This is a genomic window from Promicromonospora sp. Populi (assembly GCF_041081105.1).
Taxonomy (GTDB): Bacteria; Actinomycetota; Actinomycetes; order Actinomycetales; family Cellulomonadaceae; genus Promicromonospora.
In genome coordinates, this window is the sequence record NZ_CP163528.1 from 1084992 (window position 1) to 1142662 (window position 57671).

Sequence of the window (57671 nt, forward strand, 5' to 3'; positions counted from 1 at the left end):
ACTACCTGGTCCCCGAGATCGGGCCGGACACCCCTATCGGGTTCGTCGACGACCGCGCGGTGCGTGAGTTCACTGAGCTCGCCCAGCCCGCGGACGGCGGCCAGGCCGTCGTGACGCGGCCCGTCCTGGTGGGGCCGGTGACGTTCCTGCTGCTCAGCAAGGCGGCCGGGCCCTCTGCCGCGGCTTTGCGGGGCTCGCAAGCTCACTCCTCAGCCGCGGGCGACGCACCCGCAGGGTTCCGTCCCCTGGACCGGCTCGACGACGTCGTCGCCGCGTACGCCGAGGTGCTCCGCGCCCTGGCCGCCGCGGGCGCCCCGTGGGTGCAGCTCGACGAGCCCGCGCTGGTCACCGACCTCCTCGACGTCCCCTTCGACGAGGTGGCGGACGCCGTCCGCCGGGCGTACTCCCGGCTCGCGACCGACCTCTCCCCCGCGCCCGGCGCGGACGGCGTCCCGGCGGAGCGGCCCGCGATCCTGGTCACCGCGCCGTACGGCGGCCTGCGCAGCGACGCCGGCGACGGGCTGGCCCTGCTGGCCGGCACCGACGTCGAGGCGATTGCTGTCGACCTGGTCCGCGGCGCCGTCCCCACCGGCGTCGCCGGCGACGGGATCGCCGGAACGGTCCCCGGGTTGGAGACCAAGACCTTGGTCGCGGGCGTCGTCGACGGGCACAACATCTGGCGCGCGGACCTCGACGCCCGGCTGACCACCCTGGAGGGCCTGACCGCGCTCGGCGCGGGGGCGGTCGCCGTCGGCACCTCGACGTCGCTGCTGCACGTGCCGCACGACGTCGCCGACGAGCCCCGCCTGGACGCCGGCCTGAAGTCCTGGCTCGCCTTCGCCGACCAGAAGGTCGCCGAGGTCGTCACGCTGGCCACCGGTCTGGCCGAGGGCCGGGCGGCGGTCGCCGACCAGCTCGCCGAGTCGACGGCGGTGGTGCGGTCGCGCGCCGAGGCGCCCGGCGTCGTCGTGCCGACGGTCCGGGAGCGGACCGCGGGCCTGACCCCCGCCGACGTCGAGCGCGCGCCGTACGCGGAGCGCGCCGCCGCGCAGCAGGCGCGGCTCGACCTCCCGCCGCTGCCGACCACCACCATCGGCTCGTTCCCGCAGACGTCCGAGATCCGGCAGACGCGGGCCGCCTGGGTGCGGGGCGAGCTGTCCGACGCCGAGTACACGGCAGCGATGCGTGCCGAGATCGCGAGCACCGTGGCGCTCCAGGAGGAGCTGGGCCTGGACGTGCTGGTGCACGGTGAGCCCGAGCGCAACGACATGGTGCAGTACTTCGCGGAGCAGCTCGACGGGTTCGCGACCACGGTGCACGGCTGGGTGCAGTCGTACGGTTCGCGCTGCGTGCGGCCGCCGGTCCTGTGGGGCGACGTGTCCCGGCCCGCGCCGCTGACGGTGGACTGGACCGCATACGCGGCGTCCCTGACGAGCAAGCCCGTCAAGGGCATGCTCACGGGACCGGTCACGATCCTGGCCTGGTCGTTCGTGCGCGATGACCTGCCGCTGGGCGACACGGCCGACCAGGTCGCGCTGGCCCTGCGGGACGAGGTGACGGACCTGGAGGCGGCGGGCATCGGCGTCGTGCAGGTGGACGAGCCTGCGCTGCGCGAGCTGCTGCCGCTGCGCCGGGCCGCGCACGCGGGCTACCTGGACTGGTCGGTGCGCTCGTTCCGGCTGGCGACGTCCGGGGCACAGACCTCCACCCAGGTGCACACGCACCTGTGCTACTCGGAGTTCGGGCAGGTCATCGGCGCGATCGACGGCCTGGACGCCGACGTGACGTCCGTGGAGGCCGCGCGGTCCCGCATGGAGATCGTGCCCGAGCTGGCCGACGCCGGGTACGGGCGCGGCATCGGGCCGGGGGTCTACGACATCCACAGCCCGCGGGTGCCGTCGGTCGAAGAGGTGACCGACCTGGTCTCTCTGGCTGCCAAGTCGATCGACCCGCGGCTGGTCTGGATCAACCCCGACTGCGGCCTCAAGACCCGCGGTTACGCGGAGACGACGGACTCCCTCCGCAACCTGGTAGCGGCAGCCCGCGGAGTCCGCGCCACCCTCTGACCGGTCCTGCGTCCCGGCCCGGCACCACTTCGAGTCCTAAGTTTCTCCGCTTTGGGACCCTCCAAAGGGGAGAAACTTAGGACTCGAAGTGGTGCCGCGCTGGCGCGATCAGGTCAGCCGACCCGCCATTTCTGGGCCACCGTGCCGTTGCAGGTCCAGATCTGTAGTTGGGTGCCGTCGGCCGTGCTGCCGTTCGGGGAGTCCACGCACTTGTTCGCGAGGATCGAGACCAGGTCGCCGGCGCCGCTGAGCGTGAACTGCTGGGCGGCGTTGCCGCTGCAGCCCGCGAGCTGCACCGCCGTGCCGTCAGCCGTGTTCGCCCACGCCACGTCCATGCACAGGCCCCCGGCCCGCAGCGTGCCGTCGGCGTGGAACGTCCAGCGCTGCGCGGAGGTGCCGTTGCACGTCCAGAGCTGCAGCCGCTTGCCGTCCGTGAACTCCGAGTTCGGCACGTCGATGCACTTGCCGCCCGGCCCGACGAGCGCGCCGCCCCCGCCGCCGCCCGTCGTCGTGAGCTGCAGCCCGTAGTTGCTCAGGATCGGGTTGACCGGCTGGTAGATGAACCGGCCGTTCGTGGAGCAGTCACCGATCCGGCCCGAGGTCACGCCCTGCGCCTGGTTGCCCGAGATCACCGAGCCACCTGAGTCGCCGCCCTCGGCGCACGCCGAGCCGGTCGCCATTCCGGGGATGTCGCCGTTGCCGTAGTTGATGGTGACGTTCTTCTCCTGGATGACGCCGCAGCGCCACCCGGTCGTCCGGCCGGAGCGGCACACCGACGCACCGATGCCCTGCTCCGCGGAGCCGGCGACCGAAGCCGTGCCGCCCGCGTAGTTGTTCACGGTCGGGGTGGGCGTCCAGTTGCTGTTGGTGCCGACCCAGGCCCAGTCGTGGCCCGGGAAGGTCGAGCCGCGGTAGGTGCCGAGCGCGGCGCCGTCGGGCGCGTTGACTGGGTTGCCGGTCGAGCCGCAGTGTCCAGCGGTGACAAACCCGCCCGACACCGCGAACCCGATCGAGCAGAGGGTCACGAACCCGTCGCCGGTCGGCCGGTGGAACTCGTCGCCGCCGCGGATGTCGCGCGCGAGCTGTGGCGCGACGGTGGACTTCTCGACCCGCACGACGCCGGCCGGGGTGCCCGCCTCGGCGATCATCGCCTTGGCCGCCTCGACGTCGGCGGCCTCGACCACCACCTCGTTGGTGACCGGGTCCGCGTACCAGGAGTGCACAGAGGTAGGGGCGCCCACCTCGTCGAGGGCTTCCTTCCACGCAGTCAGGTCGTCCAGGCTGTGCTCGACGACGGCGGCGTCCGCGCCCGCACGCTCAGCCACTGTGGCCGCCGCGGCGCTGGTCACGGCGACGCGCGGGGCGTCGGCGCCGTCGGGCAGCCAGGTGCCCGCGTAGGTGTCGCCGAGCTTGGCGGCGAGGTGCCGTTCGACGATGGCGGACTCGGCGTCGAGCGCGAGGCGGCCGGGGATCTCGGCTCGCGTGAGCCCGAGGTCGCGCTCCATCGCGCGGACCTGGGCGTCAGGCAGGGCTTCGGTGAGGCTGGTGCTGCTCGGGCTGTTGCTGCTCTGCGGGGGCGGCGCTGCCCCCGCTGCAGTGGCGCCCGTGAACGCCGTGCCGATCACCAGTGCGACGGTTGACACCGCTATCAAAGATCGGGACATCGCGTGCTCCTTCAGGCCTGGGGAACCTCAGACGCTGGGAGCGTATTGACCTCGCGCCGGTAGCAGAACGGTTCTACCGGCGTCGTGTGGAAAGTACCTATATAACCCTTATGCGGAAAGAGTTAAGTAAACCAAGAAGGCGGTCTGGTCTGGTCCGCGAACAGGAACCAGACCAGACCGCCTTCCCCGCCGTCAGCTCAGCGGGTCAGCGCGTCAGCCGCACGCGGCCGCCTCGTACGGTGCGGTCACCGTCTCCGTCGCCTTCTGGCCGTCGACCGTCGCCGTGACGACGGCCGTCACCGCACCGGTGCCGAGCTGCGCCGAGCCCGCCTCGAAGACGAGCTCCCCGGAGCCGCGCTGCGTCTTGGACCCGAAGTCGGACGTGACCTGGACCGACGCCCCCTCGGCGCCATCGACGAGCACCCGCAGGGCACTGTCGCCGTCGGCACAGAACGGAGCGGCCCAGACCGTGATACCCGTCGCCGCGTCCTCGGCCTCGCCCGCCGCTGCCTCGTTCGCGGCCCTGGTCTGCGCGTCCGGCGTCGCCTCGGCGAGCGGCAGCGCGTCGTCGCCCTCGCCCTGCTCCGCGAGGAGCTCGAGCTCGGCCAGCGACAGGTCGCCCTCACCTGCGGACGCGGTAACGACCAGCCGCAGCTGCCCGTAGGCCTCCGGGTCCTCGACCTGGAACGTCCGCGTCTGCAGCGCCCAGCGGAACTCCTCGCCGGCGCGCTCGTCGAGCACGGTCCAGGTCTCGCCGTCGTCCGAACCCTCCAGTCGCCAGGCGGACGGCGCAGCCGTGCCCGTGACACCCGAGGTCAGCGTGTACGTGCCGACCGTCGCGGCCGTGCCGGACCCGTCCCAGGTGACGGTCGGGGTCCCGGTGGCGAACGTGGTGCGCGAGTCCGACGTGTTGTCCACGAGCCCAGCGCTCGGGGTGTCGCCGTCGCCGTCCGCCACCGTCACGGTGCCCGTCCCGGTGGCGTCCCGCGCCGGGGTGGGCGGCTCGTCGCCCTCGGTGAGCGAGGGCGGCGCGTCGTTCTCGCCGGTGCCCCACGACGACGGCTCCGGACCCATCACGAAGTCCAGCCGGGCGCCGCCCGACAGGTCCGCCTGGGACAGCGACGTCGACGTACGCGTCCGGCCGTCCACGCGCAGGGACTGCACGTAGACGTTGTCCACGGAGTTGTTCTTCGCGTTGATGACGAGGTCGCCGTCGGGCAGGTCGACCGTCACCTTGTCGAACAGCGGCGAGCCGATCGCGTACTGGTCGGAGCCGACCTGCAGCGGGTAGAAGCCGAGCGCGGCGAAGATCCACCATGACGACATCTCGCCGTTGTCCTCGTCGCCCGGGTAACCCTGGCCGATCTCGCTGCCGACGAAGAGGCGCCGGGTGACCTCGCGCACGATCTCCTGGGTCTTGGACGGCGCCCCCGCGGCGTCGTAAAGCCACGGGATGTGGTGCGAGACCTGGTTGCTCATGCCCCACTGGCCCAGCCGGATGTCCCGCGCCTCGCGCATCTCGTGGATGACGCCGCCGTAGCCGCCGGTGTGCGTGGCGTCCTCGGGCGTGGCGAAGAACGTGTCGAGCTTGGCCTCCAGACCCTCCTGGCCGCCGTACAGGTTGCCGAGGCCGCGCGGGTCCTGCGGCGCGTGGAAGGCGAAGTTCCAGCCGCTGGTCTCGGTGTAGCCGCCGCCCCAGGTGAGCGGGTTGTAGTCCTCCGGCGCGTTCAGGAACTCGCCGTCGGCGTGCCGGGGCTGGAAGAAGTCGACCGCCGGGTCGAAGAGCTCGCCGTAGTGCGTGGCGCGCTCCAGGAAGTACTCCGACTCTTCCCGCAGCGTCTCGCGGCGGTCGCGGGGTGTGCGCCGGTCCTCGGCCAGGGCAGCGGCCATGTTGCCGATGCCGAAGTCGTTGATCAGGCCCTCCAGCCCCCAGGAGACCGACTCGTGCGTCTCCTCGGGCGTGAAGCCGAGGAACGGCGAGGCCTGAAGACCCTTGCGGCCCACCGCCTCGTTCGGCGGGGCCACAGTGCCGTTCTTCAGCGCCGCGTCGTAGGCGTCCAGCGCCACGTCGGTGGGCAGCGAGCCCTTGAGGTAGGCGTCGGCGAACGCGACGTCGGACGACGTGCCCGTCATCAGGTCCGCGTAGCCCGGCGAGGACCAGCGCGCGACCCAGCCGCCGTCGCGGTACTGCTGCACAAAACCATCGACCAGCTCGGCCGCGATGTCCGGGTACAGCAGGGAGTATGCGGGCCAGGCCGTGCGGTACGTGTCCCAGAACCCGTTGTTCACGTAGATCTTGCCGTCGACGATCTCGGCGTTGGTCTCTGTGTCCGTCGCCGCGCCGGTCGGCGCGGTGACGGGGCTGGCGTACTGGTACACCGGGCGCCGGGCGGTGCCGGTGTTCTCGAACTGCGAGTTCGGGTACAGGTTCAGCCGGTACAGGTTCGAGTAGAGCGTGACCAGCTCGGCCTCGCTGCCGCCCTCGGTCTCGATCACGCCGAGGCGGTCGTTCCACTCACGCTCGGCGGCGCGTTGCACCTTCGAGAAGGAGCGGCCCGTGACCTCCAGGTCGAGGTTGGCCCGCGCCTGCACCAGAGAGATGAACGACGTCGCCACCCGCAGCTCGACCGTGCGGTCGCCGCTGGTGTCGAACGTGGCGTAGCGGGCGCCGGCGCGGTTGCCCGCGGCCTCGCCCACGGACGACGGGGCCCGGTCGAACGTGCCCGACACGTACATCCGGGTCCGGCCCACGGACAGGCCGCTGCCGTTCTCGACCCAGCCGCTCAGGGTGCCGGTCGCGGCGTCGAACGACAGCGCCGAGGACCCGGCGACCCGGTCGACCAGCACGTGCCCGACGTCGCCGGGGGTCTCGCGCGGGAAGCTGAAGCGCAGCACCGCCGCGTGGTCCGTCGGCGTCACCTCCGTCTTGATCCCGTCGGCGAAGGTCACCCCGTAGTAGTCGGGGCGCGCCGTCTCGTCCGCGTGGTCGAACGCGAGGCCGCGTGCCGTCAGGCCGGCGTCGGGCACATCCGCGCCGGTGGCGGGCTGGAAGGCGAGCTGGTTGCGGTCGCCCATCCACGGGCTCGGCTCGTGCGAGATGCCGATGCCCTGCAGCACCGGGCGGTTCTGGTCGTCGTTCGCGGCCTGGTACTCGTACAGCCACGACTGCGAGGAGGCGTTGGTCAGCGGCGTCCAGAAGTTGAACCCGTTCGGCACGGCCGTCGCCGGGACGTTGTTGCCGCGCGAGAACGACCCGCTGGACAGCGTGCCGCGGCGGGTGTCGACGTAGTTGGTGAGGCTGGAGTCGTCGATCTCCTCCGAGTCTGCCTCCACCGCGACGTCGTCGAGCCAGCCCGCGAACCGGGTGCCGGCCGCTCCGCCGTCGTTGTTGTAGCCGAGCAGCACCTGGTCGATCGTCTTGCCCCGCGCGGCCCGCGGGAGGTCTACGCGCACCGAGTTCCACTGGTCGGCGTACAGGATCTTGCCCGCGCCCTGCCCGGCCGGCGTCGCGGCGGTGCCGTGGGCGTCGCGCGCGCCGAGGTCGGACAGGTACGTGCCGTCGGTGAACCTGAGGTCCACGGCGGCGAACGTCGAGGGGTACTGCAGGTCGTTGATCAGCTCGGGGAAGATCTTCCAGCTCAGCCGGGTGCCGGTCCGCACGCGCACGTTGACGTCGTCGTACAGGACGTTCGTCGCGTGCGCGGCGCCGTCGGCCAGGTGGCCGCCGTCGTACCGGAGGGACTGGGTGCCGGTGAACCCGACGCCCGTCTTGTTGGTGAAGCTCACGGTGGTGGGTCCGGAGCCGACGGCGGTGGTCATGGGCTGCGCGGTGGGCTGCTCGTCCAGGTCGGCGGACAGGTCCCAGTCGGCGAGCTGCACGATGCCCGCGCCGCCGTTCTGGGTCACGTCGAGCCGGTACCAGGTATAGGGCGCCGTGGTCTCGGCCAGCTCGAAGATCTGCTGCTCGAACCGCTCGGCGAACTCCGCGCCGCTGCGCTCGTCGACCGTCTCCCAGGTCTCGCCGTCGGTCGAGCCCTGCAACGTCCAGGCCTGCGGGTCCCGGTCGGCGAAGTCGTTGGCGGAGGTCAGGGCGTAGGCCGAGATCACCGTCGGCTCGGTCATCTCGTAGGTGACCCAGCCGGTGCGCGCGAACGTCAGCCACTTGGTGGCGGACGAGGCGTCGGCGATGTTCGCCGCGCCCTCGTTCGGCAGGTTCTCGCCGCTCGCGGTGACCTCGCCGACCTGGCCCAGCACGCTGCCGGGCAGCCCCACGACGAACTCGCCGACGTTCTCCTGCCAGGGCGCGCCGTTGCGCTCGGCCGGGGTGGACTCCAGCGGGGCCGGGTCGCCCTCCTCGAAGGAGGTGGCGAAGTTGCCCTGGGCTGCGCTTCCGGACGCGGTCTCTGCGGTCGCGGCTTCGGCGGACGCGGTCTCGTCCGGCGCCGCGACCGCGACGCCGGACGGTACCGCGAGCAGCAGGGCTAGCGCGCCCGAGAGCGCGGCGGCCTGCCGGGATCTGGCTCGGCCGTTGACTGTGGACATGTGTGGTCTCCTCGTCGACTGACAGCGCTGTCAAGTGCAGAACGTAAGTGCGGGCCAGGCTCGGTGTCAACGGAGCCTGTTGTCAACGGGCAGCGTTGTCAACAGGCCCGCGCTCCCCGCTTCCCCGCGCGAGCACCCGGGTCGGCAGCATTACCCGCTCCACCGTCCGGTCGGGCTCCGCGGACCGTGCGACCGCCAGCTCGGCGGCGCGGCGGCCCATCTCCACGGCGTCGTAGGCGACCACCGTGATGCCGAGCAGGTCGGCAAGCTCGAAGTCGTCGAAGCCCACGACGGCGATGTCGCGGCCGCCGGGCACGTCGCGCAGCGCCTGGAGCGTGCCGACCGTGGCCCGGTTGTTCGCGGCGAGCACGGCCGTGGGCGGCTCGGGCGCCGAGAGCAGCTCGACCACCAGCTCCCGGGCGGCCGCGGCGGAATGGGCACCGGACCGGACCCACCGCTCGGCGCCGGCCACCCCGGCGTCCGCCATCGTGGCCAGGAACTCGGCGCTGCGCTCCTGGTAGGTCCACAGGTGCGGATCGTCGCCGACGAAGGCGATGCGCCGGTGCCCGTGGTCGAGCAGGTGCCGGGTGGCCGCGCGGGTGCCGCCGCGGTTGTCGATGATCACCGTGTCGACGTCCATCCCGGCCGCCGGCCGGTCCACCACCACCACCGGCAGGCCGGCGGCGATCTCACCGCGCAGCGCCGAGTGGTCCGCTCCCGCGGGCGTGACGATGAGCGCGCCGACCCGGCGTTCCAGCAGCTCGCCCGTCAGCGAGCCCTCGCGCTCGGGGTCCTCGTCGGACGACGCCGTCAGGAGCTGCAGGCCGTGCTCCCGCAGCTCGCGCTCGATGCCGCTGGCCAGCGCGGAGTAGAACTGGTTGCCGAGGTCCCCGGTGATGAACCCGACCAGCCGCGAGAAGCCCCCACGGGCGAGGTCGGCGGCCACCGCGTTGCGCCGGAAGCCGAGCGAGGCGGCGGCGTCCTGCACCCGCTCGCGGGTCGCGGCGGCCACGTTGGGCTCGCCGTTGAGCACGCGGGACGCGGTCTTCAGGCTCACCCCGGCCGCCTCGGCGACCACCGCCAGCGTCGGACGACGATTCATGCCAGACCCCCCGTCAGCTCAGACCCCGTCATCAGACCTCACGTCGCTTGCGCAGCACCATGTCGATGATGATGGCCACCAGCAGGACGGCCCCGGTCACCATGTACTGCGCCGCCTGGTCGACGTTCATCAGGGTGAGCCCGTTGGCGACGGACTGGATGACGAGCACCCCGAGCACCGCCGACCACGCGCTGCCCCGCCCGCCGAACAGGCTGGTGCCGCCGATCACGGCGGCCGCGATCGCCACGAGGTACGTGTCCGCTCCCCCGGTCCCCTGGTTCGCCGCGCCCAGCCGGCCGGCCGCGAGCACCCCGCCGAGCGCGGCGAGGGTCGAGCAGGCCACGAAGCACAGGACGACGGTACGCCGCACGGGAATCCCGGCCAGGAGCGCCGCCCGCCGGTCGCCGCCCACCGCGCGGACCGCGCGCCCCCAGCGGGTGCGGCGCAGCAGCACGTCCATGACGACGACGAGCAGCGCGAAGAGCACCACCGAGTACCCGATCCCGCGCGCCGTGCCCAGGTAGGCCACGATCAGGGACAGCACCGCGGCCAGGACGAGCGTGCGCACGACGACCTGCGGCACGCTCGCGCACGGGAGGTCCGCGCGGCGGCGTCGGGCCCGGGTGGCGAGCTGCAGCGTCGCGGAGGCGACGACGACGACGGCCACCAGCGCCCAGGCCACCCCGGTCGGCAGGAAGCCCTGCTGCACCAGGAGCACGAACCAGGACTCGAACGGCAGGTTGATCGACCCCAGCGGCCCGAGCACCCGCAGCTGCACCCCGGCGAGGAACAGCAGCCCGGCCAGGGAGAACACAAAGCTGGGCAGCCCGAGCCGCGCCGAGAGCAGCCCGTAGCCCAGCCCGACCACCGCCCCGCAAGCCAGGGCGGCGAGGATCGCGAGCGCCACCGGCCACCCGAGGATCACCGATCCGACGGCGACGACGGCCGCGGCGAGCCCGCTGAGCGAGCCCACCGACAGGTCGATCTCGCCGACCAGGAGCACCAGGACGACGCCGAGGGCGATGACGCCGACGGGCGCGCTCTGCAGCGTGAGGTTGACGAGGTTCTCGGGGGCGAGGAACGCGGGGGTGATCGCGCCGAGCACTATCCAGATGCACACGAGCGCGGCGGCGATGGGCAGGAGGTTGCTCCCGCCGCGCACCCGCTGCCAGACGGCGGTCACGGGCGCACCGTCCGAGTCGTGCGAGTCGTGCCGGCGTCCTTGGCCCCGGGCCGGACAGCGCCCGTCATGGCGGCGAGCAGGTCCTCGTAGGAGGCGTCGCCGTCGAACACGTCGTGCACGCGGCCGAGGCGCAGCACGATGATGCGGTCGGCGACGGCCTGCAGGTCGCCCGCCTGGTGGCTGACCAGGACGACGGCGTGCCCGCGCTCGCGCAGCCGGACGATCAGGTTGAGCACCTCGGCGGTCTGGCGCACACCGAGGGACGCGGTCGGCTCGTCGAGGATCACCACGCGCGGCGAGCCGAGCAGGGCGCGGGCCACCGCGACGACCTGGCGCTGCCCGCCGGACAGCGTGCGGATCGGGTCGCGCACCGAGGGCACGCTGGCGGCGAGCTGGTCGAGCAGGCGCCACGCCTCGCGCTCCATGGCTACCTCGTCGAGCAGGGGCCCGCGCAGGGTCTCGTGGCCGAGGAACAGGTTCTCGACGACGTCAAGGTCGTCCACCAGCGCGAGCTCCTGGAACACCGCGGCGATGCCGAGGGCGCGGGCCGCGCCGGGCGAGCCGAGCACCACGGGGCGGCCGTCGAGCAGCACCTGGCCGGCGTCGGGCCGGTGGGCGCCCGCGAGCACGCCCGCGAGCGTGGACTTGCCCGCCCCGTTGTCGCCGACGACGGCGAGCACCTCGTGCTCGTGCACGTCCGCGTCGACGTCGACCAGGGCGCGCACACCGCCGAACCGCTTGGAGACGCCTCGCAGGGAGAGCACCGGGTCGCTCATCGGACGTCCTCCCCGATCAGGCCCGCTCGCTCGCAGGCCTCCTCGTAGGCGGGCACGCAGATCTCGTCGGTGGAGTAGACGTGCCCGTCGACGATCACGTGCTCGACGTCGGCCGCGCCCACTGCGCGGGGCGCCAGGAGCTGGGTGGGTACACCCTTGATGACGGCGGTCGTGCGCGGGTGCTCGCCGCGCAGCACACGCACCGCAAGCTCGGCGGCCGTCTGCGCCTGCTGGTCGGTCGCCTTGTAGACGGTCATGTACTGGTCGCCCGCCAGGATGCGCTGTACGGCGGCCAGCTCGCCGTCCTGCCCGGTGGTGACCGGCACGGGGTCGAGCCCTGCGGCCTTCGCCGCCGCGATCGCGCCGCCGGCGATGCCGTCATTGGCCGCGAGGATGCCGTCGACCTGCCCCGGGAACCGGGTCAGCATGGCCTCGGTCCAGTCGGTGGCCTTGGCCGGGCTCCAGTCTGGCGTGTAGTGCTCGGCGAGCACGTCGATGTCCTCTCCCTCGAGGGCGCGGCGGGTTCCGGCCGCGATCGCGAGCGCGTTGGGCTCGGTCGCGGAACCGTGCACCAGCAGCACCCCGGGTCGGTCTTCTTCAGCACTGCCGTCAGCGCTTTCTTCTGCTCTTTGGTTGACGGCGCCGACCAGGGCCGAGCCCAGGAGGAAGCCGATGAACTCGAAGTCGTAGCTGACGTAGTAGTCCGCACCGTCCAGGAAGCGATCGTAGGCGATCACCTGGGCACCCAGCCGCTCGGCCTGCACCACGATCCCCGCGGCGGCGATGGTGTCGACGGCGTCGAGCACCAGGACCTTCGCGCCCTGGGCGAGCATCGACTCCGCCTGCTGGAGCTGCACGGCGGCGTCCTGGCCCGCGTTGGCGTACAGCACGGTGCAGCCCGGGCAGCGGCGGCTGGTGACGGACACGAACGTGGGGCGGTCGGACGCCTCGTACCGCGCGGTCTGCGCCTCCGGCAGCAACAGCCCGATCGTCCCCTCGTAGGCGGCTCCGTCCGGCCCGGCCGGCCCGGACGCCGCGACGGGCGAGCAACCGGCGAGCGCAAGCGCGAGCGCCAGTCCGGCGGCCGCCCCGACCAGCCTCCGCCTCAGTTCAGCGCTGGTGCTGGTGCTGGTGCTGGTCATGAGCCCACTCCCAGGGAGCCGAACATGCGGGCCTGGTCCAGGGCCGCCGCCAGCGCGCCGCGCACGCCCGCGTCGGCGCCCAGCGCCGAGGGGACCACCTCGACCGGGCCCCGCGAGGTGGCGACCACACGCTGGCCGAGGGAGGTGCGCAGCGGTTCGAGCAACAGGTCGCCGGCCTCGGCGAGGGTGCCGCCGATCACCACGACGTCGGGGTCCACGAGGTTGCACAGGTTGGCCAGGGCGACGCCGAGGTGGCGTCCGGCGTCGAACACGACCCGGCGCGAGCCCGCGTCGCCGTCGCGCGCCCGGGTCACGAGGTCCGCGAGGGTGAGGTGCCCCGCCTCGGGCGGGAGCATCGCGAGCAGGCTGGGCGCGCCGACGAGCATCTCGAGGCAGCCGCGGTTGCCGCAGCGGCAGACCGGGCCGTGCTCGTCGACGGACACGTGCCCGATCTCGCCCGCCACCCCGGACCTGCCGTGCAGGGCCCGGCCGCCGAGCACGAGCCCGCCGCCGACGCCGTGAGAGACGCGGACGTAGGCGACCGAGTCGTCGCCGGCTCCGCGCCGAACCGGGCTTCCGCGATCGCGGCGAGCGTCGAGTCGTTGTCGGCGGTGACGGGTACGTCGAGCTCGGCGGTGAGGATCTCGTCGACGTGCACGCCGTCCCAGCCGCGCATCATCCCGACGGTGACCACCTGCCCCGTGCGGATGTCGACTGGCGCGGGCACCCCGACGCCGACGGCGAGCAGCTCGGACGGGTCGGCGTCGACGGACTCCAGCATCTCTCTGACCAGCATCGCGACGCGCTGCAGGCCGGCATCGGCCCGGTGGTCGGGGGCGAGCGGCATGCGCTGCTCGGCCAGGATCCGCATGGAGGCGTCGGCGAGCGCGACGCTGAGCGAGCGCATGCCGAACCGGATGCCCGCGACCAGGCCGAGGTTGCGGGCGAGCGTCACCTGGAGCGCCCGGCGGCCGTTGCGCACGGACTGCGACGTGTGCAGCACGCCGGCGAGCGTGAGCTCCTTGACGATGTTCGAGATGGTGGCCGGGGACAGCCCTGTGACGCCGGCCAGCTCGATCTGCGTGAGGGAGCCACGCTGCTGGACGGCGCTCACGATCCGAGCTCGGTTGGCCTCACGCAGTGAGGTCTGCGAGCCCGGTGTTGCCCGATCCGCGCGCACAGCGCCCAGGGTAACCGCCTTCCGGGCCGGTTCCGGAGCGAACCGGACCAATTACGGCCTCGTTGCGGGCGCGCCGCGGCCTGGCAATGGCCTGACTACGGCCTGGAATAACGGATTTGGATACACGAACTGAACGTTGAGGTCACGATCGAGCGACGCTTGCGTTCATTTCTTGACACCAAGGATGACGAGACGTTCGATAGGAGCCGGGTTCACGGGCGTACAGGCGCGCCCGGCCGGTCACAGGAACGACGCAGTCCTGGGCGCGAAGAGATCTTCCCTTCGACGCGCACGACGACGAAGTCCCGGGTCGGTGCTCCAGCGACCGAGGAAGGTTGAGGAACCCCAGATGCGAGTAAATCGGAGGATGACCGCGACGGTGGCGACAGCCGCTGTTCTCGGTCTCACGCTGGCCGCATGCGGCAGCGGCGGCACAGGTGGCGAGACCGACGCCGAGGGCGGCGGCGAGCAGGTCGAGGTGTTCACCTGGTGGGCTGCAGGCTCCGAGAAGGCCGGCCTGGACGCCCTCGTGGGTGTGTTCAACGAGCAGCACCCCGACATCGAGTTCATCAACGGCGCCGTTGCCGGTGGTGCAGGCTCGGCGGCGAAGGACCTGCTGCAGACCCGTCTGCAGGCGCAGGACCCGCCCGACACGTTCCAGGCCCACGCCGGCCTGGAGCTGCAGGACTACATCGACGCGGCGCAGATCGAGGACGTCTCCGACCTCTACGACGAGTTCGGCCTGACCGACGTCTTCCCGGCCGACCTGGTCGACCGGCTCTCCTCGGACGACGGCGCGATCTACTCGATCCCGTCGAACATCCACCGGGCGAACGTCCTCTGGGCCAACCCGACGGTGCTCGAGGACAACGGCATCGACCCCGAGGCCACCTATGAGGACCTCGACGCCTGGATCGCCGACCTGGAGACGCTCGACGCGGCCGGTGTGACGGCACTGTCGGTCGCCACCACGTGGACGCAGGTCAACCTGCTGGAGACCGTGCTGCTCGCGGACCTCGGCGCCGAGGGCTACAACGGCCTGTGGGACGGCACGACCGACTGGGAGGGCGCTGAGGTCACTGCCGCCCTCGAGGACTTCGAGACGCTCATGAGCTTCACCAACGACGACCGGGACGGTCTGGACTGGCCCGAGGCCACCCAGCTCGTCATCGACGGCGGCGCGGCGTTCAACGTCATGGGCGACTGGGCGGTCGCCGCGTTCGAGGAGCAGGACAAGGTCCTCGGCACGGACTTCACGGCGGCCCCGGTCCCGGGCACCGACGGGACGTTCGACTTCCTGGCCGACTCGTTCACCCTGCCGGTCGGCGCTCCCGACGCGGAAGGCGCGCGGGCCTGGCTCGAGACCGTCGGCTCCCTGGAGGGTCAGGTCGCGTTCAACCAGGCAAAGGGTTCCATCCCGGCCCGGACCGACGCCGACCCGGCCGACTTCTCGGAGTACCAGCAGACCGCCATCGAGTCGTTCGCGAACGACACGATCGTGTCCTCGCTGGCACACGGCGCGGCCACCCCGGTCGCGACGCTGAACGCGATCTCGGACGCGACGAGCAAGTTCACGACCGGTGCCTCCGACCTGGCGGGTTACCAGTCCGAGCTGGCTGCCGCCGCACAGGGCTGACGCCCACCGCCGTACGTCGCGCGCCGTCGGGTCCAACCCGACGGCGCGCGGCTGTGCCCGCCGTCGGGCCCACCACCGGCCCAACCACCGGCCCAACCACCCCGCCACCATCCGAGGTTCTACATGCTGAACAAACTGCGGCGAGTCGGTCCGCCGCTGCTCATGCTCGCCCCGTCCCTGATCCTGCTCGGCGTCTTCGTCTACGGGCTGATCGCGGCCAACTTCTCCACGTCGTTCACGGACAGCCACACCGCGGCGCAGGCCACCGGGCAGGCACCGACCACCTTCGTGTGGTTCACCAACTACCTCGACCTGCTGGCCAGCGAGGACTTCCAGCACTCGCTGATGAACCTCCTCCTGTACACGGTCGTGTTCCTCGCGGGGACCATGGTCATGGGCTTCCTGTGGGCCTGGATGCTGGAGAAGCCCATCAAGGGCGAGGGTCTGTTCCGCTCGGTCTATCTCTTCCCGATGGCGGTCTCGTTCGTCGCCTCGGGTGTGGTGTGGCGCTGGCTGCTGAACTCCAACCAGGACGAGCAGGCCTCCGGCCTGAACCGCCTGTTCCAGATGGTCGGGCTCGACTTCCTGCAGAACAACTGGTGGAACAACGTCACGTTCGGCATCATCGCCATCGCCATCCCCGCGGTCTGGCAGCTGTCCGGCTACGTGATGGCCCTGTTCCTCGCCGGTTTCCGCGGCATCCCCGACGAGCTGCGCGAGGCCGCCCGGATGGACGGCGCCAGCGAGTGGAAGCTGTACCGCTACGTGCTGTTCCCGCAGCTGTCGCCGGTGGCGCTGTCCGCGCTGATCATCATCGGCCACATGTCGCTCAAGGCGTTCGACCTCATCATGTCGATCTCCAAGCCGGCCAACTACCAGACCAAGGTTCCCGCCGTCGACATGTTCGTGTTCAAGTCGAGCTTCGACTACGCGAACGCCGCCGCCGTCGGCTCGATCCTGCTGATCATCGTCGCGCTCGTCATCGTGCCGTACCTGATCCGCACGAACCGCGAGGAGAAGCGATGACCGCCGCCGCAGACCAGCTCGCAGCACCCCGTACCCATGTGCACACGCCCCGGCCCACGAGCAAGAGCCGGTACGCGCTGAGCCGCACACTGAAGTACGCGGCGCTCATCTTCTTCCTGGTCGTCGTCCTGATCCCGGTGTACGTGCTGCTGGTGACCAGCTTCAAGGGCACCGGCGACGCCGACCCGAGCCGCGCCTGGGCCCTGCCCCAGATCTGGACCCTGGAGAACTGGACCACGGCGTGGACCGCGCTGTCCCCCGCGATCCTGCGCAGCATCGCGATAGTGGTGCCGAGCGCCATCATCGCGGCGTTCCTCGGTTCGCTGAACGGGTTCGTCCTGGCCCGGTGGAGCTTCCGCGGCGCGGACCTCGTCTTCACCCTCATCCTGTTCGGGATGTTCATCCCGTACCAGGCGGTGATGATCCCGCTGAACCAGCTCGTCCTGGACCTCGGTGTGCCGACCGGTGTGCCGACGCTGATCATGCTGCACGTGATCTACGGCATCCCGATCACCACGCTGATCTTCCGCAACTACTACATGACGGTGCCGCACGAGCTGATCGAGGCCGGGCGGGTCGACGGCGCAGGCATGCTGCGCACCTACTGGTCGATCGTGCTGCCGATCTCGATCCCCAGCTTCGTCGTGGTGCTCATCTGGCAGTTCACCTCCGCCTGGAACGACTTCCTCTTCGCCGTGTTCTTCTCGTCGTCCCAGAACGGCCCGGTCACCGTGGCGCTGAACAACCTCGCCAACGGTGCGCTGCTGCAGAACTACGGCGTCTCGATGGCGGGCGCGCTGTTCGCGTCGCTGCCGACGCTGCTGGTCTACATAGTGCTGGGCAAGTACTTCGTGGGCGGCCTCATGTCGGGCTCGGTCAAGGGCTGACCCGCCAAGGACCGCTTGGTCGGTAGAACGTCAGACGATCCGCAGCTCGGGCTGCGGATCGTCTGACGTTCTACCGACCACGATCACGCTCACGACCCATCAGCGCTCATTGGTAGTCAGCAGCCGGGCCAGCCAGCCCGTCCGGGCCTGCCGGGCGGCGACCGAGATCCGCGCACCGGGGACCAGTGCGTCGAAGCCGTGGAAGCCGCCAGCCCACACGTGCAGCTCGGCCTCGCCGCCCGCGGCCCAGATGCGCGACGCGTAGGTCACGTCCTCGTCGCGGAAGACTTCGGCAGAACCGACGTCGACAAAGGTGGGCGGCAGACCGGACAGGTCATCGGCCAGCGCAGGCGAGACGTAGGGCGAGACGGCTGTGTGCCTCTCGCCCTCCCTGTGCTCCTCGCCCAGTACCGACCGCCAGCCGAACGCGTTCTGGGCCTGGCTCCACGTGGCCGGGCCCTCGGCGAACTGGCGGCTCGAGACCGTGTTGTTGCGGTGGTCGAGCATGGGGCACACCAGCACCTGCGCCGCGACCGACGGCGCGCCCCGGTCCCGCGCGAGCAGCGTGACCCCGGCTGCCAACCCTCCGCCCGCGCTGGTGCCGGCCACCACCAGCCACGCCGGGTCGACGCCGAGCTCGGGCGCGTGGTCGGCCACCCAGACCAGGGCCCGGTAGCAGTCCTCGACCGGCACGGTGCCGGAGTGCTCGGGCGCCAGCCGGTAGTCCACGGTCACGACCACGGCGCCGAACCGATCGAGCCACTCCAGCGGGATGTCGACCTGCGAGAACCTGTCCCCCAGCACCATCCCACCGCCGTGCAGCCAGAGCACGACAGGCGCCGGCACCGAGTGGTCCCGGTCCGCCGGGCTCAGCACGGTCAGCGACACGGGTTCGCCGTCGGGCGAGATGTCCTTGACGTCGCGCCGGTCGACGGCCCGTCCGCTGGCGAGCAGCAGGTCCACGCCCTCCGGCGGGGTCGCGGCAGCGCCGCGCACGCCGGGCAGCGTCGAGATGTTCAGGTCGGTGGCCGGCAGGAGGTCGAGCAGCGGCTGCAGCTCCGGGTCGATCCCCGGGCGGGCTGAGCGGGTGGTGGTCATGGTTATTCCTCTCAGGTGCGGGTGGGTCCAGGCGCGGTGCGATGGTGTCGGCGGCGTCGGTCAGAAGGCGGCCTTGCCGCCCACCGGCACCTCGTCGGTGTATGCCGACTCCCCCTCCAGCAGCGGCTGCAGCGCCGCGACCAACGCCTCGGCCGGCGCGGTCGCGAAGAACGCGCTGTGCACCTCGGGGCTCGTCCAGCCCTCGGTCACGTGGATCGTGTCGGGGTCGGCCGCGGACCGGCCGACCAGGAAGACGACGCAGTCCGGGTGGGTCAGGGACGGCGCGGCGAGCAGCAGCTCGACCACCTCGTCGCCCTTGCCGGGACGGGCGGTCATGGTGGCGTGGAAGCCGTGGTTGACGTTCATAGGTTTCTCCTCGGTGCGTGGTTCGGGGTACTCGTTCCGACCGCCCCATCACACCGCGCCGGCCCACTGCACCGATAGGAAGATCGTCGCGACCACTTGCCTGATCCTCTCCATGTCACCCGGATCGTGAACGTGACATGATCGGGCCATGAGCCTTGGCGAGCTGCGTGAGCTGGTCCTGCGGCACGCCCGCCCGGACACCACCGAGACCGCCATCGACGACGTCCTGCTGTCCGTAGTGCACCGGGCCGCGCCGCCGGCACCGGCCATGTCCGGCGTCGTCATGGCGCTGATCGCCCATGGCGCCAAGCGGATCGCAGTCGGCGACCGGGTGCACGAATACCGGGCCGGGCAATACCTCGTCGCCTCGGTGGACCTCCCCGTCACGGGCCTGTTCACCAAGGTCAGCCCCAACGAGCCGGCGCTCGGCTTCGGGCTGGTGCTGCGCCCCGCCCTCATAGCGGAGCTGCTCCTGCAGGCACCGCCCGGCGTGCTGCCACCCGTGGGTGCCGCGGCGTCGGGCATGGTCGTCAGCGATGCCCCGGACGAGCTGGTCGACGCCGTTGTCCGGCTCGTCCGCCTGCTCGACCGGCCGCACGACGCCGCCGTCCTGGCTCCGCTCCTGAAACGCGAGATCCTGTGGCGGCTGATCACCGGCGAGCAGGGTGCGACCGTGCGCCAGCTCGGCCTCGCGGACAGCGGCCTGGCGCACATGGCACGCGCCGTCCGCTGGATCCGGGAGCACTACGCCGAGCCGTTCCGAGTCGAGGACGTCGCCGCCCTGTCCAGCATGAGCGTCTCCGCGTTCTACCGGAACTTCCAGGCCGTCACCGCGATGAGCCCCATCCAGTTCCAGAAGCAGATCCGGCTCCAGGAGGCGCGGCTGCTGCTGGCAGTCCGCCCGGGTGACGTCACCGGCGTCGGGCAGCGGGTGGGCTACGAGAGCCCGTCCCAGTTCAGCCGGGAGTACCGGCGCCAGTTCGGCCTGCCGCCGAGCCAGGACGCCGTGCGGCTGCGCGACGCCGCGGCCGAGCAGGTCGCGGAGCTGGTCTGACCGGACGCGCTCGCGCGCCTTACCCTGGCGTCCATGGCCACCGATCCTGAGCCGGATCTTTACAACACCGCCCCCGAGCCGAACCTCGACAGCGACAGCGACCTTGGGGCAGTCGGGATCGACGACGACTCGCGCCTCGTCTACCGGTACGTGCTTACCCAGGGCACCGTGCGGGTCGACGACGTAGTCCGGGACGTGCCGCTCGGCGGGACCGGGACCAGAACCAGGGCCGGCGACACGATCGGCGCCGCGAGCACCGACGCGGCCGGGATGCTGGCGCGGCTGCGGGCCGCGGGCCTGATCAACCGCACCAGCGGGCGCGACGGCGAGTACACCGCCGTCGACCCGCGCGTCGCGCTGCGCGCGCTGACCGACCGGACCGCCGCGCAGCTCGACCGGATCCGCGCGGCGATCCCGGACCTGGCCGACCTGTTCGAGCACCCGGGCGGCACGCCGGACTCCGGCGCCGGGGTCCACGTGATCGACGACCCCGCGCTCATCGGCGCCTGGTACACCCGCCTCGAGCACGAGGTGACGGGCGAGTTCATGGCGTTCGACCGGCCGCCGTACGTGCTGGCCGGCGAGAATCCGGTCGAGCCGCTCGTGCTGGAGCGCGGCGTCCTGTGGCGGGCCGTCTACGCCGCCGAGGTGCTGGACCGGCCGGGCGCCTGGGCGGAGATGCGGCACGCGGCGGCCGCGGGCGAGCAGGCCCGGATCGCGCGGTCGCTGCCGACCAAGCTGGCCATCGCGGACCGGCGCACCGCACTGGTCAGCACCGACCTGGATGTCCAGCGGCCGACGGCGATAGTCGTCGAGGGCGGGCCGCTCGTCGACCTGCTGTGCGCCGCCTTCGAGGCCGTGTGGGCCGACGCCGTGGAGATCCCGGCCGCCGACAGCCTGGACGGCGCCGCTCCCCCGGACCGTGGCCCGGGCACGGACGACCGGGCGCTCCTGGCGCTGCTCGGCTCCGGGGCAAAGGACGAGGCGATCGCGCGCGAGCTCGGGCTGTCCGAGCGGACGCTTCGGCGACGCAGCGCGGACCTGCTGCGCCGGCTGGGCGCGGCGAACCGCTTCCAGGCGGGCGCCCAGGCGGTCCGCCGCGGCTGGCTGTGAGAGGGGGTGAAATGAGCACTCCCGCGTGACGGGCGTGTAAACAGTTGCGGCCGGTACCGGCCAATGGCCGCGACCGGCCATTACGCCCATTGCCCATACCAGGTAACGGCGGATAGACAGCCCTCATGCGACCTCTGCCCTCTCCGCGCCCAGCTCTGCGCACAACTCGGCGCACAACTCGGCGTCGCCGGGGTGCTTTCCTCGGGAGCACCCTTCTGGCGGCCGCCGTCTTCCTGTCTTCCGGCGCCGCAGTCGCGGCCCCGGACAACGGCTCGACCCAGGGACCGGTCCGGGTCATCATCGAGCTCGACTCCCCCACGGCTGCCGACGTCGTCGGCCAGGAGGAGGTCGCCGCCGCCCGAACGGCTTCGGGTCCAGGCGCCGCGCGGGCGCGCAGCGCCTTCGCGGCTGACTACCGGGCCGCCGTCGACACCGTCAAGGAGGCGCAGCAGGGCGTGACGTCCTGGCTCGTCCGCCAGGACGTGCCGCTGGACGACGCCGAGTCCGTCACCGGCCTGCTCTCCGCGATGGTCGCCACCGTCGACGCCGACGACCTGACCACGCTGCGCTCCGCCCCCGGCGTCGCGCGGGTCACTCAGGACGCGCCCGCGCGGATCCTCGGCGAGGCGAACATCCCGGCGACGGGCGCGCCCCAGGTCTGGGAACGCACCGACGGCGCCGGTCTGCCCGTCAAGGGCACCGGCCGCACCGTGGCGGTCATCGACACGGGTATCGACTACACGCTGGACGACCTCGGCGGCGGGTTCGGCCCCGGCCACCGCGTCGCGGACGGCTACGACTTTGTCAACGACGACGCCGACCCCATGGACGACCACATGCACGGCACCCACGTGGCGGGCATCGTCGGCGCGGGCGGGGCCAACCTCACCGGGATGGCGCCCGACGTCACGCTCACCGCGTGGAAGGCCATGGACGCAGGAGGCGGCGGCACCACCGAGGACCTGCTGCTGGCGCTGGAAGCCGCCACGAACCCGCTGGGCGACCACCCGGCCGACGTCGTGAACATGAGCCTGGGCACGCCCGGCGACGGCACCGACCCGCTGGGCCGCGCCTCCACCGCCGCGGTGCAGCAGGGTGTGGTGATCGTGGCGGCGGCCGGCAACTCCGGCCCGTACGACCAGAGCGTGAGCTCGCCGGCCGCCGCCGCTGGGGTCATCGCCGTCGGCGCGGACACGACCGGCGTGTCAGACCCGACGCTTACGCTCGACGGATCCGCGACCCGCCCGCTGGACGTCACCCGCTTCCCGTTGTCGGCCAACCCACCGGCAGAGGGCAGCACGGCGCGCCTCGTCGACGTCGGCGACGGTCTTGACGAGGAGGACTACGAGAAGGCGGGCGACGTGCGCGGCGCCATCGTCGTCATGAACAGCCTCACGGTCAGCGAGCTCGGGCAGGTCCAGGGCCTGCACCTGGCCCAGGCCATGCTCGCCGAGGAGCACGGCGCCGTCGGCGCCCTGCTGTACACGCCGAGCCCGACCGACCCCGCCGAGGACGGCGCGGGCCCCCAGACCGCGGCGAACATCCTGGCCGACGGCGGCTTCGACCTGCGCCGCGAGCGCCTCGTCATGATGAACATCAGCTCGGCCCAGTACCAGACCTTCAAGCCCGAGGTCCTGGCCGGCACCGCGACCGGCACGATCGGCTCGGTCGATCGGACCGACACCATCACGAGCTTCAGCTCGCGTGGCCCGAGCGACGCGATGACGCTCAAGCCCGAGATCGTCGCGCCCGGCTACGAGGTCATGTCCGACATCCCCGCGGAGTTCGGCGTGGACGGCGACCAGTACCGGATGTCCGGCACCTCGATGGCCGCGCCGCACGTCGCGGGCGCCGCGGCCCTGCTGGCCCAGGCCCGCCCCGAGCTGACCGGCGCGCAGCTCCGCGCGACCCTGATCGGCAGCGCCCAGGCGCTGGAGTCCGACGACGCCGGCGGGTCACCGTCGGGCCAGGGGCCGGCAAGCTCGACGTCTCCGCCGCCGTCGAGCAGCAGGTGACCGCCTCCCCCGACGCCCTGTCCCTGGGGCTGGCCGACATGGGGCCGGACCCGGAGCGCACTCGCACCGTGGTGCTGCACAACTCGGGCGACCGGGCGGTGACCGTCCGGCTGTCCGTCGAGGAGGCCGAGGGCAGCACCGGCGAGGCCGAGCTGTCGACGCGGCGGCTGCGGATCCCGGCCGGCCGGGAGGCATCGGTCGAGCTCACGGTCGCCCCGGAGTCCGGCGCCGTTGATGCCGAGACCTCCGGCGTGGTGGTGGGCACCGTCTCTGGCGGGAGCGCCCGGGGCAGCGTCCGGATCCCATACGCCACGTATGTGCGCCCCCTACAGATCCAGGCCTCGCCGTCGCTGGCCACCGGCGAGACGCAGGTGTTCGTCCATGCGCCGATGGCGCCCGAGGCGGCCCCGACGGTGCGCGCGACGGCGCCCTCCGGGGCCGAGTACACCGCGGCGCTCACCGCCGTCGGCACGAGCCCCGGCTGGTACCGCGGCACCGTGCCGCTCGACGAGCCCGGCACCTACCGGCTCGACGCCACCGCTACGGTCACCGGGCGCACGCTGACCGGTTCCGGGGGTGTGCAGTCCGAGGGCGCCGACCAGGCGGGCGCCTGGGAGCAGGTCGGTCTGTCCGGCGCGGCACGGGTGCTGGCCACCTCGCCCACGACGCCGGGCACCGGGCTGGCGATGACGGCCACAGGTGTGCATCCGTTCGTCACCACCGACCACGGCGTCACCTGGGAGCGGGTGCGCAGCATGCCCGTCGCTGACGGCTGGGGCATCCCCGTGGCCGACCCCGCGACCCCGGGCGGGTTCTACGTCGCCCTGAACGGCCGCAGCGGCAGGGTGACGCTCGACCCCAGCTATCAGGGCCGCATCGTCCACACCCCGGACGCCGGGGCCACCTGGACGGTCCTGCCGTTCCCCGACGTCGCGATCCGGGAGCTCGTCGCCCATGGCGACGCCCTGGCCGCGATCACCGACGACGGGCTCTACCTCAGCCAGGACGCCGGCCAGCGCTGGCGCCGGGTTGCCCCGGCCTGGGACGACCTCGTGTACGGCGCGGCGTTCGCCGGGAACGACCTGCTCATCGCCACCTACGACGGCATCTTCCGGATCGCCGACGTGCTGACCGGCGGCAGCGAGGTCACGCAGCCCTACGTCACCACCGAGTACAGCAACCGGCCGCAGGGTGTGGTCGCCGACGGCACCACCGCGGTCACGGTCCGGGGCGACGGCGTCTCGCTCACCTCGGCCGACGGCGGCGCCACCTGGACCGAAGGCCCGGACACCGACCAGTCCTATGTCACGGTCATCACCCTGACCGACGGCGTGGTGTACGCCTCCGGCCTGTCGTCGTACAGCACGTCCGCGGACGGCGGCGCCACGTGGGAGACCCACCCGCTGCCCGTCCACGGGCCGCTCGCCACCGACGTCGACCACTGGCCGGGCACCCCGGCCGACCATTTCGCCGGCAGTGTGGTCATGACCATGGAGAACGCCGGGTACTACGCCACCGAGGACGGCGAGGAGTGGACCAGGACGGGCGTGTCCGGCAGCGACGTGTCCGCCGTCCAGGCGGGTACGGACGCCGACGGCGAACCCGTGCTGCGGGCCGTCGACTTCGAGGGCCTCCACGTCCGCTCCGCGGCGGACGTCGTGCCGGACGCGCAGGACTGGGGCTCGATCGGTCACGAGGGCTGGACGGGCTACGAGCTCACGGAGGTCACCCAGTCGCCGCGCGGTGACCGCGACGTCTGGGCCATCGGCACCAACGCGATCGGCGGCGGCCGGATCGTCACCGGCAGCGCCGGGACCACCGATGCCGATCTCACGCGGGTCGGGCCGGCCGCGGGCTTCACCCCGACGGCGCTGGCCCTCTCGCCTTACGAACCGGCGTCCGGGAGCGACACCGTGGTGGTCGCCTACGCGTCGATAGTCGACTCGGGCCTCATGGTCTCGCACGACGGGTTCGAGACGTGGACCAGCTACGCCCACGGCATCCAGATCGACCAGATAGTGGTGGACCCGTCCGACGAGCGCCGGCTGTGGCTGGCCTCGCCGTCGGGCCTGTACCGCTCGGACGATCTGGGCGAGACGATCACCCGCCTGACCAACGCCCAGACCGGATCCGTGTGGGTCGACCCCGAGGACGCCGACCACGTGGTGGTCGGCGAGCGCCCGGGTATCCGGGTGAGCACCGACGGCGGGGAGTCCTTCACCGCCGCGGAGGTACCCAACGCCTCGGCTGGGGTGCGTGCCCTCGTGTCCGTCGAGGTGCCGGACGGCCCGGCCGCCGGTCTGGACCTCCTCGTCGCGGGCGCCGCGCGGTGGCAGCCGTTCGGTCTCGCGGCCAACGGCGCGGGCGTCTTCGTCTCGGCCGACGGCGGCGCGACCTGGGCATCGGCGTCGGCGGGCCTGTCGGCCATGTCGGTGCGGTCACTGGCCGTGAGCCCGGACGGCGCGTGGCTGTACGCGGGTGCCGACCAGGGCGGGGTGCACCGTACGTCCGTCGGCGCGCTCGTGCCGGCCGACCTGCTGCCCGCGGCGACCACTACGCGCATCAAGGCCCCGGCCACGGTGCGCCCGCTGGAGCCGTTCCTGGTGAAGGTGACGGTGTCGGCCGACGACGCCGACGGCGCTCCGTCGGGGCGGGTGACCGTCACGGTCGGTCGCGAGGGCGACCGGCACCCGTACGAGCGGACGGTCCGGCTGCGGAACGGCCGGGCGGACGTGCTGGTCCCGCCGCTCGTCCGACCCGGTGACTACACGATCACCGCCGCCTACGAAGGATCCGAGGAGTTCGCGGGCTCGGAGGCAACTGCGGAGATCGAGGTGAGCCGGCGGTAGCTCCGGGGCTGAGAGCGGGTGACCCGGGCCGGGCCGGGCACCCGGCTCAGCGGCGCGTAAGGCCCAGCGCATCCGCCAGGGCGCTCATACGTTCGGCAGTGCCCTCGTGGTCACCGAAGTGCACCGCCAGCTGGGCGGCGCCGGCCTCGCGGTACGCGGCGACGTCGTCGGCGACCTGCTCGACCGGTGTGCCGCCGTCCCAGCTGATCCGTAGCGCCGGGGCGACGTCGCGGCCGGCCGACAGGTCGCCGAGCGCCCGCGCGCGCTCGGCGAAGGCATCGGGGTTGGCGGGGATGCCCTGCCAGACATCGCCGTAGCGGGCGGCGCGGCGCAGCGCGGCGTCGCTGTTCCCGCCGATCATGATCGGCACGCGCCCGCCGTCGGGCACCGGCGCGAACACACCCTGCTCGTAGGAGAACCGCCGGGCCTGATAGGGCGCGGCGCCGCCCGAGAACAGGTGCCGCAGCAGCTCCAGCGAGTCGTCGGTGACGGCGCCACGGTGCGCGTGGTCCGCGCCCACTGCCTCGAACTCGGGCACGCTCCACCCCACGCCGACGCCGAGGGTCACCCGGCCGCCGGAGAGCTGGTGCAGGGTCGCCAGCTGCTTGGCGAGCACAAACGGGTCGCGCAGGGCCACCACCAGCACCGAGGTGCCGAACCGCAGCCGCTCGGTGACCGCCGTCAGGTGCCCGATCGTCACCAGCGGTTCGTACACACCCCCGAACGTGGGCCCGTACTCGCCGGGCGGCAGCAGGTGGTCGGGCAGCCACGCCGTCGTGTAGCCGAGGTCCTCAGCCGTTCGCGCCAGGTCGACGAGGGTCGCCGTCGGCATGGTCGGCGACTCGTCCGGCAGCACTACCTGCAGCTCCATGCCTGACCGAACCCGCGGTCGGACGTCGTCATTCCCGGCTTCTCAACGGCGGCCCGGCGTGGTTGGCTTCGGCGCGTGGAAATCATCGTGACCAGCATCGTCGCCGTCGTCGGAACACTGCTCGGTTCGCTGGCGACCCACTACTTCCAACGGCGGAACCGGGCGGACGCCGAACGCTTCGAACGCAACGAGCGCCTGCGCCAGGAGCGGGTGAGCGCGTACACGGCCTTTGGCGGCGCACTCGTCAACCTTCGCCGTGCCCAGATGGACCGCTGGTTCGCGATCCACAACCAGCGCGACGGCGCGGACCCCGAGGCGCTCCGTTACGAGACCTACCGGCTGCGGACGAACGCGCTCGAAGCGCACTTCCGAGTGCAGCTCGTCACCGAGTCCAGGGAATTGATCGAGCTGGGCCAGCGAGCAATCGACAGTGTCGACCGGCTCGCCCCGAACCTCGCCCGCGACGAGTTCCAGGACACCCGGGATGAGTCCCGACAGGACATCTTCAGCTTCGTGGAGGCTGCCCGGAAGCACGTCGACGTGGCGTAGCGCCCGGGGTCCGGCGGGACATCCCGACGGCCTCGTGTTGCATTGTGTACACATGGACTCCTCCGCCCCCAAGACCATCGTCATCACCGGCGCCAGCGACGGGATCGGCGCCGCCGCGTCCCGCCTGCTCACCGCCAAGCTGCTCATGGCCACACCCGAGAAGGGGGCCGCGCAGCTGGTCCGGTTCGCCCAGACAGAGCCGGGCGTCGACTGGCAGTCGGGCGCGTACTACGAGAGCGGCCACGTCGCCCGCCGCACCAACCCGCAGGCGCGCGACGCCGACCTCGCTCGCCGACTCTGGGAGCGCTCGGAGCAGCTCGTGGGCGTGGCGGCTGCCTGACTCGCACGCACTACGTCGGCCGGCGCCGCCGCGGGCCGGTGACCGGGCGCCGGCTCCCGTCAGCCTGCCCGTCAGCCTGCCCGTCAGCCTGCCCGTCAGTCCGCCTGGCGCGCCCCGCGTCCCGCGCCACCGCTCCACTGCCTGCGGAACCAGCCCTCCCAGGTGTGCCCGCCAAACCGCTCGCCCGCGGCGACCAGCTTCTCGAACGAGTGGTATCCCCCGGGCAGCCGCACGCGCCACAGCACAGCGGGCAGGTCCGGCGTCGGCGATGGGTCCTTGGCGCGGTAACGCAGCAGGCGCGGCAGCTCGCGCAGCTCCTCCTCGCGCATCGGCACGATCTCCAGGGCGATGCCCCGCTTGTCGGTCACGCGCAGCGCTCCGTAGACCCGGTCCTTGACCCAGCCGCTGACCTTGGCCTTCAGGTGTGCCGTCGGCCCACCGATGGTCGGCAGCTCGGGCGGCAGCTCGTACGACAGGCCGATCCGCGCCGCCTGGGTCCACCGCACCAGGTCCCACGACGTGCCGTGCCAGAACCAGATGCCCGCGGCGTCGACCACCAGGCCGCGGGGCCGCGTCACCCGCCAGAAGCTGGCCACGAACAGCAGGCACAGCCCGCCGAACAGCAGCCCGAAGAAGCCCGCGATCCACTTGGCGACCGGATCCGGGTCGGTCACCACGGCGTAGCCGCACGCCCACCCCAGCGGCCCGGTCAGCACGATGCCGACGACGAGCGCGATGCCGCCCACCCGCCCGAGGTCCAGCCGGTGCGCGTCCGGGGAGAGGATCGGTTCGCCGTCCGTCGTCGAGCCGCCGGGCGCCCTGCCCATCATGTCCTGGTTTGTCACGCGGGTGATCGTAGCGGCCGGACTGGTCGCGTGGGTGCCGGCAGCTGGGCTTCCGGGAGCTGGCCTGCGCGCTGTTTCCGTTGGCGCGGGAACGAGGCTGCTCCACACATCCTCGTCCCGCACGACTGCCAGCACCTCGGACGTCAGTACCGGCGGGGCTCGGCCATCAATCGACCGAGCTCGATGACCCTCCCCGCGCCGTCTCAGCGACCGAGCCCTCAAGGACGTCGGCAAGAGCGCGCAGCTTCTCCGCGACACGCCCGCCGAGCGGCGTCAGGCTGTACTCGACTCGCGGCGGGATGTTCGTGACGACGTCGCGCGTGACCATGCCGTCCCGTTCGAGCGTCTGCAGCGTCTGGGACAGCATCTTCTCGCTGACCCCCTCGACGCGGCGGCGCAGCGCGTTGAAGCGGTAGCTGCCCTCCCCCAGCGCGAGCAGGGCGAGCGAGGCCCACTTGGCGGTGACGTCCTCGAATGCAGCCCGCGATGGGCAGTCGCGCGCGAAGACGTCGATCACCAGGTCCTGCGGGGGCCCATCGGTCGGGTCGTCGCCCGGCAGATCGGATCCTGACGCGACGGATCCTGACGCGACGGATCCCGGCACGTCGGGTCCCGGCACGACGGATCCCGGCACGTCAGGTCCCGGGTCGACGGGCTCCAGGTCGGTGATGCTCACGAGACCAGGGTACCGCTCACTCTCGGAATATGGTGTACTTTCGATTCGTTAGTGCTAACCACTGGCAACCGCCGAACCCGACACTGCCCCACGCAGGAACCACGAACAATGGAGAACGCCATGACCACCTACGCCGTCACCGGGGCCACCGGCCAGCTCGGCCGCCTCGTCGTCGAAGAGCTGCTGTCCCGCGGTGTCCCCGCAACCGACCTGGTCGCGATCGTCCGCACGCCCGCCAAGGCCGCCGACCTCGCCGAGCGCGGTGTGCAGGTCCGGGCGGGCGACTACTCGCTGCCCGAGACCCTGCCGGCCGCACTCGCCGGGGTCCAGCGCCTGCTGCTCGTCTCCGGCAGCGAGCCGGGCGGGCGCCTCGCCCAGCACACCGCGGTGATCGAGGCCGCCCAGGCCGCGGGCGTCGAGCGCATCACCTATACCGGCATCCTCAACTCGGACCACACGTCCAACCCGCTCGCCGGGGAGCACCAGGCCACCGAGCAGGTGCTCCGCGCCTCCGGCATCCCGTTCTCCGTGCTCCGCAACGGCTGGTACACCGAGAACTACACCGAGCGGCTTGAGGAGTACCTGCAGCGCGGCGAGATCGTCGGTGCCACGGCGGGCGGCAAGGTCTCGGCCGCCCCGCGCGCCGACTACGCCGCCGCGGCGGCGGCGGCGGTCCTCGCAGACGACGGCGACGTCGTCATCCACGAGCTCGGCGGCTCCGCGTTCAGCTTCGACGAGCTGGCCGCGACCATCAGCGACATCACCGGCACCAAGGTGGCCCACCGCGACCTGACCGTCCCTGAGTACGCGGCCGAGCTGCAGCAGGCCGGGCTCGACGCCGGCACCGCGGGCTTCGTCGCCGGGCTCGACGCCTCGATCGCCGCCGGCGACCTGGAGACCGACAGCGACGACCTGGTCCGGCTCCTGGACCGCCCCGCGACCCCGCTCGCCGACGTCGTCCGCGCCGCGCGCGCCTGAACCGACCCCTGCCGGCCCGGGCCTTCCCCCGGGCGGTCGGCAGAACGTCAGCGTAGTCGGTAGCCCGGGCTACCGACTACCTGACGGAGCACCGATCACTCGGCGCCGACCTGGGCTACGCCAGCAGGCCCGGCCAGCCGAGAGCCCGTGAGGGGTAATGCCAGTCCCCTTCTCCGATTCGACGCGGCGTGCGTGAATGGAGCCATGCGAGGAGCAATCATTCATGGAGCCGGGGACGTCCGCTTCGAGGAGCGGGCCGACCCCGAGATCGTCGAACCGACCGATGCCGTCATCCGGACCGTCGCCGCCTGTGTGTGCGGTTCGGACCTGTGGCGCTACCGCGGGATCTCCCAGGTCAAGCGGCCGACGCCGATCGGCCACGAGTACGTCGGTGTGGTCGAGCAGGTAGGCGCCACCGTCACGAGCGTCAAGCCCGGCGACTTCGTCGTCGGCGGATTCCTGCACAGCGACAACACGTGCGCCGTCTGCCGCAAGGGCGCGCACGCCAACTGCCTGCACGGCGGCGGCTACGACGGCTGCCAGGCCGAGAAGATCCGTATCCCGAACGCCGACGGCACGCTGCTCGCCACCCCCGGCGAGCCGGACGCCGACCTGATCCCGAGCCTGCTGAGCCTGTCCGACGTGATGTGCACCGGCTGGCACGCGGCGGTCTCCGCACGTGTCGGGCCGGGTTCGAGCGTCGTGGTGGTGGGCGACGGCGCCGTCGGGCTGAGCGGTGTACTGGCTGCTGCCGAGCTTGGCGCGACGACGATCATCGCGATGAGCCGGCACGAGTCGCGGCAGAAGGTGGCGACGGAGTTCGGCGCCACCCATATCGTCGCCGAGCGCGGCGCGGAGGGCCTGGCCAAGGTGCTGGAGCTGACCGAGGGCATCGGCGCGGACGCGGTGCTGGAGTGCGTCGGCACCGAGGAGGCCCGGCAGCAGTCGGTCGAGCTGGTCCGGCCCGGCGGAGTGATCGGCCTGGTCGGGGTGCCGCACGGGGACCTGCCCACCGACACGCTCTTCTGGGGCAACAAGGGCATCCAGGGCGGCCCCGCCCCGGTCCGCGCCTACCTGCCGCACCTGCTGGACCTGGTGTGGAAGCGCGAGATCGACCCGGGCAAGGTCTTCGACCTCACCCTGCCGCTGGCGGAGGTGGCCGAGGCCTACCGGGCCATGGACGAGCGACGCGCGATCAAGGTGCTGTTGCAGAACTGAGCCCAGCTGGAGCACTGAGCGCTGCTGCAGAACCGAGCGCTGCTCGCACCTCGTGCACTATGCGCGCCATCGCCTCCTCGGCGGCCGCGCCGTCGCCCGCCGCTACCGCCAGGGCTACCGCCTCGTGGGCGTCGAGGGCGGCAGGCTCGGGGAACACAGGCATGAGTCCGAGGTGAGTACGCCCCGACAGCACGACGGCGATCACGCCGCTCAGCGCGCCGAACAGCTCGTTGCCGCTGGACCGCAGGAGCAGCTCGTGCATGCGGATGTCCAGGGCGAGGAAGGCGTCGTGGTTCCCCTCGCCGGCCTCGCCCAGGGCACGCATGCGGCGCGCGATGGTGACCAGCTCGTCCCGATCGGCCGCCGACGCGGCACTCGCCGCGCCGGCGGCGGCCAGGGGTTCGACGGCGAGGCGCAGCTCGGTCAGCGAGCGCATCTGGGCCAGGCGGCCCGGCCCGTCGAGGCGCCATGCGATCACCCGGGGGTCGAGCACGTTCCACGCCGTCTGCGGGAGCACCACGATGCCGACCCGAGGGCCGGAGCGGACCAGACCGAGTCCTTCGAGCAAGCGCATCGCCTCACGCGCGACGGTGCGGGACACGCCGAACTCCACACCGATCCCATCGAGCGTCAGGATCGCGCCCGCCGCCACCTCACCACCGGTGATGCGCCGGCCGAGGGCGTCGAGCACGGGGCTGTGCAGCACTTGGGGCATGTTCGTAGCGTAGGTCGCGCCGTCGTCGCTTGATTGGCTACAGGCTGATTAGTCACACCATTGGTGACCCGAATCACACGGCAATGGTGTGACCAATGGTCCAGGATGGGCACATGGACATAGACGTCACCGAGACAAGCAGCAGAGGGCCGAGCGTGTCCGGGGCCAGCCCCGGCCCCAGGGCGATAGTGGTGATGGGCGTGGCCGGGTCGGGCAAGACGACCGTCGCGGCACTCCTGGCCGGACGGCTCGGCGCATCGTTCGCGGAGGGCGACGACTTCCACTCCCCCGCGAACGTCGCCAAGATGGCGGCGGGCCACCCCCTCGACGACGAGGACCGCTGGCCGTGGCTGCGCGGGATCCGGGACTGGTTCGCCAAGGAGCTGCGCGAGGGGCGCAGCGCGGTGGTGCCGTGCAGCGCCCTGCGGCGCAGCTACCGCGACCTGCTGGAGACAGCGGGCAGCGAGACGACCGGCAGCAACATTTCCGGCAGCGGCACGACCCGCAGCGGCACGGCCGGCGGCAAGAATGCTGGCGCAGTGCGGTTCGTGCACCTCACCGGCTCGTACGACCTGCTCCGCGAGCGCATCCAGGGCCGGGCGGGTCACTTCATGAAGCCCGAGATGCTCGACGGCCAGCTCGCCGCGCTGGAGCCGCTCGGCGATGACGAGCCCGGGTTCACCGTCGACATCACGCAACGACCGGAACAGATAGTCGAGGAGATCCTGCGCCGGCTCGCCGACCAGGCCGAGAGCGAGGACCACTGATGTTCCAGACAGCCCTTTCCCAGGCCGCTCTGTCCCAGGCAGCACTTTCCCAGGCGACTCTCGCCCAGGCGGCCGCCGCCCCGACCGCGTCGACGCCGCAGCTTGTGCTTGCGGCCGTCGCCGGTATCGCCGTCATCATCGTGCTGATCGTCTGGCTCAAGATGCACCCGTTCCTGGCCCTCGTGCTCGGGTCCGGCGTGCTCGCGGCCGTGGCCGGCATCGGCCTCACCGACACCTTCACGAGCTTCTCCACGGGTCTGGGCAGCACGGTTGCCGGCGTCGGCGTGCTGATCGCGCTCGGTTCGATCATCGGCAAGCTGCTCATCGACTCGGGCGGCGCGGACCGCATCGTCGACACCATCCTGGACCGGACCCCGGCCCGCCGGCTGCCCTGGGCCATGGCGCTCATCGCGTTCGTGATCGGCATCCCGCTGTTCTTCGAGGTCGGCGTGGTGCTGCTCATCCCCGTGGTGATGATCGTCGCGCGGCGCATGCGGGCCAACCCCATCCTGGTAGGCATCCCGGCACTCGCCGGACTCTCCGCCCTGCACGGGCTCGTGCCGCCGCACCCGGGCCCGCTGCTCGCCATCGACGCGCTGGGCGCGAACCTCGGCCTGACGCTCGGGCTCGGGCTGCTGGTCGCGATCCCGACCGTGATCATCTCCGGCCCGCTGCTGGCCATCCCGCTCACCCGCTGGGTCAAGCTTCCGCCGCCCGTCAGCGTCCTTGGTATGTCCGACGACGCCGGCACCAGCGGCGGCGGAACGTCGGGCGGCGGGGACGCCGGCGCGGGCACGGCCACCACCACCACCAGCACCAGCACCGCGCGGCGCACGCCCTCGTTCGGCGTCTCGGTCCTGGTTGTGCTGCTGCCGGTGATCCTCATGCTGGCCCGGTCCGTGATCGAGATGACCGGGACCACCGGGACCGGCTACGGGACCGTGCTGGAATTCCTCGGCGAGCCGCTCGTCGCGCTGCTCATCACGTCGCTGGTCGCCCTGGTCGCCTTCGGCACCGGTGTCGGCCGCACTCTCCAGCAGGTCAGCGACCTGGTCGGCTCGTCGTTCGCGCCGATCGCCGGCATCCTGCTCATCGTCGGCGCCGGCGGTGGCTTCAAGCAGACGCTCGTGGACTCCGGTGTCGGCGACGTCATCGCGTCCGGTATCGCCGACGCCGGGATCACCCCGCTGCTGGCCGGGTGGATGGTGGCCGCGCTCATCCGGATCGCCACCGGTTCGGCCACGGTCGCGACGATCACCGCGGCGGGCATCATGGCGCCCCTGGCCACGGGCCTCGAACCCACGCAGGCGGCGCTGCTCGTCCTCGCCATCGGTGCGGGCTCGGTATTCCTGTCCCATGTGAACGACGCCGGGTTCTGGCTCGTCAAGGAGTACTTCGGCATGACCGTCGGACAGACGTTCAAGACCTGGTCGCTGATGGAGTCGGTGCTCTCGGTGGTGGCCCTGGTCGTGGTGCTGGTGCTCGGCGCCTTCATCTAGCGACGGCGGCGCTCAGCGGTCTGCGTGATCGTCGACGAGGCGTAGCAGGAGGCGGGCGAGCTGGAACCGCGCGCGACCCGGCAGGGATCGCGGGTCGTAGCCCAGCTCGCTCGTCAGCGCCTCGTGTCGGGCCTGGAGCGTCGAGTGGTGCATACCGAGCGCGGTCGCGGCGGCGCGGACGCTCTCCGCCGCGGCGAGCTCGTCGAGCACCACGCGGGTGCGCGCGTCCAGCCGCGCGAGCGCAACGACGTCCGGCTGCTGCGCGGCTACGGGTTCGAGCGCGCTGACGGCGGCGAGGACGATCCCGAGGTCGGCGGCGTCCATGACGGAGGCACTTCTGGAGTCACTCCCGGGTCCACTCCGCGGCAGCAGCCGGAGCACGAGGACCGCGGTGCGGAACGACTCGGGGAGCTGGACGGCGGGGCGCAGCGGCCCGATGCCCGCGGGACCGGGCAGCTTTGTGTCCCTGCCGAGCAGCACAGCGCGAACCAGGCCGTACGGGGTCGCCACCACCGTCGAAGGAACACCAGCGACGTCGTGCGACACCGGGAGCGCGGCGATGCGGACCTCCCGCGCGGGATCGAGCCGGAGGCGTGACAGCGCGGTGCGCCGTTCCTCGGCGTCCCGAGCGCCGTCGATGGCCGCTTCGAGGGCGTTCTCGGGCCGTCCGGGGCGGCGCGCCCCGACGAGGTCGACGGCGAGCGCCAGCCGCTCGATCACCATCTCGTCGTTCGCGTGCGGGCGGCCCTCCCGCTCGAGCCAGACGCTTCCGTCGGCGATCGGACGGGTCGGCCAGTGCCGGTTCGTGACGACACTTCCCTGCGGGACCTCCCCGACGTCACCAGCACGCACGTCCCCGACGGGTACGTCCCCGGCTGGCACGTCCCCAGCTGGGGCAGGCTCGGCTGGGGCAGGCTCGGCTGGGGCAGGCTCGGCTGGGGCAGGCTCGGTTAGCCGGTCGCCGTCCGGCCCCACCCGGTGCGTCCGCCGGCCGTCGTATGCCCCGGCGACCGTTCCGCTGAGCACCGCCGCGCCCCGCAGCAACGCCTGGAGCCCCACACCGCCCGCGACGAGCACGTCGAAGTAGGACACGACCTTCAGGGTCTCGCTGGCTTCGGGGTCCAGTGCGGTCAGGCGGCCCACGAGTTCTTGCATTGTTCGCTCCATCGCGCGTGTAGGCCCACCCTAACGGCGGTCCGCCACCCGCGGGGACCCTGCGCCTGCCCGTGGGCCGGCCGCTGACCAGGGGGGTCCTGCGCCTGGCCCACGGGTCCTACACCTCAGGCGCCGAGCGCGCGCGCCACCCAGGAGTCACGCGCCGTACGCGCAGCCTTGGCCAGGGCGGTGTGCGCCGCCATCATCTCGAAGCCGTGGAACCCGCCTGCCCAGACGTGCAGCTCCGCCTGCACACCCGCTGCCCACAGGGCAGTGGCGTAGGCGACGTCCTCGTCCCGGAAAACCTCGACGCTCCCGCAGTCGATGAAGGCCGGGGGCAGGCCGACCAGGTCGGTGGCTCGCGCCGGGGCAGCGTAGACCGAGACGTCAGCGGTGCCCCGCCGGTCCCCGAGGAGCGCGGACCACCCGGTGACGTTCGAGCCGCGGTCCCAGACGCCCACCCCGTCGACCTGAACCGTCGAGACGGTCTGGTCGCGGTCGTCGAGCATCGGGCAGATCAGGACCTGCCCCGCAAGGGCCGGACCACCCTCGTCGCGAGCGAGCAGCGCCGTTCCGGCGGCAAGGCCGCCTCCAGCGCTTGCGCCGGCGATGAGGATCCGATCGGGGTCGATGCCCAGCTCCTCGGCGTGCTCCGCCGTCCAGACGAGACCCGCGTAGCAGTCGCGCACGGGGTACGGGTCCGGGAACTCGGGCGCAAGGCGGTACTCCACGGTGACGACCACCGCGTCGAAGTCCTTGATCCAGCCGAGGAGGAGGTCCACGCCGACGAACCGGTCACCCATGATCATCCCGCCGCCATGGGTGTGGAACACGCCGGGCCCGACGCCGGTGCGACCCTGGCGGCTCAGCACGCTCACCTGGATCTCGTCGCCTTCGTGCCCAGGGATGGTCCTGTCCCGGCGCTCGACACCCGCCTCGGCGAACAGGTCGTCCAACCTCGCGTCCTGTCCGATCATGCTCTGCCGCATCAGCGGAATCATCTCGGGTGTGAGCGTCGGCGGCAGGTCGGCGGCCATCAGCGCGAGAGATGCTTCGAGCTCGGGATCGAACGGCGGCCTGTTCACGGTCTCGGCCATGAGAACTCCTTTGTTCTGGCGGTTGATCCGGCGGTTGATCTGGCGGTCGTGCTGCGGTACAGCGTCAGTCTCGGCCTCCCGACCACCGAATACACCCGCCGAACGCGCCCCTCTCAGCCCCGATCCTCCGCCATCCGGCGGGGCCGCGCCGTGGTGGCACAAGGCGCACCGACCACGGCAGCGGAGTGGTGTGGATCAGTCAGGCGACCCCGCCGTGCGGCCCACCACGTGCGGCAGGGCGCCGTCGCGCAGGAACACGGGCACCACGTCGAGCGGGGCGGCCGCGCGCACGGTGGTACCGCCGTCGTACACCTCGCCCGTGGCGGCGTCGGTCCAGCGTGCGCCCGCGGGCAGGTAGACGTCGCGCTCGCGCGCGCCGGCCGTCAGGACGGGCGCGACGAGGATGTCGGGGCCGAGGAGGAACTGGTCGTCGACGTCCCAGGCCCGCGCGTCGTCGGGGAAGTCGTGGAACAGGCCGCGCATCACCGGCTGACCGTCGGTGTGCGCCGCGCGCATGACCTCGCGCACGTAGTCCCGGAGGGTCTCGCGCAGGTGGACGTAGCGCTCCAGGACGCTGTACACCTCGTCGCCGAAGCTCCACAGCTCGTTGGGGCCACCCGAGGCGAGGCGCGGCGAGCCGTCCGCCGCGACGACGTCCTCGTGCGGCTGCCGGTCGCCGTGCAGCCGCATGACCGGGCTGAACGTGCCGAGCTGGAACCACCGCACGAGCAGCTCGTGGAATGCCGGGTCGGTGACGTCGCCCCGGTGGAAACCGCCGATGTCGGTGGTGAACCACGGGATGCCCGCGACGCCCATGTGGATGCCCGCGGTGACCTGCCGCGCCAGGTCCTCGAACGTCGAGGAGATGTCGCCCGACCAGACCAGCGCCCCGTAGCGCTGGCTTCCGGCCCAGGCGCAGCGGACCAGGTTGACCACGTCGTTCTCGGTGGCGTTCTCGGTGGCGTTCTCGGCTTCGTCCTCAGCGGGACCCGCGGCTGCGAGCTCGGCGTCGGCCCGCTGCCCCTCGTAGAAGGCGCGCGCGAACGCCTGCGGGTACACGTTGCCCACGCGCAGCGCCGGGCCGAGGTGGTACCGGAACGCGTCGTAGTCGTAGACGCCGTACTCCGGCTCGGCCTCGTCCAGCCAGAACGTGCGGATCCCGTGCGCGCCGTAGTTGCGCCGGCAGGTCTCCCACAGCCAGCGCCGCGCCTCGGGGTTGGTGACGTCCAGGAACGCGCTCGGGCCCTGGAACGCCATCTGGACGTCGATCCCGCGGTCGGCGCGCACCAGCAGGTTGTTCCGCCGCAGGTACGAGTCGTTCTCGGACTGATAAGAGACCTGCGGCCAGACAGAGACCATGAGCTCGACACCGAGCTCGCGCAGCTCGGCGACCATCGCCGCCGGGTCCGGCCAGAACTCGTCCTCGAACCGGTAGTCGCCCATCTTCGGCCAGTGGAAGAAGTCCGCGACGATGACATCCAGGGGCAGCCCCCGACGGCGGTGCTCACGCGCGACCTCGAGGAGCTGCTCCTGGTTCCAGTAGCGCAGCTTGCACTGCCAGAACCCGAGGCCGCGCTCCGGCATCATCGGGGCGTGCCCGGTCGCGTCGGCATAGGCGCGCGAGATCTGCGCGGGCGTGCTGCCCGCCGTGACCCAGTAGTCGAGCTGCCACGTGGACTCCGCGTGCCACTCGGTGCGGTTGCGCGCGAACGTCGCGCGGCCGATCGCCGGGTCGTGCCACAGGAACCCGTACCCGCCGCTCGACATCACGAACGGCACGCTCGCCTGGGAGTTGCGGTGCGCCAGCTCGAACGTCGAGCCCTTGAGGTCGAGCACGTGCTGCTGGTACTGCCCCATCCCGTACAGCTTCTCGTCCGGGTCCGACTCGAACGACGCCGTGAGAGTGTGTCCGTCGTCGCCGGGCCGCGGCCGGAAGTTCCGGGCGCGGAGCTGCAGGGAGCCGCCGCGGCCGAGCTCGCGCAGCAGCAGCCGGCCGTCGGCGTCGTAGAAGGCCAGCTCGCAGTGCGAGACCTCGTGGCCGACGACCTCGTGGAAGCCCGCACTGGTGGTGAGCTCCACCCGGATCCCGCCGTTGACGAGCGTGGCGCCGTCGGCGCGGACCTCGGCTTGCGCGCCGTCGTAGGTGCCGTCGTCCGGCGCGGAGGCGGGCGGCAGCAGCGCCCAGTCGGTGTCCTCGACGTCGCCCATCAACGACGCGCGCACGCGCACGCTGTCGCGGCCCCAGGGTTCGACGACGAGCGTCTCGCCACCGCCGCGCCAGATCAGGCGGGCGCCGTCGGCACGGACGGGAAGGTCGGTCGCAGGCGCGGACAGAGGCGCGGACAGGTCGGACGCGGAAGCGATGGCAGGCGTCGAGGATTGCAGGGTCACAAAGCTCCTTGTTCAGTCATCTTTTGTCGGCGTCAGTCGCTTGTCGGTGTCAGTCCGACGGCGTCAGTCGCTTGTCGGTGTCAGTCCGACGGTGTCAGTCGCTTGTCGGTGTCAGTCCGACGGCGTCAGTCCTTGACGGCGCCGGCCGTGACGCCCGCGGCGACGTAACGCTGCGCGACGACCAGCAGGATCGCCGCCGGCACGGACGCCACGACGGCGGTGGCCATGACGGCGTTCCACTGCGTCGTGTTGTTGCCGATGTAGTTGTAGATGCCGAGCGTGATCGGGATGAGCTCGCCGTTGCGGTTCAGCGTCGAGGCGAAGATGAAGTCCGACCACGCCCACAGGAAGGCGAACAGCGCGACGGTCAGCGTCGAGTTGCGACTCACCGGCAGCACCACCGAGCGGAAGGTCCGCCACGCGCCTGCGCCGTCGACCCGCGCCGCCTGGAGCAGCTCGCGCGGGATCCCCGACATGAACGCGGTGTACAGCAGCACGCCGAACGGCACGGCGACCGTCGAGTCCGCCACGATCAGCCCGCCGATGGTGTTGAGCAGACCGAGGCTGTTGTAGACCGCGTAGAAGCCCATCGCCATGACGACGCCGGGCACCATCTGCGCCACCAGCAGCAGGAAGTTCAGGGTGCGCCCGCCGCGGAGGTTCAGGAGCGCGAGCGCGTACCCGGCCGGCGCGGCGATCACGATGGTGAGCGCCACGCAGCCCAGCCCCACCAGCAGGCTCGTCCCGAGGGCCGGCAGCTGATCGCCGAACACCGCCGTGTACCCCTCGAACGTCGGGTCCCAGGGGAACCAGTGCGGCGGATCGGCGCGCAGGTCGCTGGTCTGGGTGAGCGAGACGTTCACCATCCAGTAGACGGGGAACAGCATGAATGCGGTGAAGACGACGCCGAGGGCGGTCTTCCACCAGGGCCTGCCCTGTGTCCTGCCCCGGGTCTTTCTCATCGGCCGGGCGCTGGTCATGACTCCTCCTGACGACGCTGGAGCTTCAGGTGCAGGAACCCGAACACGAGCGCGATGAGGATCAGCACGTTGCCCACCGCCGCAGCGGGTGAGAAGTCCGGCTGACCGGTCCCGAACGCCTCCCGGTAGGACCAGATGGCGAGCGTCGTCGACGCGTTGCCCGGCCCGCCCGTGGTCATGATCCAGATGACGTCCACGACCTTCAGCGTGTAGATCAGCCCGAGCAGGATCGTGATCGCGGAGACCGGGCGCAGCAGCGGGAACGTGATGCTCCAGAACTGCCGCCAGGCGCCCGCGCCGTCGAGCGACGCGGCCTCGTACAGGTCCCCGGAGATGTTCTGGAGTCCCGAGTAGAGGATCACCAGGTTGAACGGGATGCCGAGCCAGATGTTCGCCAGGGTCACCGCCAGCAGCGCCGTGTCCGGCGACGTCAGCCAGTTGATCTGCTCGACGCCGAACGCCCCCAGCACCGAGTTGACTATGCCGCTGTCGCTGCCCAGCATCCACGCCCACGTGGACGCCGAGACGATGAGCGGCAGCAACCACGGCACCAGGAACATCGCGCGCAGCACACCGGACAGCCGGAACCCGGAGCGGAAGAAGACCGCCAGCGCCAGGCCGATGGCGTACTGGAACACGATCGAGACGACGGTGAATACGGCGGTGTTCCAGAGGGCCGCCGGGAACGCCGCCGAGGTGAACACCTCTGCGTAGTTCTCGAACCCGACGAACTCGGCGTTGCCCTGGACGAACGCGCGGATCGTGTAGTCGTGGACGCTGAGGTCGATGTTCCGCCACAGCGGGTAGGCGTAGAAGAGGATCAGGTACACGAGCAGCGGCGCGACGAAGCCGACGGCGGCCCACTGGCCGGCCGCAAGGCCCCGGCGCCGTCGCGGTGCCTGCGGCATCCGGCCCTCTTCAGGGCTCTCCCCGGCGCCCGCGCCCGGCGGCGCGCCCTGGGCCTCGGTGGTGGTCATCACGAGCTTCCTTCGTCGGTTTCGGAGTCGTCGGTTTCGGAGTCGTCGGTTTCGGAGTCGTCCGTCTTGCAGTCGTCCGTCTTGCGTTCGGTCTCTACGGTCAGCTGATGCCTGCTTCGGCGTCTGTCTGGGCGGTCTCCAGCGCCTCCTGCGGTGTGGCGACGCCGGACAGCGCGTTCTGCACCGCCGTCCACAGCGCCTCGGAGATCACCGGGTAGTCGGTGCCCAGGCCGTCGCTCGTGCGGCCCCGCGCGTTGCTCACCGCCTCGACCCACGGCTCGAGGTCCGGGTTCTCCGCCAGCAACGCCGCCTGCGCCTCCGCCGTCGGCGGGATGTAGTACGCCAGGGTGTTCGCCGTCTCGACGAAGCCCTCGGTCGTCGTCATGCACTCGATGATCTGGCGGGAGACGTCGTACCGCTCCGGGTCCTCCTGGGCGGGCGCCACGAGGAACTCGCCGCCCGTCGCAGCTGGTGCGACGCCGCCGTCGTGCCCGGGAAGCTGCACCACGCCGGACTCGAAGTCCGCCCCGGCGGCGCTGTCGACCTGCCAGGTGCCGTTCACGGCGAAGCCGAAGTCACCGGCGAGGAACTCCTCCCACGACGTGTTCTGGGAGTTGCTGATCACCGAGTTGGGCGCGTAGCCCTCCTCCAGCCAGCCCGTCCACAGCTCGAGTGCCTCGACGGCCTCCGGTGAGTCGAGGTCGCGCAGGTCGGCGCCGGCGCCCCAGAACCACGGCAGGAACTGGAACGAGCCCTCCTCCGTGCCGATCCCGGCGAACGTGATGCCCGTGTGCCCGCTATCGGTGACCGCCGCGAGGGCCGCGGTAAGCGAGTCCCAGTCGGTGATGGACGCCGGGTCGACGCCGGCGTCGGCCAGGATGTCCGCGTTGTAGTAGAGCGACAGCGTGTTCGAGCCGACCGGGATCCCGTAGGTCTCACCGTCGACGACGCCGGCCGCGAGCAGGTTCTCGTCGATCGCGGAGACGTCCAGGCCGAGCTCGTCCACCGTGGTGAGCATGCCGGTGTCCGCGAGCGTCGACACGGCCGGGTTGTCGAGCAGGATGACGTCGGGCGAGCTGCCCTCCTGCGCGGCGAGCAGCGCCTGGTTGGTGAGCGCTGTCGTGTCGTAGCCGGTCCGCTCGATGGTGACCCCGGCCCCCTCGCCGCAGGCCTGCACGCGCTGCGTCCAGTCCGACGAGTCGTCGTGGTTGGGGTACGGGTCCCACCAGGTGTACGTGCTTTCGTCCCCGCTCGCCTCGCCACCGGAGCCGCCGGAAGAGCAGGCGCCGAGCACGCCGACCAGGGCGAGCGCGGCGGCGGCCGCGAGGACGGTGGTGGGCTTGCGCCCGGTCTTCTGCTTGCGCGTCGTGTACTGCATCGTTCCTCCTTGAACTTTCCCGGCCCGACTGCGTCGTCGGGCCGGACAGTGGTACGGGCGGTGGTGCGGGCGATGGGGCGGGCGGTGGGGCGGGCGGTGGTGTGGGCGGTGGGCAGGCCTCAGGTCGCGCGGGGCGCGCCGGTGCTGCCCCGGTCCACGAGCTCTGGTGACACGAAGCGCACGACGTGTGGCTCGTCGGCCGCCACCTCGCCCTCGATGCGGCGCACGAGCTGGCGTACGGCCATCCGGCCGATCCGGTCCGGCGCGCTCTCGATCGACGAGTACGGCAGGGAGAAGGTGCGGGCGAACTCGTCCGAGTACCGCCCGACGACGGACAGGTCGCCGGGCGCCGTGAGCCCGCGCTCGTGCAGCACGGTCGGCAGGGCGGCCGCCGCGGCCTCGTTGTTGATCAGCAGCCCGGTGACGCCGGGGTGCGCGTCGAGCAGGGCGTTCAGGTCCTGACCGACGTCGGGCTGGTGCGACGAGCCGAACACCGCGTGCAGCGTGATCCCGCGCGCACGCGCTGCCTCGACGGCGGCATTCTGCAGGCGCCGCACGTAGGCGCCGCCGTGCTCGGTCAGGTGCTCCGGATGCGACACGAGGGCGACCTCACGGTGCCCGAGCCGGTGCAGGTGGTCCACCATCAGGCGGCCCGCCTCCTCGAAGTCGAGGTCGAAGACGTCAACCCCTGTGCAGTCGGCGGGCAGCCCGACGAGCACCCCGGGCCGGCTGGCGGCTCGCAGGACCGGCAACCGCTCGTCCCGCTCGGCCACGTTCAGCAGCACCACGCCGTCGACCATCCGCGAGTCCGTGATCCTGCGCAGGGCCCGGGCGCCGTCGGCCTCGGTGACCAGCAGGATGTCGTAGCCGAGCTCGCGGGCAGTGTTGGAGACGCCCAGCATGTACTGGAGCATCGCCGGCGCGAACTCGTCCTCGAGGAACTGGGCGAGCAGCCCGATCACCATCGTCTGCGACGTGGCAAGGGCACGCGCGCCCGCGTTCGGCGTGTACCCGAGCTTCCGGACGGCGTCCTCGACGCGCCGGCGCACGTCCGGCGAGATCGTCCGCTTGCCCGACAGCGCGTACGACGCCGTGCTGCGCGACACCCCCGCCGCCTGGGCGACATCCCCGATGGTGGCCACTTCGGCTCCTCCGTCCTGGGGCCGCCGCTGCTCTGCCGCGGTCCCGCGTCACTCCTCTTGTCCGCTTTGGTGGCGAACCGGTTCGACTGTAGCGAGAGATGCAGACGGAATGCAAGAACGAACTATTGGCACAGCTGGGACTCGTTGCGCCGAGGGTTGGGTGCCAGGGAACGCATGGAGTCGAACCGGTTCGAACATCTGACCGTGCCCTGCACGTAACCGCTCAGGGCGTCTCCGACGATGGACCCGCAGACGCCAGCCCGAATGGTTATCCACAGATCTGTCATACACCCATCCATGCGGACGTCTGTTCGATAGGATCGAGGCAACGCAGAAGCGATGACGGAAGGCGGGTGGGGACCATGGCAACAAGCAGGTTTGACGATGTCCCGCGCCCCATGGAGGACGTGCTGAGCGACCTGGAAGCACTGCTGGACGAGCTGACTGGGACGGCTGCTGATGACGTCAGTGTCCGACGCCTGACCAGCGCCTCCGCCCGCCTTCGCGTAGCAGGCACCCGGATCGACGCGGTGCGCTGGGTGGTCCTGCCGAGAATCGAGGCCGCCGGGCTCTGGGCCCAGAGCGGATCGCGCACCTTCGCCGTCTGGCTCGCCCACGCCGAAGACATCCAGACCCAGACCGCCCGGCGCGAGATCCGCACCGCGCGAGCCCTACGCGACCACCTCCCCGCGACCCTCACCGCAGCCCTTGCCGGATGCATCAGCACCGACAAGATCCGCGCCCTGGTCGACGTCGCCACCACCAGCACCACACGCACCGACACCCTGGCCGCACCCGCCGTCGACGTGCCCACAATCGACCTGCCTACCGAAGCGCCCACAACCGAACCAGCATCAGGCAACCCGGACGACGGCACCGACACCGGCGGTACTGGCGCCGGCGGCACTGGCGAGAGCGGCGCGGGCGAGAGCGGCGCGGGCGAGAGCGGCACTGGCGAAGGTGGCACTGGCGAAGGTGGCGTCCCGGGCCCGGCCGCGCCGACCTGGGAGGAGCAACTCCTGGACTGGTCCACCGAGAACGGCCCTGACCGGTTCCGCGGCCTGGTGCGCTACTTCGCCCGCCACGCCGACCCCGACGCGGACGAACGCGGCTACACCAAGGCCAAGGAACGCGAATATCTCGACGTCTCCCCCACCCTGGGCGGATACCACCTGTCCGGATTCCTCACCGAGGAACACGGCCAGACTCTCACCACCGCGGTCGCCTCCATCATGGGCGCACCCGCCACCGGCGATGACCGCACCCCCGGACAACGCCGCGCCCAAGCCCTGGCCGACCTGTCCCGCGTGGTCCTGGACAACGCCCACACCGGCACTGGCGCTGCCGTCCGCCCGCACCTCAACATCACCGTCTCCTGGACCGAGCTCCAGGCCCTCGCCACCAAGAACCGCATCAACAATCCCACCGGCGACGGCCCGACCGACCTCACGCTGTTCACCAGCACCAGCACCAGCACCAGCACCAGCACCAGCACCACCAGCACCAGCGGGACGCACCGGATCGCCGGAGGAACCGAGGCCGCCGCAGAAGCCGGCGTCCCGAGCGTGAAGCGGCCGGCAGTGTTCACCGAGACCAACACCCCGATACCCACCGCCCTGCTCCGCCGCATCGCGTGCGACAGCCAGATCACCCGCATCGTCTTCGGACCCGACTCCCAGGTCCTGAACGTCGGCCGCACCCAACGCACCATCACCGGGCAACTACGCCGCGCCGTCATCGCCCGCGACAAACACTGCGTGCTCGGCCAATGCGACCAACCGCCGTCCCGCTGCGAGGTCCACCACGCCATACGCCACTGGGCCGACGGCGGAGAAACCTCCGTCACCAACGCCGCCCTGCTCTGCTGGCACCACCACGACCTCGTCGACAGCCAGAACATCACCATGCACTACAACAACGGCTGGCACTTCACCGACCGCAACGGACAACCGATCTTCACGCGGACGCCCACAACATGACCACCGCGCAAGGCACACCAGCGTGCCCGACCCAAGACTCGGCCCGACCGAGCAGCGCCGGACTCGCCCGCACCCAGCGCCGGCATCGTGCCGGCGTCGTGCCGGCGTCGTGCCGGCGTCGTGCCGGCGTCGTGCCGGCGTCGTGCCGGCGTCGCGCCGGCGTCGTGCCGGCGTCGCGCCGGCGTCGCACCGACCCCGGCCCTGCCTGACCCTTCATCCCGCCGCTGGGCCAAACCGCTCGGTTCGGATCCGGGCCGGGTCGTGGCCCTGAGCCACCAGCATGCGCGCCACCGCCTCGACAAATCCCGTCGGGCCGCACACGTACACCCGCGGTTCCAGCTCGGGGGGCCAGCCCCATGCGGCCAGCTCGGACGAGGTGAGGCGGCGCGGGCCGCGCAAGGCCGTCAGCGAGACCGCCCGGGTAAAGATCGTGCTGGCCTCGAATCCGTCGCCTCGCGAAACGAGCGTCTCCAGCTCATCCGTGTACAGCCGGTCCTCCGCGGTACGCACCGAGTAGATCAGGCGGAACGGCGTCCGGTCGCCGGCTTCGCGCCGAGCTCGCACCATCGACATCACCGGGACCAGCCCTGATCCGCCGGCCAGGAGGAGCACCGGCGTGCCCGCGTCGTGCACCGGATCCCAGACGAACCATCCACCGATGGGCCCACGGACCTCGATCGCGGACCCGAGCGGAAAATCGTCGACGAGGTACGGGGAGACCTCTCCGTCGCGGACCCGCTGGATCGTGACCTCCACGCGACTCGTGCCGGGAAGCGCGGGCCCATTGGCAAGGGAGTAGGACCGCTCAGCGGTGTAGCCGTCGGGCGCGGTCAGCCGCAGGTCGAGGTGCTGACCGGCGAGATGTCCGGGCCATTCCGGCACGTCGAGCACCAGGGTCTCCGCGGACGGGCTCTCGGACCGCCGCCCCACCAGGGTGGCGATCTGCCAGCCGGAGGGAACGGTATAGCGCTGACCAAGTCGATTACCCCCGGCGGCTGCGGGCTGAACCCCGCTGGACCGGGCGCCTTCCGACGCGGCTTCAGTCACCCTGGTACCTCTGCTCCCGCCACGGGTCGCCGAGGTCGTGGTAGCCGAGCTTCTCCCAGAAGCCCGGGCGGTCCGTCGGCATCAGCCTGAGCGAGCGCACCCACTTCGCCGACTTCCAGAAGTACAGGTGCGGCACCAGCAGCCGTGCCGGCCCGCCGTGCTCGGGGTGCAGCGGCGCCCCGTCGAAGGTGTGCGCGATCCAGGCCTTGCCACCCAGCAGGTCCGCGACCGGGAGGTTCGTCGTGTAACCACCGTAGGAGCCCACCATCGCAAAATCGGCGGTGGACTCCACGTCTGCGAGCAGGACGTCCAGGGAGACCCCGCGCCAGCGGGTACCGAACTTGGACCAGCGGGTCACGCAATGGATGTCGACGGTCGGCTCGTCCTGGGGCAGCGCCATCAGGTCCGCCCACGTCCAAGTCTTCGTGACGCCGGCCTCGTCGGAGACGGTGAAGCTCCACGTCTCGGCTTCCACCCGCGGGGTGGGACCGGCGGATAGGACCGGGAAGCCCTCCTCCGCGTACTGCCCGGGAGGCAGCGTCACACCCTCCGGGCGTGCCCGACCTCGGAAACCGGGGGTGAGCGTGGCTCCGGGGCCGTGGTCGAGCTCGGCTCGATCAGGGCTGGCAGGATCAGGGCTGGCAGGATCAGGGCTGGCAGGATCAGGGCTGGCAGGATCGAGACCGCCCGGGGCGGGCGAGTTCGCACTGGTCATACCTCAAAGTAGTACCTCAGGGAGCGAACAATTCGTGAGAGGGATACTCCAGGGCACACCCACCACGCCACGCCTGACGAATCCCCCGCTTTCTCCGGCGACGGCTTTCATCGTTCCTTACCGCCAGGTCATCTTGCGTTCAGCGGGCGGGCCTACCTTGTTCCCGACCCGGGACCGGGTGATGGCGTCGAGACCAGGGGAACCCATGAAGCCGAGCAGTCGAACCCGTCGGTCAGCACTCCCCGCGGCGCTGGTCGGAGCGGCACTGGTCGGAACGGCGCTTGCCGGAGCCGCGCTGGTCGGACCCGGTGTGCTCCCGGCAGCTGCCGCGGCGCCGGAACGGGCCTCCGAGCTGCCCCAGCTCCATCTGCTCGGTTCCGTCGACATCCCGACCGGGACACAGTTCGATGGCACCGAAGTCGGTGGCCTGTCAGGGCTGGTGTACGACACCAAGCGGAAGCGCTACGCGGCGATCTCGGACGACCGCAGCAGCCGCAACGATGCCCGCTACTACGAGCTGACCATCAACCTGGCCGACGGCGCACTGGACGACGGTGACGTCGAGTTCACCGACGTCACCACGCTCACCGACGACGGGGCGGCGTATCCCGAGGGGGCCATCGACCCGGAGGGAATCGCCCTGACCGAGCACGGTGTGCTCGTTTCCTCCGAGGGCAATGCCAGCGCACTGCTCGGCCCGTCCGTCGAGGAGTTCGATGCCTGCGGTGAGCACCTCGGCGGCCTCACCGTACCGAGGTACTACGAGCCGACCGCCGACGGCCGGACCGGAATTCGCAACAACCTGGCCTTCGAGTCGCTGACCCGCACGCCGCATGGTCGCGTCGTGACGGCGACCGAGAACGCGCTGGCTCAGGACGGACCCATCGCCACGCTGACGGAGGGAAGCCGTTCGCGTCTCGCCGTGTTCAACCCGGCATCCGGTCGCGTGATCGGAGAGTACGTCTACCTCACCGACCCGATCCCCGAGGCCCCGGTCCCCGCGGACGGATGGGCCGACAACGGACTCGTCGAGCTCGTGGCGCTCGGCGAGGATCGCTTCCTGGCCATGGAGCGTGCATTCGCGGCCGGCGTCGGCAACGACGTCCGCATCTACGAGGTGCGGCTCGACCGGAGCCGCCGTATAACCGGAAACCGGCAGACCGCAGGCGACACCAAGCCGCTGGAGAAGCGGCTCGTCGCCGATCTCGCCGAGGACTTCGGCATCGCACCCGACAACCTGGAAGGCATGGCCCTCGGGCCGAAGCTGCCGGACGGGCGTCAGAGCCTGATCCTGGTCTCGGACAACAACTTCAGCACCGCGCAGAAGACCCAGGTGCTCGCGTTCGCCATCTCCTGACACCAGACGCCAGGCGACCACCTGTCATCGACCACCTGTCATCACCGAGCTCCTGACCACACCGAGCTCCTGACCACACCGAGCTCGGCGAACGTCAGAGGAGGCCGTCCTCGCGTAGAACGTCACCGGCGACCTTGAACGCGTGATTGGCGCTCGGCACCGAGCAGTAGATCGCTGTCTGGAGCAGCACCTCCATGATCTCCTCGACGCTCAGGCCGTTTCGCACCGCGGCGCGCACGTGCATCGCAAGCTCGTCCCAGTGATCGCCCGCAACCAGCGCCGTCAGGGTGATCATCGAGCGGCTGCGCCGGTCCAGGCCTGGACGCGTCCAGATCTCGCCCCACGCGTAGCGCGTGATGAGGTCCTGGAAGTCGGCCGTGAACGGTGTCGTGCCGGCGACGGCGCGGTCCACATGCGCATCGCCAAGCACCTCGCGGCGCACCGTCATGCCTGCCTCGTGCGTACCGGCATCGTGCGTACCGGCATCGTGCGTACCAGCGGCACCGGGTTCAGGTGCTCGGTTCGGGTCGGTCATGTTGACACCCTCCCTGCGATGAGGTCGCGGACCAGCTTTGCCACGACCCGCGGCTGTTCCGCCGGCGCGAGGTGCGCCACGCCGTCCAGCACGTGCAGCCGTGCGCCCGGCACGGCGTCGGCGATCTCTTCGAGCTTCTCGGGCGGCGTTGCCGGATCGGCCCCGCCAGCGATGGCGACGGCGGGGACGCCGACCGCGCCGAGCCGTCCGCGCAGGTCGTGCTCGGCCAACGCGCGGCACACCGCCGCGTAGCCGAACCGGTCAGCGGTCTGCAGGCTGCCGAGCAGCCGCAGTGCGACCTGCGGCTCGCGTTCGAGGAACCCCGGCCCGAACCACCGCCGCGCCGAGCCCTCGACCTGGGTCGGGGTGCCGGCTCGCTGGACCAGGTCGGCCCGCTCGGCCCACGCCGACGCGTCGCCGAACTTCGTGGCCGTGCAGATCAGTGCCGCGCCGAGCACACGGCCGGGGGCATCCAGCAGGAGCTGCTGCCCCACCGCCCCGCCGGCCGAGACTCCCGCGTACCAGAACGGCGCTCCAGCATCACCGCGCCGGGTCTGCGCACGCTCGACGATCTCCAGGACCGCGACGGCGAGATCGCTCACCGTAAGCCCCACGAGGTCCGCCGGGACCGGGTCCGGCGCGGTGCCGTGACCGGGCAGGTCCCAGCCGATCACGTCCAGCTGACCGACCGGCGCACCCACCTCACCATCGCTGTCATCGCGGCCGCCGCCATTGCCGCCGCCACCATTCCCGCCGCCACCATTGCCGCCACCACCACCGGTGCCGTCGCCGACCAGTAGTTCCGCCGCGTCCTGCCAGAGCGCGGTCACAGACGTGCCCAGCGAGGGCCCGAGGACCAGCAGCGGGCGGGCGGCGTCGTGCAGCGCGAACTCCACCGCGCCCAGCCTGGGTCGCACGGTCATGCGTCCTCCGTCAGCTCTAGGTCAGGTGATCCGATGCTTGATCCGCCAGCTGATCCGCCAGCTGATCCGGCGGCGAGCGATCCTGTGGCGAACGATCCTGTGGCGAACCAGGCGAGCACCCGATCGACGACGACGGCGGCTGCGCTCACGTCGGGCGCCGGTCCCGCGTCCGGCAGACCGGCGCGGAGGTTCCGGTCGACGGCCTCGGCGTCCACCTGGAGGCCGCCCAGCAGCTCGGCGCCTGCGTGTGCGGAGGCCACGGCGTGCCGGGCGAGCTGCTGGAGGGCGGGCCACTCCGCGTGCCAGGCGCCGTCGGGCCGCTCGTCGACGGCGAGGCCTGCCGCTGAGAGCACCTGCGCCGCGAGGTGCGGCGCGCTGATCGCCGAACGGCGGATCAGCACGGACAGCACCGGATTCTGCTTGTGCGCCATCGCCGACGACGCCCCGCGTCCCGGCTCCGCAGGCTCGCGCAGCTCGTCCACGCCCGGCCGGACCGCCTGCAGGACGTCGTTCGCGACCTTGCCGAGCGCCGCGCACACCTCCGCGAGCGCCGAGGCGAGCCGCACCACGGGTGTGCGGGTCACGTGCCACGGGCCCGGTCCGACCGGCAGCCCCAGCTCCGCGCCCCAGGCCTCGACGAGCACGAACGGATCGGCAGCGTGGTCCGTCGTGGAGACCTGCCCCGCCTCGGCCACCCGGGCGATCCCCGACAGCTCGCCCGCTGCGCCGCCGTAGGCGAGCGGCAGCGCTTCGGCGGTCTCGGCCAGGAAGGTCCGGGCCGCCTGGATGCCCTGGAGCCAGCCCGCGAAGCGTGCGCCCAGCGAGGTGGGCACGGCCGCCTGGGCGAGGGTGCGGCCGAGCGCCGGCCGGGCCCGATGCTCCGCCGCCAGGCGGGCCGCGGCGGCGGCCGCCCGGTCCAGGTCGGCGACGACGTCACGCGCGGCGGCCCGCAGGACGAGGACGAGCGCCGTGTCGAGCACGTCCTGGGAGGTGAGGCCGGTGTGCACGACTGGCGCGAGGTGCGGTCCCGCCGCCTCCCGCAGCACCGCCACCAGGGGGATCACGGGATTTCCCCCGGCGGCGCTCTCCCGGGCGACCTTCGTGGCGAGGGCGAGAGCGACGTCGTCCTGCCCTGCCAGCCGCTCCACGAGGTCGTCGATGTCGTCGTTGTCGTCGATGTCGGCAGCGACACTACTTCCGTCGACGGCGCCCCGTCCCACCACGACCCGCACCCAGGCCGCTTCGGCGCGGAGCATCGCGCGCAGGACCGCCACGTCGTCCGTGACCGCAGCCGGGGAGCCGGGAGCGACGTCCGCGCCGGGCGTGAGGAGGCCGACGTCAGGCACCGGCACCGTCCCGGCCGGCGGCCGGGACCTGATCTGTCGAAACCTGATCTGTCGAAACCTGATCTGTCGAAACCTGATCAGCCGGAGCATGGTCGTACCTGAGGAACACGGTCTCTCCCTCCCCCTGCATGCGGATGTCGAACCGCAACGAGCCGTCGGGCTCGCGCGCTGTGACCAGCGTGGCGCGCCGCTCGGGTTCTAGCGAGGCGAGCAGCGGGTCTGCGCCCAGCGGGTCTGCGCCCAGCGGGTGGCCCTCGAGCGGGTCTGCCTCCGACGTCTCGGGCCCGGCGGGCAGGTAGGCGCGGGTGAACAGGCGGTCCTGGAGTCCGCGGGCGAAGACCGTGACGGCGAAGAACGGCGCCCGGCCCGGTTCGGTGGCCCCCGGGCTCAGGGTGCGGAACCAGTAGCCGCCCTCGCGGTTGGTCTCGGCGCGGCCCCAGCCGGTGAAGGTGCCGTCGCGCAGGATCGAGCCGGACCGAGCCACGACGGCGCCCGCCGGGTCGGCCTGCCAGATCTCGACGAGAGCGTCGGGGACCGGGTCGCCCGCGCCGTCGCGCACGATCCCGTGGAGGCGGACGGCGCCAGGGGTGCCGGGCTCCACCAGCTCGTTGCTGCGCTCGTAGGGCATCGCGAAGCCGAAGAAGGGACCGACGGTCTGCCCGGGTGTCGGGGGCAACAGGCCGTTCGCGGCGTCTCCACCCATGTCACTCATCGCTGTCCTCCGGCTCGGTCCAGGTGCGGTGCGCCCCGCTCAGCACGATGTCCCAGCGGTACCCCGTCGCCCACTCGTGCTGCGACACGTCGTGGTCGTAGGTCGCCACGAGCCGGTCGCGGGCCCGGGCGTCCTGGATCGACTGGTAGATCGGGTCCAGGGCGAACAGCGGGTCGCCGGGGAAGTACATCTGCGTGACGATGCGCTGGGTGATCTCCCGGCCGAACAGGGAGAAGTGGATGTGCGCCGGGCGCCACGCGTTGAAGTGGTTCTTCCACGGGTAGGGGCCGGGCTTGATCGTCTGGAACTGGTACCAGCCGTCGTCGTCGGTGAGCATGCGGCCGACGCCGGTGAAGTTCGGGTCTACCGGAGCCGGGTGCTGGTCCCGCTTGTGGACGTATCGTCCGGCGGCATTGGCCTGCCAGACCTCCACGAGCTGACGCCGCACCGGGCGGCCCTGCCCGTCGACCACCCGGCCGCGGACCACTATGCGCTCCCCGATGGGCTCACCGTTGTGCTGGACCGTCAGGTCGGCCTCCAGCGCGCCGATGTCCCGCTCGCCGAAGACCGGGGCGAACAGCTCGATGGTCTCGGGGTCGGCGTGGTGCAGGTCCTTGGTCGGATGCCGCAGCAGCGAGCTCCGGTAGGGGGCCCAGTCGAGTCGCGGGCCGAACTGCTCGGGGGCGCCCTGCGCCAGGCCCTTCTCGTAGGCCTCGTGCCCGGCCTCGATCTCGGCGCTGAGCTGCGCCTGCGACTCGGCAGCCGCGTCCAGCCGTGCGTCCGGCGCGCTGCTCGGCGCGCTGCTCGGCACGCTGTCCGGCAGGCTGCTCGGCGCGCTGTCCGGCACTGCGTCCCGCTCCGTGTCAGTCATCGTCATCTCCCTCTCGACGCCGTTGTTGTCGACGCCGTAGACCCGCCGAGCACCGGCCCCCAGCCGGTGTATCCCTCCGCGAGGAAGCGCCAGGCCTCCGAGGCCGTGAGGGTCCGCAGCTCGGCGATCCGGCGTCGGGCCGCAAAGCCGGTCTCCCCCGGGTGGGAGTGCAGCATGCTGCTCATCCACGCGGAGAAGTGCTGCGCGCGCCACACCCGCTCGGACACCCGGCGGCCGTACTCGTCGAGCAGTTCGTCGCTCCCCGAGCCTCCGCCGACGCCGCCACCCGCGCTCCGCTTCGCGAACCACGTCTCGAGCACGTCGTGCAGCACCACGACGTCGGCGAGGGCCAGGTTCAGGCCCTTGGCGCCCGTGGGCGGCACGGTGTGTGCGGCGTCGCCGGCCAGCAGCATCCGGCCGTGCCGCACGGGTTCGACGACGGACGACCGGAAGCGCAGCACCGACCGCTCCTCGATGGGACCCTCGACGAGGCGGAACCCGTCGGGCCCGTCGACCCTGCTCTGGAGCTCGGCCCAGATCTGGTCGTCGCTCCAGTCGTCCGGGTTCTCGTCGGGGTCGCACTGGAAGTACATCCGCTGGTGCGTGTCGGTGCGCTGGCTGATCAGCGCGAACCCGCGCTCGGAGGCCGTGTAGACGAGCTCGGGCGCGCTGCGCGGCGCCTCGACGATCACCCCGAACCAGGCGTACGGGTACTCATGGACGAAGGTGCGGCGCTGCGACTCGGACAGGGTGTGCCGCAGGGTGGAGTGTGAGCCGTCGGCCCCGATCAGCACGTCGCAGCGCAGCTCGTGCGTGGCGCCCTCCTGGTCGGTCCAGAGCACCCCGGGCAGGTCGCCGGCGCCGCCAGAGGTACCGCCGTCGTAGGTAGTGGCGTCGAGCACCTCGGTGACCGTGGCACCCCAGCGGAGCTCGCCGCCGTCGCCGTCCGCGCCGTCGGCCGCACGCTGGTTCGCCAGGTCGATGAAGACGTCGGTCTGCGGGTAGAGCCACACGCTGCGCCCGGTGAGCTCCGGGAAGTCGATGCGGTGGTCCTCGCCGTCGAACCGGAGCAAGATGCCGTCGTGCCGGTCGCCGTCGCGCAGCACCCGGTCCAGACCCGCCTCGACGAGGGTCTGCACGGAGTTCGCCTCCAGGATTCCCGCGCGGTGCGTGTGCTCGATCTCCGTGCGGGTCCGCGCCTCGAGCACCACGTGCTCGATGCCGGAGCGGTGCAGCAGGTGCGAGAGCAGCAGCCCGGCGGGGCCGCCGCCGACGATCCCGACGCGCGTGCGCTCCACGGTCAGCCGTTCCATGTCATCCGCCCTGTCATCCGCTTCGTCTTCAGCTCTGTCTTGCGCTTCGTCTTGCGCTCTGTGTCGTCCATGCCGTCACCGCGATTCCGTCACCGCATCCGGGCCAGGTCGGCCTCGATCGCCGTACCCGCCTTGAGCAGCGGCGGCAGGAGCTGCTGGACGAGGGTGTCGACGTCGCCCCGCCGGACCGGCGCCGAGACGTTGACCGCGGCCACGACGCGTCCCGCACCGTCGCGCAGCGGCGCCGCTACCGACCGCAGGCCGTCCTCCAGCTCCTGGTCCACCAGCGCCCAGCCCTGCTCGCGGACCCGGGCCAGCTCGGCCCGCAGCAGGGGTAGCTCGGTGATGGTTCGTGCGGTCAGCGGCGCCAGTCTGTTCGACGGCGCTGCCGCAGCCAGGTACGCGTCGAGCGCATCCGCCTCGGCGAACGCGAGGATCGCCCGCCCCATCGACGTCGCGTACGCCGGGAACCGGGTGCCTACCCGGATCGCCGCGCTCATGATGCGGTGCGTCGCGACGCGGGCGACGTAGACGATGTCCGCGCCGTCCAGCACCGCCACCGAGGACGACTCGCTGACCTCCTGCGAGAGCTCCTCGAGGTGCGGGGCCGCGATCTCGGGCAGGGTCAGGCTGGACAGGTAGGCGAACCCGAGGTCGAGGAGCGCCGGGCGCAGCGTGAACTCGCGCCCGTCGGTCGCGACGTACCCGAGCTCGACGAGGGTGTGCAGGAACCGGCGCGCCGAGGCCCGGCTCAGCCCCGTCTCCCGGGCGACGTCGCTCAGGGTGAGCGACCGCCGCTCCTTGTCGAAGGCCCGGATCACGGCCAGCCCGCGTTCGAGCGACTGCACAAACGCGGGTGAGCGCTGCGCGTCGTCGGCCGACGCGTCGAGCGGATCGACGGCATCTGGGTCGACGGCGCCTGGATCGACGGCGCCTGGATCGACGGCGCCTGGATCGACGGCGCCTGGATCAGCCCCTGTCATCTGCTGCCCCCGAGGTCGGCAGCGGGGCAGGCTCGTCAGCAACAAGCTCGTCAGCAACAAGCTCGTCAGCAACAAGCTCGTCAGCAACAGGCTCGTCAGCCACGGCCTCATCAGCAACGCGCGCCGGGTGCGTCAGGTGCGCCTCGGCCAGGGTGCGCACACCCTTCTTGGCCTGCTGCACCAGCTCGTACACGTGCGTGCGCAGGCGCGCGAACTCCACGTCGCCGCGGGTCTCGAGCTGGTCGCGGTCCGCGCCGAGGCCAACCTCGACGTCCTCCAGCACGACCGTGGGCCGGGCCGAGAGGACGAGCACCCGCTCGCCGAGGTAGATCGCCTCGTCGATGTCGTGCGTGACGAACACGACGGTGATGCCCAGCCGCTTCCACAGCGTGCGCACCAGGTCTTCCAGGTCGAAGCGGGTCTGCGCGTCGACGGCGGCGAACGGCTCGTCCATGAGCAGAACCTGGGGCTCGTAGGCCGCGGCCCGGGCGATCGCCACACGCTGCTGCATGCCGCCGGAGAGCTGCCAGGGGTAGGACCCGGCCACGTCGCCCAGCCCGACCGCCTCAAGCGTCTCGTTGACGAGCTCGGTGCGCCGCGCCTTCGCCACGCCCTTCTCCTTCAGGGGCAGCTCCACGTTCTGCGCGACGGTCATCCAGGGGAACAGCGACCGGCCGTACTCCTGGAGCACCACCGCCATGCCCTGCGGCGGCCCGGTGATGGCGGTCTCACCCAGCACCACCTCGCCCGAGGTGGGTGCCAGCAGGCCCGCCATGCAGCGCAGGAGCGTCGTCTTGCCCGCTCCGGACGGTCCGACGACGCAGACGAGCTCGCCGGGGCGGACCTCGAACGTGAGGTCGGCGATGGCCTCGACCGGCTCACCGCGACCGGTGTAGACCTTGCGCAGGGAGCGCACCGCGAGGCGCGCGCCGCCGGAGCTCGACGGGCTGGTGACCGGACTGTCGACCGGATCAGAGATCGGGCTGGTGGTGGAGCTCGTGGTCGGGCTAGTGGTCGGGCTGGGCATGTCAGGCACCTCCGTGCTGGGACTGCCGGTACCCGAGGTACCAGCCGAGGACCGAGTTCGTCACGGCCCGGAAGACGAGGGACAGCAGCACACCCAGGACACCGAGCAGAATGATGCCGGTCCACATCTCGGGGATGGCGAAGCTGCGCTGGAACTGCACGATGGAGAAGCCCAGGCCCTCCTGGGCCGCGAACATCTCGCTGATCACCATGAGGATGATTCCGATCGACAGCGCCTGGCGGGCGCCGGTCACGATCTGCGGGCTGGCGCCCGGCAGCACCAGGTGCCGCACCGTCGCGACCCGGCCCAGCCGGTAGGCGCGGGCCGTGTCCCGCAGGACCGGGTCGAGGCCGCGCACTCCTTCGACCGTGTTGAGCAGGATCGGCCAGAGACACCCGATCGCGATCACGACGATCTTCATCGTCGTCCCGATGCCGAGGAACAGCATCAGGATCGGCACCATCAGCGGCGGCGGGATCGCGCGGAAGAACTCGAGCACCGGCTCGGTCCAGGCACGCAGGGCGCGCGAGGACCCGATTGCCACGCCGAGGACGATTCCCGCGACGAGCGCGACGCCATACCCCGCCAGGAGGCGCAGCACGCTCGGCACCACGTCCTGGACGAACCGGGTCTCGCCGAACCCGGCGTCGGGCCCTGCCTCGGACGGAGGCACGAACCACGTGGCACCGAACGTCCCGACGATCTCGCTGAGCGGCGGGTTGGCGTAGTTGGTGCTCCCGGCACTCAGCGCCCACCACGCCGCGAGGATGACGGCGGGCAGGCCGAGCGCCACGAGCACGGCCTTGAGCGCCCCGCGCACGCGGGAAGCCGCGGTCTTGGCAGCCCCCGTCTTGACGGGCTGGGTGCTCATGGTCCCGGTTCCGACAGGTTCGGTGCTGGCGGATTCAGTGCTGACGGATTCAGTGCTGACGGGCTCGGTGCTGGCGGATTCGGTGCTGGCGGTCTCGGTGCTCATGACGCGCTCTCCCCTCGGATGGACGGGTGCCAGAACAGGACCCGGTTCTCGAGCGCGCGGGCGAGGAGATTCACCGCTACGCCGAGCAGCCCCGCGACGGCGACGTACGCGTACGTCAGCTCGACCGCCGCCGAGGACTGCGCCACCGCGAGCAGCTTGCCGATCCCGGGTGTGCCGATCAGCAGCTCGCCGGTCACGGTCAGGATCAGGGCGACGGTCGCGGCCAGCCGCAGGCCCGTCATCGCGTACGGCAGGGTGGTCGGCCACACCACCGTCCGGATCCGGGTCAGCGGCGAGAACCGGTAGGAGCGCGCCGTGTCGGAGGCGACGGGGTCGACGTCCTGCACACCCGACAGCACCTGCAGAAGCACCTGCCAGAAGCTCGCGTAGATGACGAGCAGCAGGGTGGAGGCCATCCCGTTGCCGTAGAGCAGGACCGCCACCGGGATCAGGGCGACCGACGGCACCGGCCGAAGGAACTCGATGGTCGAGGCCGTCACTGCGCGCAGCACTGGCACCGACCCGATGATCACGCCCAGCACCACGCCGGCCACCAGGGAGATGGCCAGCCCGGTGAACCAGGTGGTAATGGTCTGGCCGAGCGCGATCC

At 71.7% G+C, this 57671-nt stretch carries 48 protein-coding genes and 1 pseudogene (2 of these 49 cut by a window edge); 16 read left to right on the forward strand and 33 right to left on the reverse strand.

What is annotated here, in order from left to right; translation table 11 throughout:
- Nucleotides 1–2066, forward strand: partial view of a 5-methyltetrahydropteroyltriglutamate--homocysteine S-methyltransferase gene (gene metE, locus AB1046_RS04905; RefSeq protein ID WP_369372915.1) — the 3' portion only. It extends 412 nt beyond the left edge of the window; 2066 of the gene's 2478 nt are visible here — the last part of the coding sequence; its start codon lies off the left edge, out of view; the stop codon is at nt 2064–2066.
- 113 nt (nt 2067–2179) lie between these two features.
- On the opposite strand, the gene AB1046_RS04910 is transcribed toward metE, so the two are convergent.
- The 8 genes and pseudogenes from AB1046_RS04910 to AB1046_RS04945 form a co-directional block, all read right to left on the reverse strand.
- On the reverse strand, nt 2180–3730 hold the full coding sequence (locus AB1046_RS04910; RefSeq protein ID WP_369372917.1) for a ricin-type beta-trefoil lectin domain protein: 1551 nt from the start codon (nt 3728–3730) through the stop codon (nt 2180–2182).
- Nucleotides 3731–3943: 213 nt separating this feature from the next.
- Nucleotides 3944–8272 (reverse strand): GH92 family glycosyl hydrolase, encoded by a 4329-nt coding sequence (locus AB1046_RS04915; RefSeq protein ID WP_369372919.1) that lies wholly within the window; start codon nt 8270–8272, stop codon nt 3944–3946.
- 82 nt (nt 8273–8354) lie between these two features.
- On the reverse strand, nt 8355–9374 hold the full coding sequence (locus tag AB1046_RS04920) for a LacI family DNA-binding transcriptional regulator (protein WP_369372921.1): 1020 nt from the start codon (nt 9372–9374) through the stop codon (nt 8355–8357).
- 31 nt (nt 9375–9405) lie between these two features.
- Nucleotides 9406–10557 carry a sugar ABC transporter permease gene (locus tag AB1046_RS04925; RefSeq protein ID WP_369372923.1) on the reverse strand — a complete coding sequence of 384 codons (1152 nt, stop codon included), beginning with the start codon at nt 10555–10557 and terminating at the stop codon, nt 9406–9408.
- Nucleotides 10554–11333 carry an ATP-binding cassette domain-containing protein gene (locus tag AB1046_RS04930; protein WP_369372925.1) on the reverse strand — a complete coding sequence of 260 codons (780 nt, stop codon included), beginning with the start codon at nt 11331–11333 and terminating at the stop codon, nt 10554–10556. Before AB1046_RS04930 ends, AB1046_RS04925 begins: the two co-directional genes overlap by 4 nt.
- Nucleotides 11330–12475 (reverse strand): substrate-binding domain-containing protein, encoded by a 1146-nt coding sequence (locus AB1046_RS04935; RefSeq protein ID WP_369372927.1) that lies wholly within the window; start codon nt 12473–12475, stop codon nt 11330–11332. The genes AB1046_RS04930 and AB1046_RS04935 overlap by 4 nt, the downstream gene beginning before the upstream one ends.
- Nucleotides 12472–12975, reverse strand: a complete 504-nt coding sequence (locus tag AB1046_RS04940) for an ROK family protein (protein ID WP_369372929.1) — start codon at nt 12973–12975, stop codon at nt 12472–12474. Before AB1046_RS04940 ends, AB1046_RS04935 begins: the two co-directional genes overlap by 4 nt.
- Before the next feature lie 113 nt (nt 12976–13088).
- A pseudogene (locus AB1046_RS04945) lies at nt 13089–13655 on the reverse strand (ROK family transcriptional regulator); the annotation flags it as partial.
- Nucleotides 13656–14022: 367 nt separating this feature from the next.
- On the opposite strand from AB1046_RS04945, the gene AB1046_RS04950 reads away from it, so the two are divergent.
- The 3 genes from AB1046_RS04950 (at nt 14023) to AB1046_RS04960 (ending at nt 17204) form a co-directional block, all read left to right on the forward strand.
- Entirely contained in the window at nt 14023–15291 is a 1269-nt protein-coding gene (locus tag AB1046_RS04950) for an ABC transporter substrate-binding protein (protein WP_369372931.1), read from the forward strand.
- Nucleotides 15292–15414: 123 nt separating this feature from the next.
- The gene (locus tag AB1046_RS04955) at nt 15415–16317 is read left to right on the forward strand and encodes a carbohydrate ABC transporter permease (protein WP_369372933.1); all 903 of its coding nucleotides are present in this window, start codon (nt 15415–15417) and stop codon (nt 16315–16317) included.
- Nucleotides 16314–17204: a carbohydrate ABC transporter permease gene (locus AB1046_RS04960; protein ID WP_369372935.1), complete on the forward strand. Its 891-nt coding sequence runs from the start codon at nt 16314–16316 to the stop codon at nt 17202–17204. The genes AB1046_RS04955 and AB1046_RS04960 overlap by 4 nt, the downstream gene beginning before the upstream one ends.
- Before the next feature lie 99 nt (nt 17205–17303).
- Here AB1046_RS04960 and AB1046_RS04965 read toward each other — a convergent pair whose 3' ends face one another.
- On the reverse strand, nt 17304–18302 hold the full coding sequence (locus AB1046_RS04965) for an alpha/beta hydrolase (protein ID WP_369372937.1): 999 nt from the start codon (nt 18300–18302) through the stop codon (nt 17304–17306).
- A gap of 60 nt (nt 18303–18362) precedes the next feature.
- Nucleotides 18363–18668, reverse strand: coding sequence for a putative quinol monooxygenase (locus AB1046_RS04970; RefSeq protein WP_369372939.1), 306 nt, complete (start codon nt 18666–18668; stop codon nt 18363–18365).
- A 148-nt stretch (nt 18669–18816) separates the two neighbouring features.
- On the opposite strand from AB1046_RS04970, the gene AB1046_RS04975 reads away from it, so the two are divergent.
- The 4 genes from AB1046_RS04975 to AB1046_RS04990 all read left to right on the forward strand — a co-directional run bounded on the left by AB1046_RS04975 (nt 18817) and on the right by AB1046_RS04990 (nt 25699).
- Nucleotides 18817–19722 carry an AraC family transcriptional regulator N-terminal domain-containing protein gene (locus AB1046_RS04975; RefSeq protein ID WP_369372941.1) on the forward strand — a complete coding sequence of 302 codons (906 nt, stop codon included), beginning with the start codon at nt 18817–18819 and terminating at the stop codon, nt 19720–19722.
- 33 nt (nt 19723–19755) lie between these two features.
- The gene (locus AB1046_RS04980) at nt 19756–20835 is read left to right on the forward strand and encodes a LuxR C-terminal-related transcriptional regulator (RefSeq protein ID WP_369372943.1); all 1080 of its coding nucleotides are present in this window, start codon (nt 19756–19758) and stop codon (nt 20833–20835) included.
- 125 nt (nt 20836–20960) lie between these two features.
- Nucleotides 20961–22850 (forward strand): S8 family serine peptidase, encoded by a 1890-nt coding sequence (locus AB1046_RS04985; protein WP_369372945.1) that lies wholly within the window; start codon nt 20961–20963, stop codon nt 22848–22850.
- Nucleotides 22847–25699, forward strand: coding sequence for a hypothetical protein (locus AB1046_RS04990; RefSeq protein ID WP_369372948.1), 2853 nt, complete (start codon nt 22847–22849; stop codon nt 25697–25699). The genes AB1046_RS04985 and AB1046_RS04990 overlap by 4 nt, the downstream gene beginning before the upstream one ends.
- A gap of 46 nt (nt 25700–25745) precedes the next feature.
- Here the strand turns inward: AB1046_RS04990 and AB1046_RS04995 are convergent, their stop codons facing one another.
- Nucleotides 25746–26570 (reverse strand): TIGR03619 family F420-dependent LLM class oxidoreductase, encoded by an 825-nt coding sequence (locus AB1046_RS04995; protein WP_369372951.1) that lies wholly within the window; start codon nt 26568–26570, stop codon nt 25746–25748.
- 75 nt (nt 26571–26645) lie between these two features.
- Here AB1046_RS04995 and AB1046_RS05000 point away from each other — a divergent pair, with 75 nt between their 5' ends.
- Entirely contained in the window at nt 26646–27119 is a 474-nt protein-coding gene (locus AB1046_RS05000; RefSeq protein ID WP_369372953.1) for a hypothetical protein, read from the forward strand.
- Between the two features lie 52 nt (nt 27120–27171).
- A complete protein-coding gene (locus tag AB1046_RS05005) occupies nt 27172–27459 on the forward strand; it encodes a hypothetical protein (protein ID WP_369372955.1) in 288 nt (95 codons plus the stop codon).
- A 95-nt stretch (nt 27460–27554) separates the two neighbouring features.
- Here AB1046_RS05005 and AB1046_RS05010 read toward each other — a convergent pair whose 3' ends face one another.
- Both AB1046_RS05010 and AB1046_RS05015 read right to left on the reverse strand, forming a co-directional pair.
- The gene (locus AB1046_RS05010; RefSeq protein WP_369372957.1) at nt 27555–28304 is read right to left on the reverse strand and encodes a hypothetical protein; all 750 of its coding nucleotides are present in this window, start codon (nt 28302–28304) and stop codon (nt 27555–27557) included.
- A 166-nt stretch (nt 28305–28470) separates the two neighbouring features.
- A complete protein-coding gene (locus AB1046_RS05015; protein ID WP_369372959.1) occupies nt 28471–28980 on the reverse strand; it encodes a winged helix-turn-helix transcriptional regulator in 510 nt (169 codons plus the stop codon).
- Between the two features lie 120 nt (nt 28981–29100).
- Between AB1046_RS05015 and AB1046_RS05020 the strand changes: the two genes are divergently transcribed.
- Nucleotides 29101–29958: an SDR family oxidoreductase gene (locus AB1046_RS05020; RefSeq protein ID WP_369372961.1), complete on the forward strand. Its 858-nt coding sequence runs from the start codon at nt 29101–29103 to the stop codon at nt 29956–29958.
- A 204-nt stretch (nt 29959–30162) separates the two neighbouring features.
- Entirely contained in the window at nt 30163–31176 is a 1014-nt protein-coding gene (locus tag AB1046_RS05025; protein WP_369372963.1) for a zinc-dependent alcohol dehydrogenase family protein, read from the forward strand.
- Here AB1046_RS05025 and AB1046_RS05030 read toward each other — a convergent pair.
- A complete protein-coding gene (locus tag AB1046_RS05030; RefSeq protein WP_369372965.1) occupies nt 31154–31891 on the reverse strand; it encodes a FadR/GntR family transcriptional regulator in 738 nt (245 codons plus the stop codon). The two genes, AB1046_RS05025 and AB1046_RS05030, sit on opposite strands and share 23 nt — an antisense overlap.
- 194 nt (nt 31892–32085) lie before the next feature.
- Here AB1046_RS05030 and AB1046_RS05035 point away from each other — a divergent pair, with 194 nt between their 5' ends.
- Nucleotides 32086–32658 (forward strand): gluconokinase, encoded by a 573-nt coding sequence (locus tag AB1046_RS05035; RefSeq protein WP_369375570.1) that lies wholly within the window; start codon nt 32086–32088, stop codon nt 32656–32658.
- A complete protein-coding gene (locus AB1046_RS05040) occupies nt 32658–34157 on the forward strand; it encodes a gluconate:H+ symporter (RefSeq protein WP_369372967.1) in 1500 nt (499 codons plus the stop codon). The genes AB1046_RS05035 and AB1046_RS05040 overlap by 1 nt, the downstream gene beginning before the upstream one ends.
- 12 nt (nt 34158–34169) lie before the next feature.
- Here the strand turns inward: AB1046_RS05040 and AB1046_RS05045 are convergent, their stop codons facing one another.
- The 7 genes from AB1046_RS05045 to AB1046_RS05075 all read right to left on the reverse strand — a co-directional run bounded on the left by AB1046_RS05045 (nt 34170) and on the right by AB1046_RS05075 (nt 43277).
- Nucleotides 34170–35312 carry a hypothetical protein gene (locus AB1046_RS05045; RefSeq protein WP_369372969.1) on the reverse strand — a complete coding sequence of 381 codons (1143 nt, stop codon included), beginning with the start codon at nt 35310–35312 and terminating at the stop codon, nt 34170–34172.
- Nucleotides 35313–35437: 125 nt separating this feature from the next.
- The gene (locus AB1046_RS05050; RefSeq protein ID WP_369372971.1) at nt 35438–36409 is read right to left on the reverse strand and encodes an alpha/beta hydrolase; all 972 of its coding nucleotides are present in this window, start codon (nt 36407–36409) and stop codon (nt 35438–35440) included.
- Between the two features lie 195 nt (nt 36410–36604).
- Nucleotides 36605–38695 (reverse strand): TIM-barrel domain-containing protein, encoded by a 2091-nt coding sequence (locus tag AB1046_RS05055; protein WP_369375572.1) that lies wholly within the window; start codon nt 38693–38695, stop codon nt 36605–36607.
- 230 nt (nt 38696–38925) lie between these two features.
- Nucleotides 38926–39780 carry a carbohydrate ABC transporter permease gene (locus AB1046_RS05060; RefSeq protein WP_369372973.1) on the reverse strand — a complete coding sequence of 285 codons (855 nt, stop codon included), beginning with the start codon at nt 39778–39780 and terminating at the stop codon, nt 38926–38928.
- The gene (locus AB1046_RS05065; protein ID WP_369372976.1) at nt 39777–40757 is read right to left on the reverse strand and encodes a carbohydrate ABC transporter permease; all 981 of its coding nucleotides are present in this window, start codon (nt 40755–40757) and stop codon (nt 39777–39779) included. The genes AB1046_RS05060 and AB1046_RS05065 overlap by 4 nt, the downstream gene beginning before the upstream one ends.
- A gap of 100 nt (nt 40758–40857) precedes the next feature.
- Nucleotides 40858–42135: an extracellular solute-binding protein gene (locus tag AB1046_RS05070; RefSeq protein WP_369372978.1), complete on the reverse strand. Its 1278-nt coding sequence runs from the start codon at nt 42133–42135 to the stop codon at nt 40858–40860.
- A 119-nt stretch (nt 42136–42254) separates the two neighbouring features.
- Nucleotides 42255–43277, reverse strand: coding sequence for a LacI family DNA-binding transcriptional regulator (locus AB1046_RS05075; protein ID WP_369372980.1), 1023 nt, complete (start codon nt 43275–43277; stop codon nt 42255–42257).
- Nucleotides 43278–43639: 362 nt separating this feature from the next.
- On the opposite strand from AB1046_RS05075, the gene AB1046_RS05080 reads away from it, so the two are divergent.
- A complete protein-coding gene (locus AB1046_RS05080) occupies nt 43640–45256 on the forward strand; it encodes a DUF222 domain-containing protein (RefSeq protein WP_369372983.1) in 1617 nt (538 codons plus the stop codon).
- A gap of 213 nt (nt 45257–45469) precedes the next feature.
- On the opposite strand, the gene AB1046_RS05085 is transcribed toward AB1046_RS05080, so the two are convergent.
- On the reverse strand, nt 45470–46303 hold the full coding sequence (locus tag AB1046_RS05085) for a ferredoxin reductase (RefSeq protein WP_369372985.1): 834 nt from the start codon (nt 46301–46303) through the stop codon (nt 45470–45472).
- The gene (locus AB1046_RS05090; protein WP_369372988.1) at nt 46296–46847 is read right to left on the reverse strand and encodes a sulfite oxidase-like oxidoreductase; all 552 of its coding nucleotides are present in this window, start codon (nt 46845–46847) and stop codon (nt 46296–46298) included. Before AB1046_RS05090 ends, AB1046_RS05085 begins: the two co-directional genes overlap by 8 nt.
- A 376-nt stretch (nt 46848–47223) precedes the next feature.
- Between AB1046_RS05090 and AB1046_RS05095 the strand changes: the two genes are divergently transcribed.
- Nucleotides 47224–48375 (forward strand): esterase-like activity of phytase family protein, encoded by a 1152-nt coding sequence (locus tag AB1046_RS05095; protein ID WP_369372990.1) that lies wholly within the window; start codon nt 47224–47226, stop codon nt 48373–48375.
- A gap of 94 nt (nt 48376–48469) precedes the next feature.
- On the opposite strand, the gene pcaC is transcribed toward AB1046_RS05095, so the two are convergent.
- From pcaC to AB1046_RS05145, 10 genes are all read right to left on the reverse strand, one after another.
- Nucleotides 48470–48910 (reverse strand): 4-carboxymuconolactone decarboxylase, encoded by a 441-nt coding sequence (pcaC, locus tag AB1046_RS05100; protein WP_369372992.1) that lies wholly within the window; start codon nt 48908–48910, stop codon nt 48470–48472.
- Complete coding sequence (locus tag AB1046_RS05105; RefSeq protein ID WP_369372995.1) at nt 48907–49833, reverse strand: alpha/beta fold hydrolase; 927 nt, start codon at nt 49831–49833, stop codon at nt 48907–48909. The genes pcaC and AB1046_RS05105 overlap by 4 nt, the downstream gene beginning before the upstream one ends.
- Nucleotides 49830–51179 (reverse strand): lyase family protein, encoded by a 1350-nt coding sequence (locus tag AB1046_RS05110; RefSeq protein WP_369372998.1) that lies wholly within the window; start codon nt 51177–51179, stop codon nt 49830–49832. Before AB1046_RS05110 ends, AB1046_RS05105 begins: the two co-directional genes overlap by 4 nt.
- The gene (locus tag AB1046_RS05115) at nt 51172–51891 is read right to left on the reverse strand and encodes a protocatechuate 3,4-dioxygenase subunit alpha (RefSeq protein ID WP_369373000.1); all 720 of its coding nucleotides are present in this window, start codon (nt 51889–51891) and stop codon (nt 51172–51174) included. Before AB1046_RS05115 ends, AB1046_RS05110 begins: the two co-directional genes overlap by 8 nt.
- Nucleotides 51884–52762 carry a protocatechuate 3,4-dioxygenase subunit beta gene (gene pcaH, locus AB1046_RS05120; RefSeq protein WP_369373002.1) on the reverse strand — a complete coding sequence of 293 codons (879 nt, stop codon included), beginning with the start codon at nt 52760–52762 and terminating at the stop codon, nt 51884–51886. Before pcaH ends, AB1046_RS05115 begins: the two co-directional genes overlap by 8 nt.
- Nucleotides 52763–52764: 2 nt before the next feature.
- Nucleotides 52765–54075 carry a 4-hydroxybenzoate 3-monooxygenase gene (locus AB1046_RS05125; RefSeq protein ID WP_369373004.1) on the reverse strand — a complete coding sequence of 437 codons (1311 nt, stop codon included), beginning with the start codon at nt 54073–54075 and terminating at the stop codon, nt 52765–52767.
- Between the two features lie 89 nt (nt 54076–54164).
- Nucleotides 54165–54923: an IclR family transcriptional regulator C-terminal domain-containing protein gene (locus tag AB1046_RS05130; protein WP_369375574.1), complete on the reverse strand. Its 759-nt coding sequence runs from the start codon at nt 54921–54923 to the stop codon at nt 54165–54167.
- Nucleotides 54924–55044: 121 nt separating this feature from the next.
- Nucleotides 55045–56085, reverse strand: a complete 1041-nt coding sequence (locus AB1046_RS05135; protein ID WP_369373006.1) for an ABC transporter ATP-binding protein — start codon at nt 56083–56085, stop codon at nt 55045–55047.
- Nucleotide 56086: 1 nt separating this feature from the next.
- Nucleotides 56087–56956, reverse strand: a complete 870-nt coding sequence (locus AB1046_RS05140; protein WP_369373008.1) for an ABC transporter permease — start codon at nt 56954–56956, stop codon at nt 56087–56089.
- A gap of 101 nt (nt 56957–57057) precedes the next feature.
- Nucleotides 57058–57671: the 3' portion of an ABC transporter permease gene (locus tag AB1046_RS05145; RefSeq protein WP_369373010.1), read on the reverse strand. 226 nt of this gene lie beyond the right edge of the window; only the last 614 of its 840 coding nucleotides appear in the window; the start codon falls outside the window, past its right edge — the gene reads right to left on this strand; it ends in the stop codon at nt 57058–57060.

Excerpts from the sequence above, each read along its gene's own strand:
- AB1046_RS04910 (WP_369372917.1), bottom strand. The coding sequence starts at position 3,730 with ATGTCCCGATCTTTGATAGCGGTGTCAACCGTCGCACTGGTGATCGGC.
- AB1046_RS04915 (WP_369372919.1), bottom strand. The coding sequence starts at position 8,272 with ATGTCCACAGTCAACGGCCGAGCCAGATCCCGGCAGGCCGCCGCGCTC.
- AB1046_RS04920 (WP_369372921.1), bottom strand. The coding sequence starts at position 9,374 with ATGAATCGTCGTCCGACGCTGGCGGTGGTCGCCGAGGCGGCCGGGGTG.
- AB1046_RS04930 (WP_369372925.1), bottom strand. The coding sequence starts at position 11,333 with ATGAGCGACCCGGTGCTCTCCCTGCGAGGCGTCTCCAAGCGGTTCGGC.
- AB1046_RS04935 (WP_369372927.1), bottom strand. The coding sequence starts at position 12,475 with ATGACCAGCACCAGCACCAGCACCAGCGCTGAACTGAGGCGGAGGCTG.
- AB1046_RS04950 (WP_369372931.1), top strand. The coding sequence starts at position 14,023 with ATGACCGCGACGGTGGCGACAGCCGCTGTTCTCGGTCTCACGCTGGCC.
- AB1046_RS04955 (WP_369372933.1), top strand. The coding sequence starts at position 15,415 with ATGCTGAACAAACTGCGGCGAGTCGGTCCGCCGCTGCTCATGCTCGCC.
- AB1046_RS04960 (WP_369372935.1), top strand. The coding sequence starts at position 16,314 with ATGACCGCCGCCGCAGACCAGCTCGCAGCACCCCGTACCCATGTGCAC.
- AB1046_RS04965 (WP_369372937.1), bottom strand. The coding sequence starts at position 18,302 with ATGACCACCACCCGCTCAGCCCGCCCGGGGATCGACCCGGAGCTGCAG.
- AB1046_RS04970 (WP_369372939.1), bottom strand. The coding sequence starts at position 18,668 with ATGAACGTCAACCACGGCTTCCACGCCACCATGACCGCCCGTCCCGGC.
- AB1046_RS04975 (WP_369372941.1), top strand. The coding sequence starts at position 18,817 with ATGAGCCTTGGCGAGCTGCGTGAGCTGGTCCTGCGGCACGCCCGCCCG.
- AB1046_RS04980 (WP_369372943.1), top strand. The coding sequence starts at position 19,756 with ATGGCCACCGATCCTGAGCCGGATCTTTACAACACCGCCCCCGAGCCG.
- AB1046_RS04985 (WP_369372945.1), top strand. The coding sequence starts at position 20,961 with ATGCGACCTCTGCCCTCTCCGCGCCCAGCTCTGCGCACAACTCGGCGC.
- AB1046_RS04995 (WP_369372951.1), bottom strand. The coding sequence starts at position 26,570 with ATGGAGCTGCAGGTAGTGCTGCCGGACGAGTCGCCGACCATGCCGACG.
- AB1046_RS05005 (WP_369372955.1), top strand. The coding sequence starts at position 27,172 with ATGGACTCCTCCGCCCCCAAGACCATCGTCATCACCGGCGCCAGCGAC.
- AB1046_RS05020 (WP_369372961.1), top strand. The coding sequence starts at position 29,101 with ATGACCACCTACGCCGTCACCGGGGCCACCGGCCAGCTCGGCCGCCTC.
- AB1046_RS05025 (WP_369372963.1), top strand. The coding sequence starts at position 30,163 with ATGCGAGGAGCAATCATTCATGGAGCCGGGGACGTCCGCTTCGAGGAG.
- AB1046_RS05030 (WP_369372965.1), bottom strand. The coding sequence starts at position 31,891 with ATGCCCCAAGTGCTGCACAGCCCCGTGCTCGACGCCCTCGGCCGGCGC.
- AB1046_RS05035 (WP_369375570.1), top strand. The coding sequence starts at position 32,086 with ATGGGCGTGGCCGGGTCGGGCAAGACGACCGTCGCGGCACTCCTGGCC.
- AB1046_RS05040 (WP_369372967.1), top strand. The coding sequence starts at position 32,658 with ATGTTCCAGACAGCCCTTTCCCAGGCCGCTCTGTCCCAGGCAGCACTT.
- AB1046_RS05045 (WP_369372969.1), bottom strand. The coding sequence starts at position 35,312 with ATGCAAGAACTCGTGGGCCGCCTGACCGCACTGGACCCCGAAGCCAGC.
- AB1046_RS05050 (WP_369372971.1), bottom strand. The coding sequence starts at position 36,409 with ATGGCCGAGACCGTGAACAGGCCGCCGTTCGATCCCGAGCTCGAAGCA.
- AB1046_RS05060 (WP_369372973.1), bottom strand. The coding sequence starts at position 39,780 with ATGACCAGCGCCCGGCCGATGAGAAAGACCCGGGGCAGGACACAGGGC.
- AB1046_RS05065 (WP_369372976.1), bottom strand. The coding sequence starts at position 40,757 with ATGACCACCACCGAGGCCCAGGGCGCGCCGCCGGGCGCGGGCGCCGGG.
- AB1046_RS05070 (WP_369372978.1), bottom strand. The coding sequence starts at position 42,135 with ATGCAGTACACGACGCGCAAGCAGAAGACCGGGCGCAAGCCCACCACC.
- AB1046_RS05080 (WP_369372983.1), top strand. The coding sequence starts at position 43,640 with ATGGCAACAAGCAGGTTTGACGATGTCCCGCGCCCCATGGAGGACGTG.
- AB1046_RS05095 (WP_369372990.1), top strand. The coding sequence starts at position 47,224 with ATGAAGCCGAGCAGTCGAACCCGTCGGTCAGCACTCCCCGCGGCGCTG.
- pcaC (WP_369372992.1), bottom strand. The coding sequence starts at position 48,910 with ATGACCGACCCGAACCGAGCACCTGAACCCGGTGCCGCTGGTACGCAC.
- AB1046_RS05105 (WP_369372995.1), bottom strand. The coding sequence starts at position 49,833 with ATGACCGTGCGACCCAGGCTGGGCGCGGTGGAGTTCGCGCTGCACGAC.
- AB1046_RS05115 (WP_369373000.1), bottom strand. The coding sequence starts at position 51,891 with ATGAGTGACATGGGTGGAGACGCCGCGAACGGCCTGTTGCCCCCGACA.
- pcaH (WP_369373002.1), bottom strand. The coding sequence starts at position 52,762 with ATGACTGACACGGAGCGGGACGCAGTGCCGGACAGCGCGCCGAGCAGC.
- AB1046_RS05125 (WP_369373004.1), bottom strand. The coding sequence starts at position 54,075 with ATGGAACGGCTGACCGTGGAGCGCACGCGCGTCGGGATCGTCGGCGGC.
- AB1046_RS05135 (WP_369373006.1), bottom strand. The coding sequence starts at position 56,085 with ATGCCCAGCCCGACCACTAGCCCGACCACGAGCTCCACCACCAGCCCG.
- AB1046_RS05140 (WP_369373008.1), bottom strand. The coding sequence starts at position 56,956 with ATGAGCACCCAGCCCGTCAAGACGGGGGCTGCCAAGACCGCGGCTTCC.